The sequence below is a fragment of the Bradyrhizobium sp. P5_C12 genome (genome assembly GCF_054049735.1).
This window is the reverse complement of sequence record NZ_JBFULU010000005.1, coordinates 57,672-115,342: the sequence shown is the minus strand read 5'-3', so window position 1 is coordinate 115,342 and position 57,671 is coordinate 57,672. Positions and strand designations below refer to the sequence as shown.

The 57,671-nt window shown below is 64.6% G+C and carries 47 protein-coding genes and 1 tRNA gene (2 of these 48 cut by a window edge); 18 read left to right on the top strand and 30 right to left on the bottom strand.

What is annotated here, in order from left to right; translation table 11 throughout:
- Both ACXJMY_RS06280 and ACXJMY_RS06275 read right to left on the bottom strand, forming a co-directional pair.
- A protein-coding gene (locus ACXJMY_RS06280; protein WP_456618441.1) for an MBOAT family O-acyltransferase crosses the window boundary here: on the bottom strand, positions 1–554 show its start. It extends 841 nt beyond the left edge of the window; only the first 554 of its 1,395 coding nucleotides appear in the window; the start codon lies at positions 552–554; its stop codon lies beyond the left edge, outside the window.
- Between the two features lie 327 nt (positions 555–881).
- The gene (locus ACXJMY_RS06275; protein WP_456618440.1) at positions 882–1,733 is read right to left on the bottom strand and encodes a metallophosphoesterase family protein; all 852 of its coding nucleotides are present in this window, start codon (positions 1,731–1,733) and stop codon (positions 882–884) included.
- Between the two features lie 209 nt (positions 1,734–1,942).
- Here ACXJMY_RS06275 and ACXJMY_RS06270 point away from each other — a divergent pair, with 209 nt between their 5' ends.
- The 3 genes from ACXJMY_RS06270 to ACXJMY_RS06260 all read left to right on the top strand — a co-directional run bounded on the left by ACXJMY_RS06270 (position 1,943) and on the right by ACXJMY_RS06260 (position 3,999).
- Positions 1,943–2,629, top strand: a complete 687-nt coding sequence (locus ACXJMY_RS06270; protein ID WP_456618439.1) for a DNA-3-methyladenine glycosylase I — start codon at positions 1,943–1,945, stop codon at positions 2,627–2,629.
- Between the two features lie 132 nt (positions 2,630–2,761).
- Entirely contained in the window at positions 2,762–3,490 is a 729-nt protein-coding gene (locus tag ACXJMY_RS06265) for an SDR family oxidoreductase (RefSeq protein ID WP_456618438.1), read from the top strand.
- Positions 3,491–3,705: 215 nt separating this feature from the next.
- Complete coding sequence (locus ACXJMY_RS06260) at positions 3,706–3,999, top strand: hypothetical protein (RefSeq protein WP_456618437.1); 294 nt, start codon at positions 3,706–3,708, stop codon at positions 3,997–3,999.
- Between the two features lie 94 nt (positions 4,000–4,093).
- On the opposite strand, the gene dinB is transcribed toward ACXJMY_RS06260, so the two are convergent.
- On the bottom strand, positions 4,094–5,194 hold the full coding sequence (gene dinB / locus ACXJMY_RS06255) for a DNA polymerase IV (RefSeq protein WP_456618436.1): 1,101 nt from the start codon (positions 5,192–5,194) through the stop codon (positions 4,094–4,096).
- A gap of 214 nt (positions 5,195–5,408) precedes the next feature.
- Here dinB and ACXJMY_RS06250 point away from each other — a divergent pair, with 214 nt between their 5' ends.
- The gene (locus ACXJMY_RS06250; protein ID WP_456618435.1) at positions 5,409–5,618 is read left to right on the top strand and encodes a hypothetical protein; all 210 of its coding nucleotides are present in this window, start codon (positions 5,409–5,411) and stop codon (positions 5,616–5,618) included.
- A gap of 98 nt (positions 5,619–5,716) precedes the next feature.
- On the opposite strand, the gene ACXJMY_RS06245 is transcribed toward ACXJMY_RS06250, so the two are convergent.
- From ACXJMY_RS06245 to ACXJMY_RS06180, 14 genes are all read right to left on the bottom strand, one after another.
- The gene (locus tag ACXJMY_RS06245) at positions 5,717–6,604 is read right to left on the bottom strand and encodes a hypothetical protein (protein WP_456618434.1); all 888 of its coding nucleotides are present in this window, start codon (positions 6,602–6,604) and stop codon (positions 5,717–5,719) included.
- A 327-nt stretch (positions 6,605–6,931) separates the two neighbouring features.
- A tRNA-Arg gene (locus ACXJMY_RS06240) sits at positions 6,932–7,008 on the bottom strand.
- Positions 7,009–7,068: 60 nt separating this feature from the next.
- Entirely contained in the window at positions 7,069–8,118 is a 1,050-nt protein-coding gene (locus ACXJMY_RS06235; protein ID WP_456618433.1) for a sensor domain-containing diguanylate cyclase, read from the bottom strand.
- Between the two features lies 1 nt (position 8,119).
- Positions 8,120–11,230 carry a bifunctional diguanylate cyclase/phosphodiesterase gene (locus ACXJMY_RS06230; protein ID WP_456618432.1) on the bottom strand — a complete coding sequence of 1,037 codons (3,111 nt, stop codon included), beginning with the start codon at positions 11,228–11,230 and terminating at the stop codon, positions 8,120–8,122.
- A 173-nt stretch (positions 11,231–11,403) separates the two neighbouring features.
- Entirely contained in the window at positions 11,404–12,489 is a 1,086-nt protein-coding gene (locus ACXJMY_RS06225; RefSeq protein WP_456618431.1) for a branched-chain amino acid ABC transporter permease, read from the bottom strand.
- Complete coding sequence (locus tag ACXJMY_RS06220) at positions 12,486–13,496, bottom strand: branched-chain amino acid ABC transporter permease (protein WP_456618430.1); 1,011 nt, start codon at positions 13,494–13,496, stop codon at positions 12,486–12,488. The genes ACXJMY_RS06225 and ACXJMY_RS06220 overlap by 4 nt, the downstream gene beginning before the upstream one ends.
- Positions 13,493–14,215 carry a branched-chain amino acid ABC transporter ATP-binding protein gene (locus ACXJMY_RS06215; protein ID WP_456618429.1) on the bottom strand — a complete coding sequence of 241 codons (723 nt, stop codon included), beginning with the start codon at positions 14,213–14,215 and terminating at the stop codon, positions 13,493–13,495. Before ACXJMY_RS06215 ends, ACXJMY_RS06220 begins: the two co-directional genes overlap by 4 nt.
- Positions 14,212–14,991 (bottom strand): ABC transporter ATP-binding protein, encoded by a 780-nt coding sequence (locus ACXJMY_RS06210; RefSeq protein WP_456618428.1) that lies wholly within the window; start codon positions 14,989–14,991, stop codon positions 14,212–14,214. The genes ACXJMY_RS06215 and ACXJMY_RS06210 overlap by 4 nt, the downstream gene beginning before the upstream one ends.
- A 170-nt stretch (positions 14,992–15,161) precedes the next feature.
- On the bottom strand, positions 15,162–16,346 hold the full coding sequence (locus ACXJMY_RS06205; protein ID WP_456618427.1) for a substrate-binding domain-containing protein: 1,185 nt from the start codon (positions 16,344–16,346) through the stop codon (positions 15,162–15,164).
- A gap of 105 nt (positions 16,347–16,451) precedes the next feature.
- A complete protein-coding gene (locus ACXJMY_RS06200; protein ID WP_456618426.1) occupies positions 16,452–18,500 on the bottom strand; it encodes an acyl CoA:acetate/3-ketoacid CoA transferase in 2,049 nt (682 codons plus the stop codon).
- A 123-nt stretch (positions 18,501–18,623) separates the two neighbouring features.
- On the bottom strand, positions 18,624–19,934 hold the full coding sequence (locus tag ACXJMY_RS06195; RefSeq protein ID WP_456618425.1) for an MFS transporter: 1,311 nt from the start codon (positions 19,932–19,934) through the stop codon (positions 18,624–18,626).
- Between the two features lie 195 nt (positions 19,935–20,129).
- Positions 20,130–21,572: a sigma-54 interaction domain-containing protein gene (locus ACXJMY_RS06190; protein ID WP_456618424.1), complete on the bottom strand. Its 1,443-nt coding sequence runs from the start codon at positions 21,570–21,572 to the stop codon at positions 20,130–20,132.
- Positions 21,573–21,826: 254 nt separating this feature from the next.
- Positions 21,827–23,563 (bottom strand): putative bifunctional diguanylate cyclase/phosphodiesterase, encoded by a 1,737-nt coding sequence (locus ACXJMY_RS06185; RefSeq protein WP_456618423.1) that lies wholly within the window; start codon positions 23,561–23,563, stop codon positions 21,827–21,829.
- 230 nt (positions 23,564–23,793) lie between these two features.
- Positions 23,794–24,759: a sensor histidine kinase gene (locus ACXJMY_RS06180; protein WP_456618422.1), complete on the bottom strand. Its 966-nt coding sequence runs from the start codon at positions 24,757–24,759 to the stop codon at positions 23,794–23,796.
- A gap of 179 nt (positions 24,760–24,938) precedes the next feature.
- On the opposite strand from ACXJMY_RS06180, the gene ACXJMY_RS06175 reads away from it, so the two are divergent.
- Positions 24,939–25,781, top strand: a complete 843-nt coding sequence (locus ACXJMY_RS06175; protein ID WP_456618421.1) for an SDR family NAD(P)-dependent oxidoreductase — start codon at positions 24,939–24,941, stop codon at positions 25,779–25,781.
- Positions 25,782–25,913: 132 nt separating this feature from the next.
- Here ACXJMY_RS06175 and ACXJMY_RS06170 read toward each other — a convergent pair whose 3' ends face one another.
- From ACXJMY_RS06170 to sthA, 3 genes are all read right to left on the bottom strand, one after another.
- A complete protein-coding gene (locus tag ACXJMY_RS06170) occupies positions 25,914–27,287 on the bottom strand; it encodes a cytochrome P450 (RefSeq protein WP_456618420.1) in 1,374 nt (457 codons plus the stop codon).
- A 142-nt stretch (positions 27,288–27,429) separates the two neighbouring features.
- Positions 27,430–28,665 (bottom strand): LLM class flavin-dependent oxidoreductase, encoded by a 1,236-nt coding sequence (locus ACXJMY_RS06165; protein WP_456618419.1) that lies wholly within the window; start codon positions 28,663–28,665, stop codon positions 27,430–27,432.
- A 343-nt stretch (positions 28,666–29,008) separates the two neighbouring features.
- Positions 29,009–30,400, bottom strand: a complete 1,392-nt coding sequence (gene sthA, locus ACXJMY_RS06160; RefSeq protein WP_456618418.1) for a Si-specific NAD(P)(+) transhydrogenase — start codon at positions 30,398–30,400, stop codon at positions 29,009–29,011.
- A gap of 148 nt (positions 30,401–30,548) precedes the next feature.
- Here sthA and ACXJMY_RS06155 point away from each other — a divergent pair, with 148 nt between their 5' ends.
- Both ACXJMY_RS06155 and ACXJMY_RS06150 read left to right on the top strand, forming a co-directional pair.
- Complete coding sequence (locus ACXJMY_RS06155) at positions 30,549–31,961, top strand: MFS transporter (protein WP_456618417.1); 1,413 nt, start codon at positions 30,549–30,551, stop codon at positions 31,959–31,961.
- 129 nt (positions 31,962–32,090) lie between these two features.
- A complete protein-coding gene (locus ACXJMY_RS06150; RefSeq protein WP_456618416.1) occupies positions 32,091–33,269 on the top strand; it encodes an extracellular catalytic domain type 1 short-chain-length polyhydroxyalkanoate depolymerase in 1,179 nt (392 codons plus the stop codon).
- Between the two features lie 157 nt (positions 33,270–33,426).
- On the opposite strand, the gene ACXJMY_RS06145 is transcribed toward ACXJMY_RS06150, so the two are convergent.
- The gene (locus tag ACXJMY_RS06145) at positions 33,427–33,729 is read right to left on the bottom strand and encodes a hypothetical protein (protein ID WP_456618415.1); all 303 of its coding nucleotides are present in this window, start codon (positions 33,727–33,729) and stop codon (positions 33,427–33,429) included.
- 199 nt (positions 33,730–33,928) lie between these two features.
- On the opposite strand from ACXJMY_RS06145, the gene ACXJMY_RS06140 reads away from it, so the two are divergent.
- On the top strand, positions 33,929–34,300 hold the full coding sequence (locus ACXJMY_RS06140; RefSeq protein ID WP_456618414.1) for a winged helix-turn-helix transcriptional regulator: 372 nt from the start codon (positions 33,929–33,931) through the stop codon (positions 34,298–34,300).
- Positions 34,301–34,305: 5 nt separating this feature from the next.
- Here ACXJMY_RS06140 and ACXJMY_RS06135 read toward each other — a convergent pair whose 3' ends face one another.
- Positions 34,306–34,986, bottom strand: a complete 681-nt coding sequence (locus ACXJMY_RS06135; RefSeq protein WP_456618413.1) for an MBL fold metallo-hydrolase — start codon at positions 34,984–34,986, stop codon at positions 34,306–34,308.
- Between the two features lie 232 nt (positions 34,987–35,218).
- Here ACXJMY_RS06135 and ACXJMY_RS06130 point away from each other — a divergent pair, with 232 nt between their 5' ends.
- Entirely contained in the window at positions 35,219–36,820 is a 1,602-nt protein-coding gene (locus tag ACXJMY_RS06130; protein WP_456618412.1) for an alpha-amylase family glycosyl hydrolase, read from the top strand.
- 148 nt (positions 36,821–36,968) lie between these two features.
- Here ACXJMY_RS06130 and ACXJMY_RS06125 read toward each other — a convergent pair whose 3' ends face one another.
- Positions 36,969–38,669 carry an alpha-amylase family protein gene (locus ACXJMY_RS06125; RefSeq protein ID WP_456618411.1) on the bottom strand — a complete coding sequence of 567 codons (1,701 nt, stop codon included), beginning with the start codon at positions 38,667–38,669 and terminating at the stop codon, positions 36,969–36,971.
- A 275-nt stretch (positions 38,670–38,944) separates the two neighbouring features.
- Between ACXJMY_RS06125 and ACXJMY_RS06120 the strand changes: the two genes are divergently transcribed.
- Complete coding sequence (locus ACXJMY_RS06120; protein WP_456618410.1) at positions 38,945–39,436, top strand: MmcB family DNA repair protein; 492 nt, start codon at positions 38,945–38,947, stop codon at positions 39,434–39,436.
- Between the two features lie 287 nt (positions 39,437–39,723).
- On the opposite strand, the gene ACXJMY_RS06115 is transcribed toward ACXJMY_RS06120, so the two are convergent.
- Both ACXJMY_RS06115 and ACXJMY_RS06110 read right to left on the bottom strand, forming a co-directional pair.
- Positions 39,724–40,278 (bottom strand): ActR/PrrA/RegA family redox response regulator transcription factor, encoded by a 555-nt coding sequence (locus tag ACXJMY_RS06115; RefSeq protein ID WP_456618409.1) that lies wholly within the window; start codon positions 40,276–40,278, stop codon positions 39,724–39,726.
- 102 nt (positions 40,279–40,380) lie between these two features.
- Entirely contained in the window at positions 40,381–41,691 is a 1,311-nt protein-coding gene (locus tag ACXJMY_RS06110; protein ID WP_456618408.1) for an ActS/PrrB/RegB family redox-sensitive histidine kinase, read from the bottom strand.
- A gap of 184 nt (positions 41,692–41,875) precedes the next feature.
- Between ACXJMY_RS06110 and ACXJMY_RS06105 the strand changes: the two genes are divergently transcribed.
- From ACXJMY_RS06105 to ACXJMY_RS06090, 4 genes are all read left to right on the top strand, one after another.
- The gene (locus ACXJMY_RS06105) at positions 41,876–42,679 is read left to right on the top strand and encodes an ABC transporter ATP-binding protein (RefSeq protein WP_456618407.1); all 804 of its coding nucleotides are present in this window, start codon (positions 41,876–41,878) and stop codon (positions 42,677–42,679) included.
- Positions 42,680–42,797: 118 nt separating this feature from the next.
- The gene (locus ACXJMY_RS06100) at positions 42,798–43,616 is read left to right on the top strand and encodes an ABC transporter permease (RefSeq protein ID WP_456618406.1); all 819 of its coding nucleotides are present in this window, start codon (positions 42,798–42,800) and stop codon (positions 43,614–43,616) included.
- A gap of 121 nt (positions 43,617–43,737) precedes the next feature.
- Positions 43,738–45,066 carry a polyhydroxyalkanoate depolymerase gene (locus ACXJMY_RS06095; RefSeq protein WP_456618405.1) on the top strand — a complete coding sequence of 443 codons (1,329 nt, stop codon included), beginning with the start codon at positions 43,738–43,740 and terminating at the stop codon, positions 45,064–45,066.
- A 217-nt stretch (positions 45,067–45,283) separates the two neighbouring features.
- The gene (locus ACXJMY_RS06090; RefSeq protein WP_456618404.1) at positions 45,284–46,123 is read left to right on the top strand and encodes a M48 family metallopeptidase; all 840 of its coding nucleotides are present in this window, start codon (positions 45,284–45,286) and stop codon (positions 46,121–46,123) included.
- 178 nt (positions 46,124–46,301) lie between these two features.
- Here the strand turns inward: ACXJMY_RS06090 and ACXJMY_RS06085 are convergent, their stop codons facing one another.
- Positions 46,302–46,961: a hypothetical protein gene (locus ACXJMY_RS06085; RefSeq protein WP_456618403.1), complete on the bottom strand. Its 660-nt coding sequence runs from the start codon at positions 46,959–46,961 to the stop codon at positions 46,302–46,304.
- 449 nt (positions 46,962–47,410) lie between these two features.
- Positions 47,411–49,624, bottom strand: a complete 2,214-nt coding sequence (locus ACXJMY_RS06080) for a transglycosylase domain-containing protein (protein ID WP_456618402.1) — start codon at positions 49,622–49,624, stop codon at positions 47,411–47,413.
- A gap of 166 nt (positions 49,625–49,790) precedes the next feature.
- Between ACXJMY_RS06080 and ACXJMY_RS06075 the strand changes: the two genes are divergently transcribed.
- Positions 49,791–50,216, top strand: a complete 426-nt coding sequence (locus ACXJMY_RS06075; protein ID WP_456618401.1) for a DUF1330 domain-containing protein — start codon at positions 49,791–49,793, stop codon at positions 50,214–50,216.
- A gap of 172 nt (positions 50,217–50,388) precedes the next feature.
- Here the strand turns inward: ACXJMY_RS06075 and ACXJMY_RS06070 are convergent, their stop codons facing one another.
- Entirely contained in the window at positions 50,389–51,615 is a 1,227-nt protein-coding gene (locus ACXJMY_RS06070; protein WP_456618400.1) for an ABC transporter substrate-binding protein, read from the bottom strand.
- 133 nt (positions 51,616–51,748) lie between these two features.
- The gene (locus ACXJMY_RS06065; protein ID WP_456618578.1) at positions 51,749–52,105 is read right to left on the bottom strand and encodes a DUF1304 domain-containing protein; all 357 of its coding nucleotides are present in this window, start codon (positions 52,103–52,105) and stop codon (positions 51,749–51,751) included.
- A 97-nt stretch (positions 52,106–52,202) separates the two neighbouring features.
- Here ACXJMY_RS06065 and ACXJMY_RS06060 point away from each other — a divergent pair, with 97 nt between their 5' ends.
- Positions 52,203–52,733 (top strand): methylated-DNA--[protein]-cysteine S-methyltransferase, encoded by a 531-nt coding sequence (locus ACXJMY_RS06060; RefSeq protein ID WP_456618399.1) that lies wholly within the window; start codon positions 52,203–52,205, stop codon positions 52,731–52,733.
- Positions 52,734–52,825: 92 nt separating this feature from the next.
- Here ACXJMY_RS06060 and ACXJMY_RS06055 read toward each other — a convergent pair whose 3' ends face one another.
- Complete coding sequence (locus ACXJMY_RS06055; protein WP_456618398.1) at positions 52,826–55,615, bottom strand: [protein-PII] uridylyltransferase; 2,790 nt, start codon at positions 55,613–55,615, stop codon at positions 52,826–52,828.
- A 188-nt stretch (positions 55,616–55,803) separates the two neighbouring features.
- On the opposite strand from ACXJMY_RS06055, the gene ACXJMY_RS06050 reads away from it, so the two are divergent.
- Both ACXJMY_RS06050 and ACXJMY_RS06045 read left to right on the top strand, forming a co-directional pair.
- Complete coding sequence (locus tag ACXJMY_RS06050) at positions 55,804–56,775, top strand: aliphatic sulfonate ABC transporter substrate-binding protein (protein WP_456618397.1); 972 nt, start codon at positions 55,804–55,806, stop codon at positions 56,773–56,775.
- A gap of 323 nt (positions 56,776–57,098) precedes the next feature.
- Positions 57,099–57,671: the 5' portion of an ABC transporter permease gene (locus ACXJMY_RS06045; RefSeq protein ID WP_456618577.1), read on the top strand. It continues 273 nt past the right edge of the window; only the first 573 of its 846 coding nucleotides appear in the window; it begins with the start codon at positions 57,099–57,101; the stop codon falls past the right edge of the window.

Below are 57,671 nucleotides of genomic sequence, written 5' to 3'. Positions count from 1 at the left end.
AATCGCCGCGGCATCGAAAATTGATCCAGGAGATTGCTGGCTCTTTCGATCGGCCCCGCCACGAGTTGCGGAAAGAATGCCTTGAAGGCGAAAAACTTGACGAGGTTTGTCTCAGCGGCGTGCTTGCCGCGATAAACGTCCACCACGTATGCGATGCCCTGGAACGTGATGAAGGAAATTCCCAGCGGCAGGATAATGCGTAACGTCGGCAGATGGGGATTTAGACCCGCGCGGTGAGCGATCGCCCCGAAGGAATCGACAAAGAAATTGAAGTACTTGAATATCGCAAGAGCGGCGATTGCGGTCGCGACGGCGAAAAAGACCAGGAGATTCCGAACCTTCTCGCGAACGCTCGCGGCGATCAGAATTGCCGCAGCATAGTTGACGATGGAAATTCCGATCAGCAGGGACAGAAAACGCCAGTCCCACCAGCCGTAAAATACGTAGCTGGCTGCGAGTATGATGAAATTCTGGACCGCGAGCCTCGACGTGGCGTGGTAAAGCAGGAACGTCACGACGACGAGACCAAGGAACGGCACGGAAACGAAGGACATTGCAGGAGGCCGCTCTGGTTTACAAAGTGACCGCGACGCCGCTCAACATCCAGCTCAGTCTGGATAACGACACGGTCGAGAACTGCGGCTACGATTGATGCGGTGCGACCGGGTGTCCCGCGATGTCATGCGGGGACCAGGTGGCAGACTGTTCGTCAGCCATGACGCATCCGAGCCTGGCATCGGATCGGGAATTGGCGCCGGAGCTGCGTCTTCAATCGCCGCAGGGCGACAGGACGGGCCCGACGAGCACAGCAATTTGCATTTTATACCCCTATTGGTTTTATGGGTATCAAACCGCAACTTGGAGGAGAAATCAACAGGAACTCATAGACCCGCCCGCCCTTCGGACGGCCGCGTCAGCGGCGGAGCATCCGGCAACGGCGGATCGGCAATCCGATCCAGGGATGTAAGCCAGTCCGGCGCAGCCTCGACCGGGAGCGCGGGCCGCTTCAGCGGCGCGTCGAGATCGATCCACTGTGCTTCGCCCGCCGCCAGCCAGAACGCCTTGTTCGCATCGAGGTCCAGCACGATATGCGTCGGCGGACGGCCGTGCTGCAGTCCGGCGTTGAACACCCAGGTCGGGCCGAGCCGGTCGAACCACGAGCCGTCGGGGATGAAGGGTGACTGATGCACGTGGCCGGAGATCACCATCGCCGGCTGATACTGCATGATCCATTGCACCAGCTCGACATCGCCGAAGAAGCGCTTGCCGCCCCAGCTCGTCGGCGAGTCTGCCGGCGGCGCATGATGCGCCCAGATCCATCGCTGCGGCCGGTTGACGGACGCATCGCGCAGCTGGTCGACGAGGCGCTGCTTGACCAACGGTCCGTCCCACCACGGGCACACCGTGAACAGCGTGTCGCCGATCGACAGGCTGTCGCCGTCGCAGGCAACGCCAAGCTCGCGGACCTCCGAGATCCAGCGCGAGATCTTCTCGCCCTCCGGATTGCGCTCGTCGAGGTCGTGATTGCCGGAGCAGAGAATGACCTTGGTCTGCGCGGCGAGCAACGCGAGGTACTTCTTCACCACCACGATCTGGGCGCGAAAATCCACCATGGAGCCGATGTCGAGCGCATCGCCGGCAAAGATCACGAGGTCGAACTGCGGCGCGGCGCTGACCAGCCAGTCGAGCTGCGGCAGCGAATAGTGCAGGTCGGCCACGACCAGGCAACGCATAGAAAATCCGTGTATGAGACGTTGAAAATATTTGGGAATTGCAAAACGTCATCAAGCAAGAAGCAGTCCAGCATGGTCGCTTCTTCTGGTCAATCGGACGCGGCAAGCATGCTCCGGCGCCTTGGCGCGCGCAAGGGGCGGGGCGTCGCAGGGCTGGACCGGATCATCGAATTCTGGTGTCGTGGCGCGCCTTCAACGCGGGTGATCGCATGACCTCCTTCAAGACCATTCGCGCCCGCGCCGAAAAGCGCAAGGGCGGGCCGAAGGCGCTGGACAGTCTGATGCCGGCAAAGCCCGACCTGAAGCGGCTGGCCAGGCTCGGCGACGATCGCATCCTTGCCGAGATGACCAAGCGGGTGTTTTGCGCGGGCTTCGCCTGGAGCGTGATCGATTCGAAGTGGGACGGCTTCGAGGACGCCTTCCTGCGCTTCCAGCCGGCCAAGCTCAGCTTCCAGCCCGAAGATTATTGGGAAGGCCTGCTGCGCGATGTCCGCATCGTGCGCAACGGCGCCAAGATCATGTCGGTGCGCGACAACGCCGCCTTCGTGCAGGCCATCGCCAAGGAGCACGGCAGCTTCGGCAAGTTTCTGGCGAAGTGGCCCTCGTCCGACGAGATCGGCCTGCTTGACCTGCTCGTCAAGCGCGGCAGCCGTCTTGGCGGCAACACCGGCCAGATGCTGCTGCGCTTCGTCGGCTGGGACGGTTTCGTCGCGTCCAGGGATGTCGTCGCCTGCCTGCGCGATGCTGGTCTCGACATCGCCGAGGAGGTCAAGTCGAAGGGCGATCTCGCCAAGGTGCAGGCGCAGTTCAACGCCTGGGCCGAGGAGACCGGTCTGCCCTACACGCATCTGTCGCGGATCTGCGCGCTCTCGGTCGGCGAGAACCGGAGCGAATAGGATCTGCCGCGCCCTCGCGCGCGTCCTTGCCGCCGTGTTGATTTTCGCCACGAATGTCAAGTAGGCCGCGTGCGTGCGGCCGTGGCGGCAGGCATTCCGCCGCTGGCGGTGACGCGATCGGGAGGAGGCCCCATGGCAGGAGCATTGGAAGGCAAGGTTGCCGTCGTGACGGGGGCCGCGTCGGGCATCGGGCTGGCCAGCACCGAGGCGATGCTGGCCGCGGGCGCGCGCGTGGTGATGGTCGACCGCGACGCTGCGGCGCTGAAGGCGCTCTGCGACAGGCACGGCGAAGCGGTGATCCCGCTCGTCGTCGATCTGCTCGACCCCAAGGACTGCGCGACGCTGCTGCCAAAGGTTCTGGAGACAGCGGGCCAGCTCGACATCCTGCATGCGAACGCGGGAACCTATGTCGGCGGCGACCTGGTCGATGCCGACACCGGGGCGATCGACCGGATGCTGAACTTGAACGTCAACGTCGTGATGAAGAACGTCCACGACGTGCTTCCTCACATGATCGAGCGCCGGACCGGTGACATCATCGTCACGAGCTCCCTGGCGGCGCATTTTCCGACGCCGTGGGAGCCCGTCTATGCGTCGTCCAAATGGGCGATCAATTGCTTTGTCCAGACGGTGCGACGCCAGGTGTTCAAGCACGGCATCCGCGTGGGATCAGTCTCGCCCGGCCCCGTCATCAGCGCATTGCTCGCGGACTGGCCTCTCGAGAAGCTGAAGGCCGCCCGGGAATCGGGAAGCCTGCTGGAGGCCGCCGAGGTGGCCGACGTCGTGATGTTCATGCTGACGCGGCCGCGCGGCACGACGATTCGCGATGTCGTGATGCTGCCCAGCAATTTCGATCTCTAGGTGGCGCGTTGGCGCCGGAGCGCCAAAATGATGTGCACGGTGTGGCGATCGCGCGCCGAAGCAGCGGCGGATGAAACTCGCGATCACGAAATGAATTCTGCCGGAACATTTGTGCGTGGCACCCGTTCGGACGTTGAGCCAGGCGAGAAACGGCGCAGGGAACGCCCGCGCTGGCTCCAACCCATGAAACCCGACACGGCAAAACGGAGCAGCTCATGAAGCTAACGTCCGCACAGGTGAAGCAGACCGTCAATCAACTCGGCGCCCAGGTGCTGCCCGACGAGCATCCCGCCATGCCCCAGCTCAGCAGCATGTTCGGCGAGCACACGTTCTTCGTCGATGAAACGGGACTCAAGGTGCTCGAGCCCACCCCGTCGGCGGGCGCGGAGCGGCAGACCGGCGAGGTCGTCAGTCTCGCCGACTGGAGCGATTCGGAACTGACGCGCCTGACGGCACATGAGCCCGAGCCGACAGGGGTAATCGTGGTGTTCGAGCAGATGAAGCATTGATTGGCGCGGGCCGATCGACCTTTGGCGGTGGCGGGTCTGAAAATCCGCCACGCGCGCAAGGATGTCGCGTTCGCGGAGGGTCTTTCAGTGTGGTTCAAATGCCGAAAGTCAGCTGCGGCTCCGCATCGTCCCCGTCCTGGAGGGACGATAGCGATACCCCCAGCAGCCTGACACGCTTGGGCAGCGGCATCTCGACTTCGAGCAGGCCACAGGCCAGCCGTTCCAGATCGTTCCGGCCTGCGACCGGCGCGGTGACGGACCTGCTGCGCGTGATGATCTCGAAGTCGGCGAATTTGATCTTCAAGGTGACGGTGCGGCCGCGGTTGCCGGTCGTCTCGCAATGGCGCCAGACCTTGTCGACGAGAGGCTTGAGCTCGGCGACCAGCGTGTCGAATTCGTCAAGGTCGGTCGAGAATGTGGTCTCCGCGCCGATCGACTTGCGGATCCGGTTGGCCCGCACCGGCCGCTCGTCGACGCCGCGTGAGATCCAATAATAATACGCGCCCGACTTGCCGAAATTCGCATTCATGAACTCCAGCGTCTGGTTGCGGATGTCGAGACCGGTGAACAGGCCGAGCGCATTCATCTTCGCACTGGTCGCCGGGCCGATCCCATGAAACTTGCCGACGGGCAGCGTCTCGACGAAGGCGGGCCCCATCTCCGGCGAGATCACGAACTGACCGTTGGGCTTGCGATGATCGGAGGCGAGTTTTGCCAGAAACTTGTTGTAGGAGATGCCTGCCGAAGCGTTGAGGCCCGTCTCGGCCTTGATTGTCTCGCGAATCCGCAGCGCGACGTCCCGCGCCAGCGGAATGCCTTGCAGGTTCTCCGTCACGTCGAGATAGGCCTCGTCGAGCGACAGCGGCTCGATGATCGGCGTGTGCTCGGCAAAGATGTCGCGGATCTGCCTGGAGATCGCCTTGTAGATCTCGAACCGCGGCTTGACGAAGATCAGATCAGGACATTGCCGCTTCGCGGTCACCGACGGCATCGCGGAGCGAACGCCGAACTGGCGAGCCTCATAGCTGGCGGCCGCGACGACGCCGCGTTCCGCGGAGCCTCCGACCGCGACCGGCTTTCCGCGCAGCTCCGGATTGTCGCGCTGCTCCACGGACGCATAGAAGGCATCCATGTCGATATGGATGATCTTGCGCACCGGCGAGGTCTCGCCAGTCACCGTGTCGGATTCGCTCATGGCAGGATGATACAATCGGGCGAAGCGAAGCGCGAGGTGATGGATGCTTTTTCGCGCCTTACGCAGCCCGGGCCCCGTTCGCCGGCCTGCTCAATGCGGCCATCTGGCGTTTGAATTGAGGCGTTCAGTCTCGACCAGGTTCAAAGAACAGTCTCAGGCTTGTGAGTGGCGAGCAAGAGCACGCGATCTAATATGAGCCCACGGAGGACAGCCAATGCAATACAGCTCCGAGCTCATTCAGACGATGCGTCAGGCACTGGAGACCGTGATGGCGAGCGTACCGGCCCATCAGTCGGTGTTCGGTCTGAAAGCGGCCGTGGCCGAATGCATCCTGAAGTCTGCCGCACACGGCCAGACGTCGTATGACGGGCTGGTGACCTCCGCCTCCGACCAGATCCAGGCGATCATCTCGATGCTGACGTGAGCGTCTCGCTTGATTTCCGGGGGAGCACCCTCCGGTTCAAGGTCTCACTGAATAGTCATTCGAAATGGCGGTGTCGCCGCCGGCGTAGAAGTCGCGATCTAGATGAGATACTGCGATAGCTCTTCGAACTCGATCGCCGTGAGGCGGCCACTGTTCGCGAGATCCTTTAGTCGTTGGGCGAATTGCGAGGAGGCCGCGATTCGCTCCTCTTGCCCTAACGTGTCGAACCATTCTGCCTCGTCGCCCTCGTAGAGCGGCATATCCGCGACGAGCGGCGTTTTGGCGAGGACATCATGGCTGCCGGCCGGCCGCACTTCGTAGTTATCCAGCCGTCGCCATGCCCCGACCCGGCGTTCGGCCCGAATGCGGAAATCTTCTCGCATCCTCGCCTTGAGCTCGTCCGCTGTATAGCTGCGCCAGCCCAGAGAGCGCATGATCTCTCTCATCCGCTGCGTATGCTCCGTCCTTTCGGTATCGGTCAGGGTGACCGGGTAATCGCCGAATTTGTAGTCAAGATAGTCCTCCCCCTTGTTGCGCAGGCACGCAATCATGTGGTGGAGGCTATCGAACGTGCCGATCTCGCGCGTACCGATGCGCATCCAATCAAGGTGCATGAGCATGCTGTGGGCAATGGCCACAAACTTGTCGTTCGCCAGCGCATCGACGAATGGACGGTATAAGGCGAGCTCACGTTCGAGGCGGTCGGAAGAATCGGCCATCGGCGGTTCGTATTTCAGGTCTTGCGAGACGGCGTCGCCGAAGACGACGTCGTCCGTGCGAATATCGACGTCTCCGATAATCCAGATCTTTTCGCCGCGGCCCTCGCGCCGCCACCAACCCATTCGGTTCTGGACGTTGCCTCGCGTGCCATCGGGCTGCAGCACATCCCGCGCGCGGATCGGGCGTAGGACCTCCCCGAAGCGATTCCAATGGACGACCGCAACTCCATGTCGCGTGCGGCACCCGTTCCTGTTCAGGTCGGTCACAACAGGCGCCCTCGTCTCGGGCGAATAGGAATACCAAGGCGCGTACTTCCGGTCATGTAGGGGACCGCCGACCCATCGCCAAACAAGCTTTGAATACCAGAGGCGCTCGCGCCACACCCGTAGTCTCCGCCAGGGACGTCGTATGACGTAGCGAAGCTGCTCAAGGGGTGTCAGTCTGAACTGTAGAAAGCGCGGATAAGGGTATCTGCGGCTCATGTCGCTTCCACGCTCTGGCGCCGAGGGTGCGGCATCGCTGTCAATTGCGCTGTAGGCGCGCCCGCGGGACGCTTGCGTGGCAGCCGCCACCACGACGAGCAAATCGTGAAATGGCGCACCCGACACGATTCGAACGTGTGACCTTTGCCTTCGGAGGGCAACGCTCTATCCAGCTGAGCTACGGGTGCTAGTCGAGGTTCATTTAGCCGATTGGCGGGGGGTGGGCAACCGCTTCTCGCCGGCCGTTTTCAGGCCGATTTGCGGGCGGCGCGGCCAGGAACCGGCTCCCGGCCGAGGCCTGCGAATTCGGCCAGCAGGCGTTCGGTGCAGATGACGCGGTTGCGACCGAGCCGTTTTGCCGCATAAAGCGCCTCGTCGGCCGCACCGAGCAGCCGATCGGGGCCGCCGTCGCTTTCGCCCGGGATGTGGCTGGTGACGCCGACGCTGAGGGTGACGTGATCACCGGCCCCGACGGCGCCATGGGGGACCCGCAAGGCCATGACGGCACAGCGGATCTCATCGGCGATGGCGCAGGCGTCGTCGCAATTCATGTCCGGCAGGATCAGCGCGAACTCCTCGCCGCCATAGCGGCTGGCGAGGTCGAGCGGGCGCATCGCATGGCGGCTGACGACGGCGGCAACCGCGCGCAGGCATTCGTCCCCGGTTTGATGGCCGTGCCGGTCGTTGAACAGCTTGAAATGATCGACATCGACGAACAGCAGCGCCAGGGGCTTCTGCGTGCGCCGGGCGCGGGCCCATTCCGTCATCAGCACCTGATCGAAGGAACGGCGGTTCGAGAGCCCGGTCAGTCCGTCCTTGGTGGCGAGCTCCTTGAGCGCCGTCTCGGCGCGCTTCTGGTCGGTGAGATCGCGCAGCGTCTCCACCACCGCGATCAGATTGCCGGCCTCGTCGTGGATCGGGCCGGCGTCGATGGCGAGATAGAGCTGGCTGCCGAGCTTCGGCATCACGCACCAGTTCTCTGCGCTGAAGCCGAGCCCGTTATGGCCGCGCGCCGCATATTCCGGATAGAACTCCGGAAGCCGTTCCGGCCGGTCGAGCGCGACCAGGTCGGCGAGGCAAGGCCGCCTGGTCTCGTAGAAGGCCTGCCAGTGTTTCGTGGTGCCGATCACCTCGGAGGCGGCGACGCCGGTCAGCCGCTCGCAGGCCCTGTTCCAGATCACGACGCGGCGCTTCGGGTCGATCACGAAGGTCGGGACGACCAGATGCTGCATCAGCCGCACCGCATAGGAGTCGGCGACGTCGATGGTTTTCGCTGAAGTTTTCCTCGGCTTCGCCATCTCAGGCCACCGCCGCCACCGGTACGGCGCCGCCCGGGCCGAACAGCTTGCGCACCTCGGCGGCCGGCTTCGCGGCGCTGAACAGATAGCCCTGCATCTCCGTGCAGCCGAGGGCGCGCAGCATCTCGCGCTGGGCCTCGGTCTCGACGCCCTCGGCGACCGTGGTCATGTTGCTGGCGGCCGCGATCTTCACCACGGCCTGCACGATGACGGGCGCGCCGCTCGCGTCGGCGATGTCGGCGACGAAGCAGCGGTCGATCTTGATCTTGTCGAACGGGAAGCGCTTCAGATAGCTCAGCGAGGAGTAGCCGGTGCCGAAATCGTCGAGCGCGATGCGCACGCCGATCGAGCGGAGCTGGTGCAGGATCGAGAGCGCCGCCTCGTCGTCGCGGATCAGCACGGCCTCGGTGATCTCGAGCTCGAGCCGCCGCGGGTCGAGGCCGGAATTGGCGAGCGCGCTTGCGATCTTCAGGGCCAGCGTGTCGCATTTGAGCTGCACCGGCGAGACGTTGACCGCGAGCCGCACATGCGCCGGCCAGGTCGCGGCCTCGTTGCAGGCGGTGCGGAGCACCCAGTCGCCGAGCTCGTTGATCAGGCCGGTATCCTCGGCGACCGGAATGAATTCGGCCGGCGACACCATGCCGCGCTCGGGATGCCGCCAGCGCAGCAGCGCCTCGCAGCCCGAGACCTCGCCGGAGTGCAGGTTGACCAGCGGCTGGTAGTGGATCTCGAAGCCGCCGTTCACCAGGGCCTGACGCAGGTCCTGCTCCATGGTGAGCCGCGCCTTGGCGCTCGCATCCATCGCCGGCACGAAGAAGCGATAGGTGCGGCGGCCCTCCGCCTTGGCGCCGTACATCGCGAGATCGGCGTTCTTGATGAGCTGATCGAGATCGGTGCCGTCCTGCGGCGCCAGCGCGATGCCGATGCTGGCATCGGTCGAGAGCTGGTGGCCGAGGCAGTGATAGGGGCGTCGGATCGCCTCGTGGATGCGGGTCACGAACGACAGCACGTCGGCCGACGATTCCACCTTGGTCTGGATCACGGCGAATTCGTCGCCGCCGAGCCGCGCGATCAGGTCGTCCTGCTTGAGGCAGCCCCGGATGCGGCCCGCGATCGCCTTCAACAGCTCGTCGCCGACATGATGGCCGAGCGAATCGTTGATGCCCTTGAACTCGTCGACGTCGATATAGAGCAGCGCGAACTGCTCGCCGCCGGCGACCTTCGCCAGTTCGCGTTCGATCTGTTCGCGGAACAGCGTGCGGTTCGGCAGGTCGGTCAGCGCATCGTAGTGCGCCATATGCGCGATCTTCTCGTGGGCGCGCCGCCGCTCGGTGACATCCTCGACGACGCTGATGAGGTAGCGCGGCTCGCCGGACTTGTCGCGAATGCCGATCCGGGTCGAGGTGATGTAGCGCGGTCCCTTGGTTTGGCTCGGCCAGGCGTGCTCGTCCATGAACAATCCCTCGGCCGCCTGCAGCGCCTTGCTGTCGTCGTCGGTGACGATCCTGGCGATGGCATCCGGATACATGTCGAAGGGAGTCTTGCCGACGATGATGTCACCGGGCTGGCCGAATTGCTCCTCGGCGGTCCGGTTGACCAGCAGATACTGCCGCGTCCGGGCATCCTTCACCGTGATCTGCGAGGGGATGTGATCGATGATCTCGCGCAGGAACATGTGGTTGCGGTCGCGTTCCTGCTCCAGATTGCGCCGCTCGGTGATTTCCTCGATCGTGGCGACCCATCCGCCCTGCGCCAGCGGGGTGTTGATGACCTGGAAGGCGCGGCCATTGGGCAGTTCATGGATCCTGGTGGAGACCTTGCCTTCGGCGACGACCCGCATCACATCGGTGCAAAACGCCTCGACGTCGCCGCCGAACGCGCCACGTTCCTTGCGATGATACATCGCCTCGCGGATGTGGCAGCCGGGCTTGATGACGTCGTGGGACAGGCCGAACATCTCGGCGTAGCGGCGGTTGCAGGTGACGATAAATCCGGCGGCGTCGTACAGGATCAGTCCTTGCGACATGTTGTTCAGGGCGGTGTCGAGCCGCTGCCGCTCCGCTTCGATCCGCTCCTGGGCTTCCCGGCTCTGCCGGCCGATCTGGCGGATGATCAGGAAGAGGATCAACGCGATCACGATCGCCGAAAGCGTTGCCGTGGTGAGCATGAAGCCGGTCTGCTGGCGCCAGTCGGCCAGCGCGGCACTCGTGGTGTTGGTCGCGACGATGACCAGTGGGAAATGCGAGAGCGAGGCCGCCGAGCCGAGGCGGTCTTCGCCGTCGATCGGACCCTTGACGCGCAGCGTGTGCCGGCCGCCCTCGGCCAGCATCTTGCGCATCAGCGGCGCGTCCTTGAAATTCCTGCCGATCAGCTCCTCGACATGCGGGTAGCGCGCCAGCATCTTGCCTTCGCGATCGAACAGCGAAATGGCCGCGCCTTCGGCGAGCGCCACGGACGCGAAATAGTGCTGATAGCTGTCGGGATCGATCCGGCGCACCATGACGCCGAGGAACGTGCCGTCCGGCATGTTCAGCCGGCGCGCGACGATGGTCGTCCATTTCCCGATGATGTAGCTGCGCACGGATTCCAGCAGGACCGGCTCGGCGCGCGGATTCGATTTGAAGGTCTGGAAATAGTCCCGGGACGAAATGTTGATCTTGGGCAGCGGCTGGGCGCGCGACCAGTTGATGATGTCGCCGTCCGCGTCGTAGATCACGATGTCGCCGAGATGGGACACCGCGCTGATCTTGCCCCTCAGCATCCGGTTCGCGTCGGATCCCGACATGCGCTCGCGGAACATTGCCGGCGAGGTGATCTCCGGCAGGTTCATCTGCCCGATCAGGTCGGCGGCGACGACGTCGGAATCCTCGAACTGCTGGTCGAAATGGCGTGCGATCAGCTGCACGGTATTTTCCAGCTCGCGCTCGCGGTTGGTCAGTGTGCGCTCGCGAAATTCGCCGATGGCCATCGCGGTCACGGTGAAGATGCCGGCGACGAGCAGCGCGCCGCACAGGGTCAGCCACAGCACGGGGCCTGGCCGCGCCGCAGCCTCCCAGCCGTTCTTCACGGCTAGGGACATTCCGGTTGCGATCCTGGAAAAGACCTGGCGCATTCCCCCTCCCTGGGGGAACATGAATACAACGCACAAATGGCGCAAACCTTAGGAAAACCAGTTACCTAAGGATTAATCCGGTTGCACGGCCGGCCCCGCGTCCGCAGTGCGGGAATCGCTCTGCGGTTGCGCGGCATCCGCATCAAGCGCGGCGCTGCATCATGAATCGCCGCTTAATGCGAGGCTCCCGCGCTCTTCTCTCCACGGCCAGCGCGCAGCCGTCCGACCACCCCGGTCGGGAAGAAGTAGACGCTGGCGATGAAGAGCAGCCCGAGCCACAGCAGCCAGCGGTCGGGATGCAGCAGCCCCAGCAGCAGCGGCAGGCCGGCCTCGGCGGCTGCCTTGGAGGCGACGCCCATCAGCGACTGGAGATAGTTCTGGGCGAGGATGAAGATCGTGGCGCCGATGATCGCGCCATAGATCGTGCCCATGCCGCCGATCACCACCATCAGCAGGATGTCGAGCATGATCGAGAAGCTGAGCGAGGTGTCGGGCCCGGCATAGCGCAGCCACAGCGCGTTGAGGATGCCGGCACCGGCGGCGACCAGTGCGGCGAGGCAGTTGGCATAGGTCAGGTGGAAGACGGTGCGGAAGCCGAGCGCTTCGGCGCGAAAACGATTCTCGCGGATCGCCTGCAGCACGCGGCCGAACGGCGAGTTCACCACCCGCAACAGGGCGAGGATCATCAGGGCCGAGACCGCGAACACCAGGTAGTAGGTCAGGGTCCGGCCGTTGATCTCGAAGCCGAGGAGATTTTTGGAGATCAGCACCGTACCAGGCCTGAGCAGCTCCGGCAGTTGAAAGCTGCGTCCGTCCTCGCCGCCGGTCAGCCAGGAGAGCTGCGAGGCCAGCACCTGGAAGGCGGAGGCGACCGCCAGCGTGATCATGGCGAAAAAGATCGCGGCGACCCGCAGCGAGAACAGGCCGATGGCGAGCGCGAGCAGGGCGGCGAGCGGCAGGCCGACGACGATGCCGGTCGCCACCGCGGCCCAATTCGGGCCCATCCCGTACAGCGCGATCGCGATGGCGTAGCTGCCAATGCCGTAGAACATGGTGTGGGCGAACGACACCGAGCCGGTATAGCCGAGCAGCAGGTCGTAGGACGCGACCAGCGCGGCAAAGACGCAGATCTTGGCCGCGACGTTCAGCGCCTTGGCGCCGGGGAACAGGAACGGCGTCGCCGCCAGCGCCAGGATGATGACGACGAGAACGAGCGTGAGCACGCGGCTCTTCGGCGGATCGCCTGACAGGATCATCATCGGCTGGTCACCGCGTAGAGGCCGCGCGGACGCCACATCAGGATGGCGACCATCAGCAGGATGTTGGAGACGAGGGCGAGCTTCGGCACCAGGAAGCCGCCGTAATTGGCGACCATCGCCACCAAAATCGCGCCGATGAAGCAGCCGCCGATCGACCCAAGGCCGCCGATGATGACGACGATGAAGATCAGCACGGTGAGGTCGTCGCTCATGGAGGCGTGGACCTGCTCGCGATAGAGCGCCCACATCACGCCGCCGAGGCCGGCGAGCGCCGATCCCGTCATGAACACGCCGAGGAATAGGCGGCGGATGCGATAGCCGAGCGCCTCGACCATCTCGCGGTTCTCGACCCCGGCGCGGATCAGCAGGCCGAGCTTGGTGCGGTTGAGCACGAGCTGGATCGCGACGAACACGGAGAGCCCGATCAGCGTCGCCAGCACGCGGTATTTGGCGATCGCGACGTCGCCGAGGATGAAGGAGCCGCGCAGTGAGGTCGGCAGCGGCATCGGGATGATCTGTGGTCCCCACAAGGCATAGAGCGTCTGCTCCGCGACGATCAGGCCGCCGGTCGTCATCAGGATCTGCTTCAGATRCTGGCCGTAGACCGGGAGGATCAGCACGCGCTCGACGACCAGGCCGAGCGCGCCGGACACCGCCATCGACAGCAGCGCGGCCGGCGCCAGCACCGCCAGGTTCACCCACAGCGAGTCTGCCTGCACGGAGGCCGCGAACGGCGCCAGCACCAGGGTCGCGACATAGGCGCCGACCGCGATGAAGGCGCCATGGCCGAAATTGAGCACGTCCATCAGGCCGAACACCAGCGTCAACCCCGAGGCCATGATGAAGATCATCATGCCCATCGCGAGGCTCGCGGCCGTCAGCGTCAGCCAGGTGCTGGGCGAGCCGATCAGCGGGATCATTGCGAGCGCCAGCGCGATCGGCAGCAGGATCGGCGCGATGTCGCGCTTCGGCTTCGGCAGCGGATCGGTTGCAGCCAGCTCAGTCATTGATGCGCCTCCAGGCTCAGGCCCAACAGCCGCTCCTGGAGCGGCACGTCGGTGGCCAGCGCCGCCATCTCGCCGCGATGGACGATGGTGCCGTTGTCCATGACCAGCACGTTGTCGCCGAGCTCGCGGGCGGCAAAGAAATTCTGCTCGACGAGGAGAATGGTGGCGCCCTTGCGCTTGATCTCCTTCAGGCACTCGATCAGCGCCATGACGATCGCGGGCGCCAGCCCCTTGGTCGGCTCGTCGATCAAGAGCAGCTTGCGCGGCTCGATGATCGCGCGCGCGATCGACAGCATCTGCTTCTGTCCGCCGGAGAGGCTTCCCGCGCGCGACAGCCAGAACCGGCGCAGCGCCGGGAAGAAGCCGAAGATCCAGTCGAGCTGGGTGTCGTCGAGCGGCCCGTCGCGCGCCGCCAGCACCAAATTCTCCTTCACCGTGAGGTCGGAGAACACCGCCATGCTCTCCGGCACGTAGCCGACGCCGAGCCGCGCGATGTCGGGCGTGGCGCGGCTCTCGATGCGCTCGCCGGCCAGCACGATCTCGCCGCGGGACGCCTGCCAGAGGCCCATGATGGTGCGCAGCGTCGTGGTCTTGCCGGCGCCGTTGCGGCCGAGCAGCATCGTGGTCTGTCCCTGCGGGACCGCGAGATCGATGCCCTGGAGGATGTGATAGCGGCCGATATGGGTGTGCACGCCGGAGAGTTTCAGCAGATCGGTCATGCCGCGCCCTCCGATGCAGCTTTCCTGGGCGCCACGCCGAGATAGGCTTCCTGCACGATCGGGGACGCGATCACCTCGGCCGGCGGACCATCGGCAACAAGCTGGCCGTTATGCAGCACGATGATGCGGTCGGCGAGCGAGCGCACCACGTCCATCTTGTGCTCGACCAGGAGGATGATCTTGCTGCTGTCCTGCTTGAGCTGCGCGATCAGGTTCAGCACCACCGGCACCTCGTCGATGCTCATCCCGGCGGTCGGCTCGTCGAACATGAACACTTTCGGCTCCAGCGCGATCATCAGCGCGACCTCGAGCTTGCGCTGGTCGCCATGCGACAGTGCGGTCGCAGTGACGCCGCGCCGATTGCCGAGCGCGACCTGGTCGAGGATGGCGTCGGCGCGGGCGATCAGGTCGCGGCGCATCATCCAGGGTCGCAGCATGTCGTAATGGGTGCCGTTCGCCGCCTGCACCGCGAGACGGACGTTTTCCTCCACCGTGAGGTTCGGAAACAGGTTGGTCAACTGGAACGCGCGGCCAAGGCCGGCGCGGGTGCGCAAGGGCGCGGAGCGATGCGTGATGTCGGCGCCGTCGAACAGGATGCTGCCGCTCGAGGCGCGCAACTGGCCCGAGATCAGGTTGAAATAGGTGGTCTTGCCGGCGCCGTTCGGCCCGACGATGGCGGTGAGCTCGCCGGGGCGAAAGCTGCAAGTGACGTTGTTGACCGCGACATGGCCGCCGAAGCGGATGGTGAGGTCGCGGGTCTCGAGGGTCAGCGTCATAAGCAGTCCGGCGAATGATGGGGTGGGAACGTATCCGCGATCACACTGCGCTCCCTCCCCCGCTTGCGGGGGAGGGTTGGGGAGAGGGTGCTTCCGCGGGCGAGAACCCCCAAGAGGAAAGAGCCCCCACCCGGCCTCCCGCGCAAGCGGGGGAGGTGAAGGAAGAACGATCAGCGCTTGTTCTTAACCGGGACGTTCATGTCCTCGATCTTCAGCTCGCGCACCGGCTCGAGCACGGCCCAGGCGACGTTCGGATCGACCTTGACCTTGAAGTGATACATGCTCTGGAGCGCCTGATGGTCCTCTTTCCGGAACATCATCTTGCCCTTCGGCGTGTCGAACTCCAGGCCTTCCATCGCGGTGATCAGCTTCTCGGTGTCGGTCGACTTCGCCTTGGTCACGGCGGCGACGACCGACATCGCGGCGGCAAAGCCGCCGGCGGTGAAGAAGTCCGGCGGCGCGTTGAAGCGCTTCTGGTGCTCGGCGACCAGCCAGTCGTTCACCGGGTTCTTCGGGATGTCGTAGTAGTAATAGGTCGCGCCTTCCATGCCGGGCAGGCCCTTATAGGCGGCGAGTGCCGGCAGGATGTTGCCGCCGGTGGAGAGCTCGATGCCGTAGCGCTTCGGATCCATGTCCTGGAGCTTGGCCAGCGGATTGCCGGCGCCGGCCCAGATCACCCAGATCACCTTGCGGCCGGGCTTGTCCTTCAGCGCATCGAACAGGCGCTGGCCGACCGCGGTGAAGTCGGTGGTCGAGGTCGGCGCGTATTCCTCGGCGGCGAGCGTCGCGCCGGTCTTGGCGAGTGCTTCCTTGAAGGCGGCGACGCCGTCGCGGCCGAAGGCGTAGTCCTGCGCCAGGGTCGCCACGGTGACGCCCTGCTTGCCGATCGCGACCGCGTTGGAGATCGCGTCCTGCGATGAGTTGCGCGCCGTGCGGAAGATGTAGCGATTCCACTTCTCGCCGGTAATCTGGTCCGCGACCGCCGGCTCGACGATCAGGATCTTCTTGTTCTCCTCGGCGACGGGCAGGATCGCCAGCGCCGCGGCCGACGAGGTCGTGCCGATCGCGATGTCGGCCTTGTCGTCCTGATAGGCTTCCGCGAGCGCGGCCTTGGAGAGGTCTGGCTTGCCCTGGTCGTCCTTGGTGATGATGACGATCTTGCGCCCGTCGAGCGTCATGGTGCCCTTGGTGGCGTATTCAAAACCCATTTGCAGGCCGGTCTCGGTCTGCTTGGCGTAGGCCTCGAGCGGGCCGGTCTTGCCGTAGATCAGCGCGACCTTGAGGTCGTCGGCCTGTGCGGAGGTGCCCGCGGCGAGGGCGAGGATGGTTGTTGTTATGATGAGTGATCGACGCACGATGGTCCCTCCTGATTCAAAGTTTCTCGGTAACAGCGATTTGCACAACGCTACGAACATTGCAATTACACCTTCCGGCCGAGCACGCCGGCTTGCGAGCGTGCATCATTTTTGGGCCTGCCGCGGGGCTCCGCCGGATGCGGCAGGGACGCCAACTCCTTCGACCTGCCGCCAGTCCGACTGCGCCTCGTCCGCGCTCTCGAAAATATGCGGCGCTACGCCGCGCTTCTCCAGCGCTTCACCGAGCTTGATGCGCAGGAAGCCGGAGGTGGTGTAGCGCGAGACGCCCGAATAGAAGCGGTCGACCAGGCTGCGTACCATGGCCGAATAATCGTCCATCAGCTCCGGCAGGATGGAAAAATTGTCATAATTGACGATGGCGTAGACCCGGCGGCCGAGCGGCGCCAGCCTCGCCTCGACGATGGCCGCGATCGTGTCGATCTCGGCCTTGCTGCGCAACGGATAGCGCTCCAGGTTGATGAAAAACAGGTTCTGCTGCTCGTCCAGCGTGAAGCGCTGGTCGAGCGGGATGGTGAGCAGCCGCTCGCGCAGATCCATGGGTCCTTCGCGGAAGATGCGGTCGTCCATGACAGCTGGATCGCGCGGGATCAGCGGCTTGAAAGCCATCAGGCGCAAAATGTCGCGCTCGATGTCGATGCCCGGGGCGACTTCCGTGAGCTCGAGCCCGTCCGGCTTGAGCTCGAACACACAGCGCTCGGTGACATACAGCGCGCGTTGCCGCCGCGCGGCGGCAAACGAGCCGCTGAAGGTGACATGCTCGATGCCATCGACGAATTTTGGTGATTTCGCCTCGTCGAGGATGACAAGCCGGCCGTCGCTCACCGCGATGCGCTGCCTGCCTGCACCGAACGTGCCGACGAAGACGACCTCCTTGGCATTCTGGCTAATGTTGATGAAGCCGCCGGCACCGGCGAGCTTCGGCCCGAACTTGCTGACATTGAGGTTGCCGGCGCGATCGACCTGGGCGAGCCCGAGGAAGGCGGCATCCAGGCCGCCGCCGTCGTAGAAGTCGAACTGATAGGGCTGGTCGATCACCGCCTGCGTGTTGATCGCCGCGCCGAAATCGATGCCGCTCGCCGGGATGCCGCCGATCACGCCAGCCTCTGTCGTCAGCGTGATGAGGTCGATGATCCGCTCTTCATTGGCGACGGAGGCGATCCCCTCGGGCATGCCAATGCCGAGATTGACCACGCTGTTGGCTTTCAGCTCGAAGGCGGCGCGGCGCGCGATAATCTTGCGTTCGCTGATCGGCATGACCGGCAACGAGGCGGCGCGGACCCGGATCTCGCTGGAGAAGGCCGGATTGTATTGCGTGCCGAATGTCTGCCAATGATGCTCCGGCTTCGCCACGACGACGCAATCGACGAGGATGCCGGGAATCTTGACCTGGCGCGGATTGAGGCTGCCGCCCTCGGCCACGCGTTCGACCTGGGCAATGACGATGCCGCCGGAATTATGTGCCGCCATGGCGATGGCGAGCGCCTCGAGCGTCAGCGCCTCCCTTTCCATGGTGAGGTTGCCGTCGGGATCGCCGGTGGAGCCGCGAATGATCCCGACATTGATCGGGAAGGTTTTGTAGAGCAGGCACTCTTCACCGCGAAGCGTGATCAGTTCCACCATGTCCTCGGTGGTGCGGGCATTCAGCTTGCCGCCGCCGTGCCTGGGGTCGACGAACGTCCCCATGCCGACGCGGGTGATGTGGCCCGGCCGGTGTGCGGCGATGTCGCGGAACAGGTGCGTGATCACGCCCTGCGGCAGATTATAGGCCTCGATCTGATTTGCGATCGCGAGCTGCTGCAATTTCGGAGCAAGTCCCCAGTGCCCGCCGATGACGCGCCGAACCAGGCCTTCATGGGCGAAATGGTTGACGCCGCGATGCTTGCCGTCGCCCTGGCCGGCGGCATAGACCAGCGTCAGATTGCGCGGCTTGCCTTGCGTGTAGGGCGCGTCACCCTCGTTGGAGAGATAGAGCTCCTCCAGCGCCACTGCGATCTCCTCGGCAAAGCCGATGCCGACGAAGCCGCCGGTGGCGACGGTGTCGCCGTCGCGGATCAGCATGACGGCTTCCGCCGCGGTGACGACTTTGCCCTTCTCGGCGTTGCGCAGGTAGGGCAAGGCAGGATGCTGGCTCATGGCATTCCCTCCCATGTCTGTTGCGGACCGCATGCCCGTTCTTCTCGCTTGGCCTTATTCGTATCGCGCGGAGCGGCTGGCGACCAGCCGCTCCAGCGTCGCGGGGTGTCGCGCTCAGCCCATTCAGGGTTGAGCGATTTTGCGGGTTTCGGTGGCGAAATAGACCGAGACGATGGTGATGATCGCCAGCGCGATCATGTAGAGCGAGATCGGCCAGGTTGCAGGCGCGTACGCCGTCATCAGGCCCGTCGCGATCAGCGGCGACAGCGCGCCGGCGAAGATCGAGGCGAGGTTGTAGCCGAGCGAGACGCCGCTGTAGCGCACCTTGGTGCCGAACAGCTCCGACAGGAAGCTCGCCTGCGGGCCGTACATCGCGGCGTGGCCGACGGCGAGGCCGAGCACGATCGCGATCCAGGCGTATTGCGGATTCTTCGTCGCCAGCAGCATGAACAGCGGGAACGACATCAGCGCCGAGAACACCGCGCCGAAGATGTAGACCGGCCGCCGCCCGACCCGGTCGGAGAGCGCGCCGAAGGCGGGAATGGTGAAGGTCTCGATCGCCGCGCCGATCAGCACGCCGTTAAGCATGTCCTGCTTGTTCATGCCGAGCGATTGCGTCGCATAAGCGAGCACGAAGGTGGCGTAGATGTAGAAGAAGCCGTTCTCGGCAAAGCGCGCGCCCATCGCGAGCAGGATGTTCTTGGGATACATGCGGATCGCCTCGACGATCGGCATCTTCACATCCTGCTTGGTGTCCTTGACCTTCTGGAACTCCGGCGATTCCGCGATGGTGAAGCGGATCCAAAGGCCCACCAGCACCAGCGCGATCGAGAACAGGAACGGGATGCGCCAGCCCCAGGAAAGAAGCTGTGCGTCGGTCAGCATCGCGGACACCACCGAGAACACCAGCGTGCCGAGCACGAGGCCGAGCGGCGCCCCGAGTTGCGGCCAGCTGCCGTAAAAACCTTTCTTGTCCGCAGGCGCATGCTCGACCGCCATCAGCACCGCGCCGCCCCATTCGCCGCCGAGACCAAAGCCCTGGATCAGCCGGCAGGTCACCAGCAGGACCGCGGCCCAGATGCCGGCGGTCTCGTAGGTCGGCAGGAAGCCGATCGCCGCGGTCGCCGCGCCCATGATCAGCAGGGTCAGATAGAGCATGGTCTTGCGGCCGATCTTGTCGCCGTAGTGACCGAACACGACGCCGCCGAGCGGACGCGCGATGAAGCCGAGCGCGTAGGTCGCGAACGCCAGCAGCGTTCCCATCATGGGGTCGAAGGTCGGGAAGAACAGCTTGTTGAAGATCAGCGCCGCGGCGGTGCCGTAGAGGAAGAAGTCGTACCACTCGATGGCCGTGCCGATCAGGCTCGCGGTGGCGACCGTCACGTGCGACGGCTGTCTCGCCTGAAGCTGATGGACCGAGATCGCTTCACTCATCTTGCGTCCTCCCTGGTTGCGAATGCGCATGTGCAGCATGCGTCATTGTGCAAAGCGAAGAGCAAGCTCCGCGCCAGATGCCACAGGTTTGCGCAAAATGGCTGAAAACCCAGCAGTTTCCGCGCGAGCTTCGGGACAAAGCGGCCAGGCCGTGTGTCAGGAATCCGAGACTCCGGACACGCGATGTCTCGCAACTCAGACGGATGCGGCTCCCGAGGCGAGGCCGAACTTGGCGAGCTTCTTGTAGAAGGTCGCGCGCGAGATCTGGAGCATCTTGGCCGCTTCCGAGATCTGGCCGTTGCTGGCAGCGAGCGCCTGTTCGAGCGTGTGCTTCTCGAACTCGGCCTCGGCTTCGGCATAGGGCAGCACGAGGCCGGCCGGCCGCGATGGTGCCGTGGGCACCGTCTCCGCGCCAACGGGGAGAATGCGATCGAAGTCGTCGCTGGTGAGGCGTCCCGAATCGCTCAGGATCAGCGCGCGTTCCAGGATGTTGCGCAGTTCGCGGACATTGCCGGGCCAGCCATAGTGCGCAAGCGCAGCCAGGCCGCTCGGCGTGATCCTGGCATTGAGGTAGTCACCGGATGCGCTGATGTCTTCGAGCAGCCGTCCACAGATCTCGGGCAGGTCGTCCAGGCAGTGGCGCAGGGGCGGCAGCACGATCGAGAGCACGTTGAGCCGGTAGTAGAGATCCGCCCGGAATGTCCCTTCGCTGACCCGCTTGTGCAGGTCGACATTGGTGGCCGCAATCACCCGCACGTCGACCCTGGTGACCTTGTCGGAGCCGAGCGGCTCGATCTCGCGCTCCTGGAGCACGCGCAGCAGCTTGGCCTGCAATTGCAGCGGCATCTCGCCGATCTCGTCGAGAAACAGCGTGCCGCCGTCGGCGATCCGGAATTTTCCCTCGCGGCCCTTGCGATCGGCACCGGTATAGGCGCCCGGCGCGGTGCCGAAGAATTCCGATTCGATCAGCGTGTCCGGGATCGCCGCGACGTTGACGCTGACGAACGGCTTTTCGGCGCGGGCGGACGCGTTGTGGATCGCCTGCGCCAGCATTTCCTTGCCGGTGCCGGTCTCCCCGGTGAGCAGAACGGTGACGCTCTGGCGCGCGGCGCGCGCTGCAAGCTCCTTGGCCTGTGCGATGCCTGCGGTTGCACCGACATAGTCGTCGAACGTGAACCGGGCGGCGCGTGCATGTGACAATTGCCGCCGCGCCAGCCGCAAATCGTTTTCGAGCTGGGCGACGCGACCGAGCAGTGGCTTCAAGCCCTCGAGGCGGTCGTAGAGCACGAAGCCGATCGCGCCGATGATATTCCCCCTCTCGTCCTCGATCGGCATGCGGGTCACGACGAGCTGCTCGCCGCCGAGCTCCATGATGTCGAGGATGATCGGTTCTCCCGTTTCCACGACCCTTCGCATCAGGCTGTTGGGGATGACCTCCTCGATCGGGCGGCCGAGCGCCTCGGATTCATGCGAGAGGCCCATCGCGGTGACGTATTTCTCGTTGACATAGACCACGCGTCCGCTGCGATCGATTGCGATGGCGCCTTCGCACAGATGCTCCAGCCGCTCGAACAGCGTCTCCATGGCGCGTGCGCGGATATAGGCTGGATCGCTGACGACGGAAGAGGGACCGGACATGGCGTGCCTCGCGGGAAGCCCGCCTGTTTATTACCAAAAGGGCAGTAATTTCAAAGGGCGAAAACGGTGCTGGCTCCGAAGTTGCCGTCGTCCCGGCGAAGGCCGGGACCCATACCGCGTGATCTTTCTATGAACCCCGGTGGCTGTACCGGGGGACTGGTGCCCTAACTGCTAGCCTTCATCAAACTCCTCCCTGTGGTTATGGGTCCCGGCCTTCGCCGGGACGACACAGAGATTGTGGAGCTGCTGTCGCCCTACCGCCGATACCCGCTCGCCCGCGAATAGCCCTGGCGGTTCTGCTGCATCGGGCGGCTGGTGACGCTGGCACGGGACTCGCTGGAGGCGGGCGTCGCCAGCTTCAGCTCCTCCAGGAAGATCGGACGGGAGAAATAATAGCCCTGCGCGTAGCGGATCTTGGTTGCGGCCTGGAGATAGGCGAGCTCCTCGTAGGATTCGACGCCCTCGGCGATGACGGTCATGCCGAGCGCCTCGCTCAGGGATTCGATCGCGCGCAGGATGCCCTGGTTGCGCGGACGCTTGTGGATGTCGGAGATGAAGGAGCGGTCGATCTTGATCTCGTCGGCGGTGATGTCGGCGAGCGCCGAGAGCGAGGAATAGCCGGTGCCGAAATCGTCGATCGAGATGCCGACGCCGAGCTTGCGGAACATCGGCAGGATCTCGGCCTGGAAGTGATTCTTGGCGACGAAGGCCTCCTCCGTCAGCTCGATCATGAAGCGTTGGGGAAAGCCGGTCTGGTCCAGCGCCTGCGCGAAGCTGCGCATGAATTCGGGATTGCCGGCCTGCCTGGCGGCGACGTTGATGCTGATGATCGCTTCGGCGCCAAAAGTGTCGTTGATCAGGTCGATCGATTTGACGATCTCGGCGAGCACCAGATGGGTCAGCTCGTCGATCAGCCCGAGCTCGCCGGCCAGGTTGATGAACGAGCCGGGCGCCTGGATGACGCCCTCGTCGTCGCGCAGCCGCACCAGGGCCTCGATGCCCTTCACGGCCTGCGTCCTGATGTCGACCTTGGACTGGAAGGCGCAGCAGAAGCGCTTCTCCAGGATGGCGAGCCGCAGCGATTGCTCGATCTTCATCCGCGCCAGCGCCTCGCGCTCCATGCCGGAATCGAAGAAGGCCGCCGAGCCCTTGCCGTTGTTCTTGATGCGGTACATCGCGATGTCGGCGTTCTGGCGCAGGGTCTCGAAGCTGCGTCCGTGATCGGGATAGAGGCTGACGCCGACGGAGGTGGAGGCGAAGACCTCCGAATTGTCGATGAAGAAGGGCGCGGTCAGCCGCTCCAGCGTCGCTTGCATGAATTCGGCGACTTCCTCCTGGCTCTGGATCGGCGACAGCAGCAGCAGGAATTCGTCGCCGGAGATCCGCGACAGCATGTCGGAGTCGCGCAGGTCCCGCCCGAGCCGCTTCGACAGCTCGACCAGCAGCGCATCGCCGACCGTATGGCCGTAATAGTCGTTGATGTGCTTGAAATTGTCGACGTCGAGAAAGGCGAGCGCGAAGCGTTCGCCGGCGCCATCGCGCGCCAGCAGGCCGTTGGCGCGATGTTCGATCACGCGCCGCGAAGGCAGCCCGGTCAGCTCGTCGAAATAGGCCGAGCGGAACAGCTGGTCCTCGAAATTCTTCTGCTCGGTGATGTCGGAGGAGGCCGAGATCAGGAGCTCGCGTCCGGCGAGCTGGACCGGACGATGGGTGGTGAGCAGCACCTGGCGTGCAGCTCCGTCATGGAGCGCTTCCTCGGTGACGACGGCCTCACCGGCGCTCAGCGCCCGGCGGCAGGCCTCCCGGCGTTGCGTGAGATTCGGTGATGGACGGCTGCCATCCATGCCGAGCTGGGTCGCCGCGGCATCGTTAACCAGAAGGAGCTCGCCGCCTGCGTCCTGCACGGTCACGCCGGCCGGAAGCATTCTAACGATTTCCTTGAGAAATCCCAGTTCGGCCTCAGTCGCGCCGGAGTATTTACTGTCGTTCATAGAAGTCATGAATCTTGTTGTTTCAGCGCGCCTTTGCAATGAGCGCGATCTTGCGCGGTTCCCTCTTAGGTTTGGTTAAGGGGTCGGGAGAAATACGGGGGTGTTTCGGGAGAAACTTGCGACGTTGTGGCGCGGGCAGTCGATCGTCATTAACAGGCGGTCAACGGCGCTTGCGAAAGTGCCGGCGAAGCGCGCGATCCGCTTTCGTTTGCAGCGTGGCTATGCGCCAATCATTCGCTTCTCGGGATGCGGCATTGCATGATGCAATGAAGCCCGGTCTTCAAGTAAGAGATCTCGGTCTTGCCGTCGAAGGCCGACAGCGCCGACTTCAGCAGCTTGGTGCCGAAGCCGGCTTCGGACACCTTGTCGATGCTCGGTCCCTCGGTTTCGTCCCAGGTGACGGCCAGGCGGTCGTCGCTGACGGTCCATGACACCTGCAGCAATCCGCGCGGTGCGGAGAACGCGCCGTATTTGCCTGCGTTGGTGGCGAGCTCGTGAAACATCAGTGACAGCGTGACCGCGAGCTTCGGCGGCAGGAACAGCCGGTCGCCGTTGAGGGTGAAGCGGACATGGCCGTAAGGGCCGAGCTCCGAGATCAGGAGGTCGCGGATGTCGCAACCGGCCTTGTCGATCCGCGAAATCAGGTCGTCGGTCGCGGCCAGCGACCGCAGCCGCGGATCGATCCGGCTCCAGACCTGCGGCTCGTCGTGCAGCACCTGATGCAGCACGGCGTGCACCGTCGACAGCTTGTTCTTCAGCCGGTGCTGGAGCTCGTCGACCAGGAGCTTGCGATAGTCTTCTTCCTCGATCAGGCGCTTGGCGATCCGGCGCTGCTCCACCAGCATCGTGCGATAATGCTCGACGCCCCAGATGGTGAGCGCGCAGACCACCCAATAGAGCGCCAGCAGGGCAAATCGCGTGTGATCGGCAAACGTGTCGCCGAAATTCAGGACGACGCCGAGCACGCCGCCGACCAGCGCGGTCACGACGCCGATGCGGAAGCCGCCGAACGCCGCCGCAAAGAATACGGCCGGGAAGTACGGCGTGAAGTAGACGTCCGGCCGCAACTGCGCGAGGCCCCAACGCGCCACCGTCGCGACCAGCAGGCAGGCCGCCGCGAAGGCGATGCTCAGGCCGAGCGATGGCGGTGCCATGCCCTGCCAGCCCTTGCGGAATTCGTCGATCAGCTTCCCCATGCGCCGCCCGGTGGTTGCGATCCGCGGTCCAAAATCGAGCTGTCGGCGCGAATGTTACGCATATCGGCTGCGCAAGCATAGCTTGCCTTGTCCGGAGCAGGCAGGGATAGTGAGCTCTGCGGCAAAGGCAGGTGCCCGCTGGCTGGCATCAAATAATGGTTTGAAAACAGGGACGCTCCATGGGCAGGCTGGACGGCAAGGTTGCGGTGATTACGGGCGCGACGAGCGGGATCGGATTGCGTACCGCGGAAGTCTTCGTTGCCGAAGGTGCCAAAATTGTGATCGCGGGCCGGCGCATACCGGAAGGCGAGGCGCTGGCGAAGCAGCTCGGCGCCAATTGCACTTTCCGCCAGACGGATGTGACGGTCGAACAACAGATGCAGGCGCTGATCGCGCTCGCGGTCGAGAAGTTCGGCCGGATCGACTGCCTGTTCAACAATGCCGGCGGTCCGGCGCAGACCGGCGGCATCGAGGGCCTCGAGGTCGAGCGGTTCGACGCCGCGATGGCGACGCTGGTGCGCAGCGTCATGCTCGGCATGAAGCACGCCGCGCCCTACATGAAGAAGCAGGGTTCTGGCAGCATCATCAACAATGGCAGCGTCGCCGGCCGTCTCGCCGGCTTCTCGTCCTCGATGGTCTATGGCGCGGCCAAGGCCGCGGTGATCCATCTCACCAAATGCGCGGCCATGGAGCTCGGCGAGGCCAATGTGCGCGTCAACTCGATCTCGCCCGGTGCGATCGCGACCGGCATTTTCGGCAAGGCGCTGGGATTGACGACGGAGGCTGCGGAAAAGACCCCGGCGGTGATGCGCGAGATCTACAAGTCCGCGCAGCCGATCCCGCGCGCCGGCCTCCCAGACGACATCGCGCACGCCGCCGTGTTTCTGGCGAGCGACGAATCCAGCTTCATCAACGGCCATGATCTCGTCATCGACGGCGCCATGACCGGCGGCCGCAACTGGAGCCAGCAGCAGCAGGGCTACGTGGCGCTGCGCAAGGCATTCGATCAGGGGGCCGGATAGGTCTCGTGCCCCGGACGCAGCGCAGCGCTTCTTCAGCGGTGCGCTGCAGAGCCGGGGCCCATCTTGCTACCGAACGCATATCGACATTCTGGGTCCCGGCTCGCGCTTCGCGCGTCCGGGACACGAGAAATATCACACCGCCTTCATCACCACCCGCAGCCCATCCCGCGGCTTCGGGATCGGCCACATCTGCCAGTCCGGCTTGTAGCCCGGCTCCAGCGACACCTCGACGTTCTGAAGGAAGTGACGCGCGAAGCATTTGGCCTGCATGTAGGCGAAGTGCAGGCCGAGGCACATATGCGCGCCGCCGCCGAACGGCACCCAGGCGAAGCGGTGACGGTTGCGCTGCGCCTCCTCGGTGAAGCGAGAGGGATCGAAGCGATCCGGCTCCGGCCAGATGTCCTTCATGTGATGGGTGTAGAGCGGATTGACGCCGACCGCGGTGCCGCCGGGAATCGTAAATCCCTTGAAGCTGAAATCGCGCATGGCGCGGCGCGGCATCGAGGGCACCGGCGGCCTGATCCGCAGCGCTTCCTTGAAGGCCATCTCCGACAGCGGCATCTTTTCGAGGTCATCGAAGCTGGTCGGCGCGTCGGCGGCCAGCCCGAGCGCCAAAACCTCGTCGCGCAGCTTCTTCTGCCAATCGGGATGCGCGGCGAGTTCGCCGATGAAGGAGGTCAGCGACGAGGTCAGCGTGTCATGCGCCGCCATCATCAGGAAGCTCATGTGGTCGATGATGTCCTGCTCGGACAACAGCGCGCCGTCCTCATGGGTGGCGCGGCAGAGCTGCGAGAACAGATCGTCGCCGCCGTGATTGCCGCGCCGGAGCGGGATCTGCTCGCGGAAATAGGCGACGATGCGTTTGCGGCCCTTCACGCCGCGCGCCATCTGCGTGCCGGGCAGGGGACGGCGGATCGGGGCGACGGCGGCCGCGACCATGTCGACGAAGGCGCGGTTGATCTCGTCGACCTCGGGACCGATATCGGTGCCGAGGAAGGACGCCGCGGCCAGATCGAGCGTGAGCTGCTTCATAGCCGGATAAAGCTGCATCACACCCGGCTTCGCCTTCCACTGCGCGACGCGGCGCGCGATGCCGCGATCGAGATCACCGAGATAGGACTTCATCGGCCCGGACTTGAACGCGACCGACAGCGCCTTGCGATGCAGCCGGTGCTCCTCGAAGTCGAGCAGCATCAGACCGCGCGGAAACAGCAGGCCGAGCACCTTGTTCCAGCCATGCGTCGACGAGAACAGTTTCTGCTGGTCGAACAGCACGAGCTCGTTGGCCTCGGGTCCGAGCAGCACGACGTTGGTTTCGCCGAAGAAATGCGTGCGGTAGACCGGGCCGTATTTGGCGCCGTTCGCCTCGATATGCCCCTTCGGGTCGGCCAGCACCTGAAAGGTCTTGCCGATGATCGGCCAGCCTTCGTCGCCGGGGATGTGCGTCAGCTCGTTCCATCTTGGCGCGGTGAACGGAAGCGCAGGGGCGACATTCTGCATCGACATCACGATTGCTCCGGCAGGCTGACCGTATGAGCATAGCACATTTGGGCGCGCTGACGCTGCGGTCGTCGTGCGCACAAAATCGTCACACACACCGTCGTCGTCCCGGTCTTCGCCGGGACGACGATTGAGACAGTTTCGCGGCCTACCGCTTCGCCGCTTCCTTCTGCAAATCCGGGGCGTTGACGGCGGGAATCGCGACGCGGCCGGGGCCGGTCACCTTCAGCGCCTCGGCGGCCTTCTCGTTCTCCATGATCTTGGCCATCACGGCCTGGCCCGCGCGCTCGAAGATCGCGCGGTTCTCGATCACGAATTTTTGCGACTTGCGCAAGCCGTCGATATAGCCGTTGATCTCCGGCACCACGTAGCGCGCGACCATGTCCCAGCTCCGGCGCGTGGCTTCCGGATTGGCCCAGTCGTGTACGAAGCCGATCACGGCGCCGACGCCGCCGGACACCTGCATCACGTTCTTGATGGTTTTGACGAGATCGTCGGGCGTGCCGATGGTGGACGCCGCGCCTTCGACGAAGGCGGTCTTGTCCACGGCCTCGTCGGGCGAGGCGAATGCGGTCAGTCCCGGCCGCTGCAGCGTGCCGACATTATATTCGTTGTGCCAGCGCATCAGCCCGGCGCCGGCTTCCTTGCGGGCCTGCTCGCGGGTCTCGGCGATGTGCCAGGTCAAGAGCACGCGCCAGTCGGCGCGGTTGACCGTGGTGCCGTGCTTCCTGGCGGCGTCCTCGGCGAACTGCCATTGCTGCTGCAGCGACATCAGGCCCTGCGTCGTCATCGAGCCCAGCGAGATGATGCCGATGCCGTATTTCCCGGCGAGCGTCATGCCGGAGGGCGAGATCTGCGAGGCCACCACGAACGGCATCTCCTCCTGCAACGGCAGGATCTGGAGCGCGGCGTCGTTCATGGTGAACCAGTCGCTTTTCGCGGTGACGCGCTCGCCGTTGAAGAGGCGGCGGATGACGCCGATCGCCTCGTCCTGCCGGTCGCGCTGGGTCATCGGGTCGATGCCGAGCGTGTGCGCGTCGGAAGCGAGTGCGCCGGGGCCGGAGCCGAAGATGGCGCGGCCGCCGGTCATGTGGTCGAGCTGCACCATGCGCTGGGCGACGTTGTAGGGATGGTGATAGGGCAGCGACACCACGCCGGTGCCGAGCTTGATCCGCTTGGTGCGCTCGCCGGCCGCCGCCAGAAACATCTCGGGCGAGGCAATCATTTCCCAGCCCGAGGAGTGATGCTCGCCGCACCAGAACTCGTCATAGCCGAGGCTATCCAACTGCTCGACCAGGTCGAGATCGCGCCGGAACTGAAGCATCGGATGCTCCCCGATCGGGTGATGCGGGGCAAGGAAGGCTCCGAATTTCAGGCGCGCCATGGCGTTGTCTCCGGCTGGATTTTTTTGGTTGTTGGAGCCGCGAAGCTACGTGCTGGGACAAGCGAACGCAATCGCACGATGTCCCGCGCGGCGGAATGCAGCTATGTGCTGATGAGGCGACGCTGCCTCTTCTCCCTCTCCCCGCTTGCGGGGAGAGGGTCGGGGTGAGGGGGAGTCTCCGCGGGGACGGAGGCAGTGGGGTTTCGAGATGGTCCACGCAATGACGTGTTGAGAGGGCGTCGTTCCAGTGGACATACGACTCGCGGAGACTCCCCCTCACCCGGAATTCAAACTGCGTTTGAATTCCGGCCTCTCCCCGCAAGCGGGGAGAGGCGAAGGAAGGTCACCTTGTCATCCTGTTCCACGCATCCAGCCCGGCGATCTTGTAGGCCTCGGCCAGCGTCGGATAGTTGAAGGTGTTCTGGATGAAATAATCGATCGTGCCTTTGAGGTTGAGCACGGCCTGGCCGATATGGATCAGCTCGGTGGCGCCTTCGCCGAGGATGTGCACGCCGAGCAGGCGGCGGGTCTTGGTCGAGAAGATCATCTTCATCATGCCGCTGTTCAGCCCCATGATGTGGCCGCGCGAGGTCTCGCGGAAGCGCGCGATGCCGACCTCGTAGGGAATGCCGCGCGTGCGCACCTCTTCCTCGGTGAGACCCGCGGTCGAGATTTCCGGCACCGAATAGATGCCGTAGGGAAAGAACTCCGGCGGCGCCAGCGGCTCCATGCCGAGCGCGTGGCAGGCGGCGACGCGGCCCTGCTCCATCGACGTGGAGGCAAGGCTCGGAAAACCGATCACATCGCCGGCGGCGTAAATGTGCGGCACGCTGGTCTGCAAGGTCACGGGATCGACCGTGATCCGCCCGCGATGATCGACGGCGATGCCGGCGGCCTCGAGGTTGAGCCGGTCGGTGGCGCCGACACGGCCCGCCGCGAACAGCAGCATTTCCGTGGTGACATGCCGGCCGTCCGACAGATGCGTGACGATGCTGCCCTGCGCGGTTTTCTCGATCGAGGTGACCTTCGAGCCGAGCCGCAGCGCGACATTGCGGTCGCGCAATTCGTGCATGAACTCGTCGATCAATTCCTTGTCGATGAAATCGAGGAAGGTCGGCCGCGGCTCGATCAGGGTGACGGGCACGTCGAGCGCGCTGAAGATGGTGGCATATTCGACGCCGATCACGCCGGCTCCGATCACGGCCAGGCTGCGCGGCAGTTTTGGCAGCTCGATGATCTCGTCGCTGTCGAGCACGGTCGCGCCATCGAACGGCACGTAATCGGGGCGGAACGGGCGCGTGCCGCAGGCGATCAGGATGAAGGCGGCCGACACCACCTTGGTCTCGCCGATCGCGCTCGTGATCTCGACCTCGTGCGGCGAGACCAGGCGCGCCTCGCCGTTGGCGGTCCGCACCAAATTGCGGCTGAACTGATGCTCCAGCACCTCGACCTCATGGTCCAGCGTCTTCTGGAGCCGGGTCATCAGATCGCTCGCCGCGATGTCCTGCTTGACCCGGTAGGAGCGGCCGTAGAAGCCGCGCTCGCGCCAGCCGGACAAATTGAGCACGGTCTCGCGCAGGGTCTTGGACGGGATGGTGCCGGTGTGGACGGAGACGCCGCCGACCCGCCGGCCCTTCTCCACCACCAGCACGGCCTTGCCGAGCTTGGCGCATTGCACCGCGGCCCGGCGCCCCGACGGGCCCGAGCCGATCACCACCATGTCGTAATCGTACATCGGAAGACTTCCGAACCCCACGAGGCCAGCGGGAACCGACATGCAGCAATCGGGCCAAAGCAGCAAGTCCTACCTCCGAGGTAATCGCGCGGATGACGCCGATCTGAGAGCATCGGGCGCAAATAAATTCCGCAAGGTCCGCGCGCCGATGCATCAAACCGTCACAAAGCAGATCGATTCGGCGCGGCGCTGGTGGGTGCTGGCGATCGTCGTCGCCGCCCAGTTCATGTTCGGGGTCGACGCCTTCGTGGTGAACGTCGCCATTCCGACCATCGCGGTCGAGCTGCATGCGACGCCGGCGCAGATCGAATCCGTCATCGCGATCTATCTGATCGCCTATGCCACGCTGGTCGTCACCGGCGGCCGCCTCGGCGACATCCACGGCACCAGGAATATATTTCTGGCCGGCGTGCTCGGCTTCACCGTGACGTCGCTGTGGTGCGGGCTGGCGCAATCCGGCGTCGAGCTGATCGTCGCGCGGCTGGCGCAGGGCGCGACCGCCGCGCTGATGGTGCCGCAGGTGCTGGCGACGCTGCATCTGTTGTTCACCGACGAACAGCGCAGCCGTGCCTTCGCCATCTACGGCATCGTGCTCGGGCTCGCGGGGGCCGCAGGCTTCCTGCTCGGCGGGCTTCTCGTCACGATCGATCTTGCGGGCACCGGCTGGCGCTCGGTGTTCTTCGTCAACGTTCCTTTCGGCCTCGTCATCGCGGCCGCCGCCTGTCGCATCATGCCGTCGGTGCCGCGCCGGGCCGGCACAAGGCTCGACATCAAGGGCAGCCTCGTCCTGTTCGCGGGCCTGCTGTGCCTGATCGGGCCGTTGCTGTTCGGTCACGATGTCGGCTGGGCGCCGTGGCTGTGGGCGGTGATGGCGACCGGCGGCGCAATCCTCGCAGCATTCCCCCGGCTCGAGCACGCGGTGGCGCGCGCCGGCGGCATGCCGCTGATCGATCTGACGCTGCTGGCGGATGCGGCCTTCCTGCGCGGGCTTGGCGCGGCGTTCTTCTTCTTCGCCGCCAATCTCTCGTTCTATCTGGTGATGACGCTGTTCATGCAGCGAGGCTTGAAGATCCCGCCGCTCTCGGCCGGCATGGCCTTCATTCCGCTCGCGCTCGCTTTCGTGGTGGCATCGCGCCACAGCGGCGCGCGGGCGCGGCATCGCGGCACCAAGGTGTTGATCGAGGGCTGTGCGCTCCAGATCGCGGGCCTTGTCGCGCTCGCGCTTGTGACAGGCTTGATCGCTACGCCGACGCCGATCGAGCTCGCGCTCACCATGATCATGTTCGGCTACGGCCAGGGACTGGTGATGGCGCCGCTCTCCGGCGCGGTGCTCTCGACAGTCAAGCCGGTCGCCGCGGGCTCAGCCTCCGGCGCGTACGGCACCATCGCGCAGATCRGAAATGCGGCCGGAGTGGCCGCAATCGGCGCGGTGTTCTTCGCGGTCGAAGCGCTGCAATCAGCGCGCGCAGGATTCGCCGTCTCGCTCGCGCTGTTCGTGGCGTTAATCATGATCTGCGCCGCATTTTTGGCGTGGGTGCGCCGCGCATCTGCACCAAGTTGAGGCATTGCGGTGAATGTGTGCGGATTCCCCCATGAATTTCCGGTAATTGACAGCACACACACTTTTTATTTCGCACTGCAGCAACTATCTGGTTTGGCTGACGTTGGAAGTCGCCGATCAGGAGTTGCCGTGTCGTTAACCAGAAATGTCGAACTCTTAAGACGTCTGCCAAAGGTGGATGGTCTGCGCCTTGCCGCGTTCGGCCGGAGCGCGGATGCCTCCAGCCCGTTGGAAGAAGTCACGGGCTTCGGCGACAACCCCGGCAATTTGCGCATGTTCGCATTCGTGCCGGCGCAATTGCAGAAACCGCGCGCGCTCGTCGTCGTGCTGCATGGCTGCGGCCAGACCGCGGCGGGCTACGATCTCGGTGCGGGATGGTCGACACTGGCAAGGCATTACGGATTTGCACTGCTGATGCCCGAGCAGCAGCGCGCCAACAACGGCAACACCTGCTTCAACTGGTTCAATCCGGAAGACACCGCGCGCGACGGCGGCGAGGCGCGTTCGATCCGCGAGATGATCGCGCACATGGCCGAAGCGCACCGCATCGACTCCCGGCGCATCTTCATCACCGGCCTTTCCGCCGGCGGCGGCATGACGTCGGTGATGCTTGCGACCTATCCCGAGATTTTTGCGGCCGGCGCGATCATCGCCGGCCTTCCCTACGGCATCGCCTCGAACCTGCGCGAGGCGCTGGACGGCATGTTCCATTCGCCCGCGCGGCCGGCGCGCGAGCTCGGCGATCTCGTGCGCAACGCCTCGGACCATGGCGGACCCTGGCCGAAGGTCTCGGTGTGGCATGGCAGCGCCGACCGCACGGTCAATCCCGGCAATGCCAACGAGATCGTCAAGCAGTGGCTCGACCTGCACGATCTGCCTGATGTGCCGATGGCGGAAACCAATGTCGACGGCTATCCGCGCCAGGCCTGGTGGAACAGGGACGGCGAGACGCTGGTCGAGTCCTTTGCCATCACCGACATGGCGCATGGCACGCCGCTCGGCGTCGCCGACAATGATCAGCGCTACGGCACGGAAGGCGCGTTCCTGATCGAGGCCGGCATCTCCTCGTCCTATCACATCGCGAAGTTTTTCGGCCTGACCGGCTGGATACCGGACGCTGCGAAGAAGGCGGCGGCAAAGCCTGCCGTCGCGTCGAAGCCGGCTCTTTCCCCCGCGCCGCATCTTGCCCGCTCGATCCGCTCGGCAGTCGCCGAGCCGCCGGCCGAGCCGAAGCGCGAGCAAAGCCGCGGCTTCGACCTCGGCGAGATCATCACGCGGGCGCTGACCGCCGCGGGATTGATGAAGTAGCTCCGCTGTCGTCCCGGTGCGCGACGTAGTCGCGAGCCCGGGACCCATAACCACAGGACAAAGTCAGGCCCGAAAGGATAACTCCGAGTCCCCGTACCCACATCTCCCTGTGGTTATGGATTCCGGGCTCGCGCTATCGCGCGCCCCGGAATGACGGCTACGCCGTCTGATCGATCACCTCGATCGGCGTCACCGTCACCTCGCCGCCGGCAACCTTCCGCGTCATCTCCTGATAGTGCTTGAAGAAGTCGCGCGATTGCAGCGCTTTCTGCGCGGCATCATCCGCGACGCTGGCGAGGTGGAAATAATGGCCGTCGTCGCGGTTCTTCAGGCAGCGATAGCTGAGTCGGCCCTTCAACTCCGGATCGCCGTCGATCGCCTTGATGAAGCGGCCGATCTCCCGGTGCCATTCTTCCGTCGTGCCGTTCCTGAACTCGTATCGGATCATGAAGTGCTTCATGTGACGCTCCCTGTTCGTCATGTGCACCATCATCTGCGGCTTACGGGCGATCCCGCAAGTATGGACAAAATTGATAGTATGGACTTTTTCGCCGACGCTCCTATCCTCGTGGCATAGCGTTTTCGAGCGAAGTGGATACCGGTTCGCGTGAAGAAAACGCGTCAAGAAGAATGGCCGGCTCAGGCATGGAGGCGACGACATGGCGAAGGCGAAAGCGGTCCCGGCGCGCAGCTGTCCCGTCGCGGCCTTTCAGAAAATGATCAGCGGCAAGTACAAGCTCCGCATCGTCTGGGATCTCAGGGACGGTCCGCGCCGCTATGGCGAAATCCGCAGCGGCCTGTTGCGCGGCATGGAGGGCAGCGCCGAGATCACCCCGCGCGTGCTCAGCCGCGAATTGAAGGCGCTGACGCAAAGCGGCCTGATCGACCGCAAGGACTTTGGCGAGGTGCCGCCCAAGGTCGAATATCGCCTGACCCGCAAGGGCAAGAGCTTTGTGCCGGTCGTCGCCGCGATCCGCGATTGGGGTGATCGCAATCTCGGCGAGCCCGTGCTCGCCGAGGCGGCAGAGTAAGTTCGCTACATCTCGCCGGTGATAAACGGGTTGGTCATCCGCTCCTGGCCGATGCTCGAGCCCGCGCCGTGGCCGCAGATGAAGCCGACATCGTCGCCGAGCGGCAAGAGCTTGGTCTTGATCGAATCGATCAGCGTCGCGTGACTGCCGCCGGGCAGGTCGGTGCGGCCGACCGAGCCTGCGAACAGCACGTCGCCGACATGGGCAAAACGCAGCTCCTTGTTGAAGAACACCACGCTGCCGGGCGAGTGGCCGGGGCAGTGCAGGATGTCGAACTGCAAGCCGCCGATCGACACGGTGTCGCCCTCCTCCAACCAGCGGTCGGGCGCGAAATTGCGCACGCCGGTCATGCCGAAGCGCGCGCCGCTCTCGACCACATTGTCGAGCAGGAACTTGTCGGCGGCATGCGGACCCTCGATCGGCACCTTCAGCGCATCGCGCAATTCGGCCGCGCCGCCGACATGGTCGATATGGCCGTGGGTCAGCCAGATCTTCTCCACGGTGACGCCGGTCTGCCTGATCGCTTCGAGGATTTTCGGCACGTCGCCGCCGGGATCGATCACCACGGCCTTCTTGCCGGGCTCGTCCCAGATGATGGTGCAGTTCTGCTCGAACAGCGTCACGGGAACGATGATCGCGCCGGCCTTGGCTTGTGCGGTTTCTTGGGTGTCGTTTTGCTCGGTCATGGCCTCACAATGCCGATTTTTGCCATGCCGCCAAGCAAAAGATTTGTGCCCAAGACCTGATCCAAGACCTGACCCAAGACCCGCCCCAAGACCTGGGAACGCGCCCGGGAACAGCCGAGCCGCCGTCACACGGTTGTCCCAATTGGCTTGCTGGTTTGAACCGGGGCGTCCCTTCCGCGTTCTCTCGCGCAAGGAAGATGATCAAGGCCAATTTTTGGGTGGGTTTTCCAGCATGGCTCAGGGCGGCGACAATTGGTGGCGCGACGGCATCTTCTATCAGATCTACCCGCGCTCCTTTCAGGACTCCGATGGTGACGGCGTCGGCGATCTCGCCGGCATCCTGCGGCGGCTGCCCTACGTGAAATCGCTCGGCGTCGACGCCATCTGGCTGTCGCCGATCTTTCCCTCGCCGATGGCCGATTTCGGCTACGACATCTCGGACTACACCGGCATCGAGCCCGTGTTCGGCACGATGGCGGATTTCGATGCGCTGCTCGTCGCCGCCCATGACAACGGCCTGAAGCTGATCCTCGACCTCGTGCCCAACCACACCTCCGACCAGCACCCCTGGTTCATCGAGAGCCGCGCCTCGCGCGACAATCCCAAACGCGACTGGTACGTCTGGCGCGATTCCGCACCTGACGGCGGCGTGCCGAACAACTGGCTGTCCGAATTCGGCGGCAGCGCGTGGACTTACGACGAGACGACAGGTCAATATTACTACCACGCCTTCCTCGCCCAGCAGCCGGACCTCAACTGGCGCAATCCGGACGTCCGCGCGGCGATCTACGACGTGATGCGGTTCTGGCTGGAGAAAGGCGTCGACGGGTTTCGCGTCGACGTGATCTGGCACCTGATCAAGGACGCCGAATTCCGCGACAACCCGCACAACCCGAATTATGTCGAGGGCCGGCCGCCGCACGAAAGGATCCTCACGCAATATTCCACCGACCAGCCCGAGGTGCATGACGTCATCGCCGAGATGCGGCGCGTCACCGATGCCTTTGGCGCGCGCGTGCTGATCGGCGAGGTCTATCTGCCGCTGCACCGGCTGGTGGCCTATTACGGAAACGACCTCACCGGCGCGCAGATGCCGTTCAATTTCGCGCTGCTCTCGACCTTCTGGAGCGCGCGCTCGATCGAGACGATCATCGAGGATTACGAGAAGGCGCTGCCGAAGGGCGCCTGGCCGAACTGGGTGCTCGGCAATCACGATCGCCGGCGCGTTGCGAGCCGCGTCGGGTCGGAGCAGGCCCGCGTCGCCGCCATGCTGCTGCTCACGCTGCGCGGCACGCCGACGCTCTATTACGGCGACGAGATCGGCATGCATCAGCTCGCGATCGCGCCCGACGACGTGCGCGATCCCTTCGAGAAGAACGTGCCCGGCATCGGTGTCGGCCGCGACGGCTGCCGTACGCCGATGCAGTGGGATTCCTCCAACTATGGCGGCTTCTCGGAGGTCAGGCCGTGRCTACCGCTGCCGGAGGATCATGTTCACGAGAACGTCGTCAATCTCGAAGCCGACACACGCTCGATCCTCTCCTTGTACAAGCGCCTGATCGCGTTGCGGAAGACCTGCCCGCCGCTGGTCCTGGGCGATTATCATCCGATCGCGGCGCAGGGAGACCTGCTGATCTACCGCCGCGAGGCCGAAGGCAGGGCGCTGATCGTGGTGCTCAATCTCGGCCCCGAACCGATCGCAGTCACCACCAGCGCGATCCGCTTCGGCAGCGAGATATTGCTGTCGACGTTTCTGGATCGCGAAGGCGAAAAGCTCGAAGGCGTGCTGGATTTGCGCGGCAATGAGGGAGCGATCGTCGCACCGCCCGCCTAAGTGTCGTCCCGGCGAAGGCCGGGACCCATACGCGAGGTCTAGCGATAGTAGCCGGTCGCAGTACCGAACGCCGAATCTTCGCCAAACTCCTTCCTGTGGTTATGGGTCCCGGCCTTCGCCGGGACGACGGGGGAGTATGTGGATGCAGCTACCCCGGATGCGCCTTGCCGCGCACCGTATCCGCGTCGATATCACTCCGCTTCAGCAGATAGTCCAGCCCGCCGACCCGGTACCAGCGATAGCCATAGGGCTCCAGCACGATGCGGTGCTGGCCGCGCTTGTCGGCGTGGCTGTGGTCTTCCGCGAGCAGGTTGATCAGGTGCGCGCCGGCGTCGCCGGGCAGCCCCACCGAGAACGCGATCTCGCGTGGCTTCTCATCGAGATTGTGCACGAACAGCACCGAATTGTTGCGCCAGTCGTAGCGCATGATGAAGACGGCGGGATCGCGCGTCGCAATGATCGCGAAATCGCCCCAGCCGATCTCCGGCACCTCCTTGCGCATGCGGACGATGCGTTCGGTCCAGTTCAGCATGGAGTTGGCATCGCGCCGCTGCTTGGCGACGTTGACGTGCGGAAAGCCGTAAGGGCCCTTGTTGATGACGGGACACGCCGGCTTGTCGTTCTTGGTGAAGCCGCCATGCGGCTCGGTCGACCATTGCATCGGCGTGCGCGCGCAATTGCGCTCCGGCAATGAGAGATCGTCGCCCATCCCGATCTCGTCGCCATAGCGGATCACGGGCGTTCCCGGCAGCGTGCACATCAGGCTGTAGGCAAGCTCCAGCCGCCTGCGGTCGCCGCCCAGCATCGGCGCGAGGCGGCGGCGGATGCCGCGGTCGTAGAGCTGCATGTCCTTGTCGGGGCCGAAGTTTTTGAACACGGCCTCGCGCTGCGCCTTGGTCAATCGCCCGAGATCGAGCTCGTCGTGATTGCGCAGGAACAGGCCCCATTGCGCCGAGGCCGGCCGCGGCCTGGTCGCCTTCAGCGCCTTTGCCAGCGGCCGCGAATCGCCCGACGCCAGCGCATAGAACAGGTGCTGGTTGACGTGGAAGTTGAACATCATGTGCATGCGGTCGGCGTCGCGGCCGAAATAGTCCATGTCGGTTTCCGGCAGCACATTGGCCTCGGCGAGGATGATGGCATCGCCCTGGCGCCATTGCAGGAATTCGCGGAACGCGCGCAGCATGTCGTATTGCTCGACCGGCTTCTTCACCTTGGCGCCCTTGGTCGCGATCACGAAGGGCACGGCGTCCATGCGAAAGCCGGAGACGCCGAGCTGGATCCAGAAGCCCATGATCTTGAGGATCTCGGCCTGCACGTGCGGGTTCGAGGTGTTGAGGTCGGGCTGGAAATCGTAGAAGCGATGGAAATACCAGGCGCCGGCGTCCTTGTCGCGCGTCCAGGTCGATTTCTGCACGCCGGGAAACACCATGCCCTTGTTGGCGCCGGCCGGCTTCGTGTCGGACCACACATACCAGTCGCGATAGGGCGAGGTCTTGTCTCGCCGTGCCTCCTTGAACCAGTGATGCTGGTCCGAGGTGTGGTTGACGACGAGGTCGATGATGATGCGGATGCCGCGCTGCTTGCAGCCATGGGCGAACTCGACGAAGTCGCCGAGCGTGCCGTAGCGGGAATCGACGCTGTAATAGTCGGCGATGTCATAGCCGTCGTCGCGGCCGGGCGAGGTCTGGAACGGCATCAGCCAGATCGTGGTGATGCCGAGGCCGTGCAGATAGTCGAGCCGGCGCAGCAGGCCCTTGAAATCGCCGACACCGTCGCCGTCGGCATCCATATAGGTGCCGACGGACAGGCAGTAGATCACGCCGTTCTTGTACCAGAGATCGTCGATCATGCGCGAGCGGCCTCGATGGTTCCGCCAGGTGGGCGGCTGCGTGATAAGTGCGAGGGCAGGGGGAGGTTCCCGAGTGTCGTCCCGGCGAAGGCCGGGACCCATACCGCGAGGTCTATCGATAGTAGCCGGTAGGCGTACCGAACGTCGGGTCTTCGCCAAACACCTCCCTGTGGGTATGGGTCCCGGCCTTCGCCGGGACGACAGCAGAGAATGGGCAACGGCTCGGCATTCGCGAACAGTGTCCGCACCCAACGGAATCGGCTAAACTCCCGCCCATGGACAACCCCGCCCGCAACATCGCCGTGGTGCCGCCGCCGGACCGTCGCCAGTCCGAGACGGCGCTGGCGATCGCGCGCGGCACGGCGCGGCTCTTGCGTTCGCTCGGCTTCACCTGCATCAGCGAATTGCCGCTGCCGTCGGGCCGGCGCGCCGACCTGGTGGCGCTGAACGAGCGCGGCGAGATCTGGATCGTCGAGATCAAATCGTCGGTGGAGGATCTGCGCGCCGATCAGAAATGGCACGAGTACCGTGCCCATTGCGACCGGCTGTTCTTCGCCTTCACGCAGGATCTGCCCTGCGAGATCTTCCCCGAAGGCACCGGCCTCATCATCGCCGACGCCTATGGCGCGCATCTGCATTGCGAGGCGCCCGAGCACAAGCTTCAGGCCGCCACGCGCAAGCAGATGACGGTGCGCTTCGCGATGGCGGCGGCCCTGCGGATCAACCGCCTGGTCGATCCGCAGGGACATGCTGAGTTTTGGGAGTAGCTTTCGTGACCTTGTAGGGTGGGTTAGCCCTGCGGCTGCGCGCAAGCGCAGTCCGCTAGGCGTAACCCACCTCTTCTGCATCCGCGGAGATAGACGGTGGTGGGTTACGCTTCGCTAACCCACCCTACGAAGTTCGCCTTACTGATTCTTTCCCCGTCATCCTGAGGTGCTCGCGCAGGGAGCCTCGAAGGATGCACGGCCGCGATGCAGCCGGGCCGTCGCCCTTCGAGGCTCGCCGAAGAGGCGAACACTTCAGGGTGACGGGCAGAGAATTGTGATTGCGAAACTTACCTCGGCGCGCGCTTGGCCAAAATGCGCTGCAACGTCCGCCGGTGCATGTTGAGTCGCCGTGCCGTCTCCGAGACGTTGCGGTTGCACATCTCGTAGATGCGCTGGATGTGCTCCCAGCGCACGCGGTCGGCCGACATCGGGTTCGTCGGCAGCTCGGATTTCTCCGAACTCGTCGAGAGCAGCGCGGCGACGACGTCGTCGGCGTCCGCGGGCTTGGAGAGATAATCGATCGCGCCCATCTTCACTGCGGTCACCGCGGTGGCGATGTTGCCATAGCCGGTCAACACGATCGCGCGTGCGTCGGGGCGCTTCTTCTTCAGCGCGGAGACCACGTCGAGGCCGTTGCCGTCGCCGAGCCGCAAATCGACCACTGCGAATGCGGGGGCAGCCTTGCCGATCTGCGCCAGTCCGTCCGAGACGGTGTCACACGAGGTCACCGCAAAACCGCGCGTTTCCATGGCGCGCGACAGCCGCTCCAGAAACGGCTTGTCGTCCTCCACGATGAGAAGCGAGCGGTCGGCCTGTTCGTTCAGTTCGGCGATGGCGTTCAAGGTTTTGTCCTCTCTCCAGCGCGTCTACATATGGCGTCGCAATCGCGCGGTGCCAAGGCCGTCAATGGTCGATCGGCCCTGTTGTGCGACGCAAGGTCGCGCCTATCCTATTGTTTCTTCGAGCGTCTCGATAGCCTCAAAACGCTGCCTCGGCCACGCAATCTGGACCACGGCCCCGTGATCCGGGAAGGTCCGATTGGTAAACGAGACCTTGGCGCCGGTGCGTTCCAGCAGGGTGCGTGCGATGAACACGCCGAGCCCGAGGCCGCCGCCTTCATCCCGGGTGCGCCGCCGCGACAGGTAGGGCTCGCCGATCCGCTTCAAGAGGTCGGGCGGAATCCCCGGGCCGTCATCGGAAATCACGATCTCGATGGTCTCATTGTTCCACCAGGCGTTCACCTCGACGGTGGTGCGCGCGAAGTCGACGGCATTCTCGACGATGTTGCCGACGCCGTAGAGGACCGCCGGGTTGCGCGAGCCGACCGGCTCGGCGGCGGCGGCGATCGCGATCCGCACCTTGATGTCGACGCCGAAATCGCGGTGCGGCGCCACCACCTCCTCGATCAGCTCGGACAGCTTCATGCGGTCGAACGGCGCGCCGGTGGAGGACAGCTGGGTGATCTTGCTCAGGATGTCGCGGCAACGCTGCGTCTGCTCGCGCAGGGTTTTCAGATCGGCGGCAAAGGTCGGATCCTTCACCGTCTTTTCCAGCTCGCGCGAGATCAGGAAGATGGTCGCGAGCGGCGTGCCGAGCTCGTGCGCGGCGGCCGCAGCCAGCCCGTCGAGCTGGGTCAGATGCTGCTCGCGCGTCAGCACCAGTTCGGTCGCGGCGAGCGCGTCGGCCAGCTTGCGCGCCTCCTGGGTGACCTGGAAGGAGTAGAGGCTGGTGACGCCGATCGCGAGCACGATCGAAAGCCAGATGCCGACGAGATAGATCGGCGGCAGCACCAGCGGATCGTCGGAATCCCAGGGCAGCGGCAGATGAAAGAAGAACAGGATCGAGGCGCAGGCCACGGCCAGGAGGCCGAGGCCGAAGGTGGCGCGGGCCGGCAGCGCGGTGGCCGAGATCAGCACGGGAGCGAGGAACAGGAACGAGAACGGGTTCTGCAATCCGCCGGTGAAGAACAGCAGCCCCGCTAGTTCCACGATGTTCAGCGCGAGCAGCCCGGCCGCCTGGATCGGCTCGAGCCGCTGCATCGGATTGGCCGCGGTTTGCAGCGCCAGATTGAGCGCCGCCGACAGGGCGATGATGCTGACGCAGGGGACGATCTCGACGTTGAACTCGAGCCCCTGCGCCACGATGAAGATCGCGGCGAGCTGGCCCAGCACCGCGAGCCAGCGCAGCCGCAGGATCGTGTCCAGGCGGATATGTCGCTGCGAATGGCGAAAGTCGGAAACGGCGGTGTCGGTCATCTCAGCCAATCTAGCGATGCATGCGGGCGATCACAAACGCGCCGGCCCGCACATTCCACCGGGTTACAAGCCTCTTGCCTCGAGCCTTGATACTTCAAGTCCTGTGACGTCAAGTCTTGTTACGTCAAGTCTTGCGACTTCAAGTCTTGCGCTCGACCGCGCAATGGCGGAAGAACGGCCCAGCATGACTGAGAACGACAAGGCTTCAAGTCGGCCGACTGTCGCGGACCGCAAATCGTCCCCGGCAATCGAGGTCGATCGCCTCGTCAAGCTCTACAAGCAGACCCGCGCGGTCGACGACATCTCCTTCACGTTGCCGCGCGGCAGCATCACCGGGCTGCTGGGCGGCAACGGCGCCGGCAAGACCACGACCATCGCGATGATCATGGGCCTGGTGCTGCCGACCTCCGGCCGCGTGCAGGTGCTCGGACATCCGATGCCCGAGCAGAGCGCCGCAGTGCTGGGGCGGATGAATTTCGAGAGCCCCTATGTCGACATGCCGATGCGGCTCACGGTGCGGCAGAATCTCACCGTGTTCGGCAAGCTCTATGCGGTGAAGAACCTGTCCGACCGCATCGCCAGGCTGGCCGACGACCTCGATCTCACCGAATTCATCGACCGCGCCAACGGCAAGCTCTCCGCCGGCCAGAAGACCCGCGTCGCGCTCGCCAAGGCGCTGATCAACACGCCCGAGCTGTTGCTGCTGGACGAGCCGACCGCCTCGCTCGACCCTGACACCGCCGACTGGGTGCGGGCGCATCTGGAACGCTATCGCCGCGACAACAAGGCCACCATCCTGCTGGCGTCGCACAACATGCTCGAGGTCGAGCGGCTCTGCGACCGCGTCATCATCATGAAGCGCGGCCGCATCGAGGACGACGACACGCCCGACGCCATCATGGCCCGCTACAACCGCACCACGCTGGAGGAGGTGTTCCTCGACGTCGCCCGCGGCCGGGCGAACGGAGCGAAGGAGGCGGCGCGATGAGCAAGCCCCTATGTTTCAGCCGTAGCCCGGATGGAGCGCAGCGTAATCCGGGGCCCCTGTCGCGTGTGGCACGATTCCCGGATTGCGCTTCGCTCCATCCGGGCTACTTGGTGAAGCCATGACCGAGCTCTCCCTCCATCGCGGCATCTCGGCCCAGCGCATCGGCGCGATGATCCTGCGCTATTGGTATCTCCTGATGTCGTCCTGGCCGCGGCTGCTCGAGCTGCTGTATTGGCCGGCGCTCCAGGTCATTACCTGGGGCTTCCTCCAGCTCTACATCGCGCAGAACGCCAATTTCTTCGCGCGCGCCGGCGGCACGCTGATCGGCGCCGTCATCCTCTGGGACATCCTGTTCCGGGGACAGCTCGGCTTCTCGATCTCGTTTCTGGAGGAGATGTGGGCGCGCAACATCGGCAATCTCATGATGAGCCCGTTGAAGCCGATCGAGTTTCTGCTGTCGCTCATGGTCATGAGCCTGATCCGGCTCGCGATCGGCGTCATTCCGATGACGCTGCTCGCGCTGTTCCTGTTTCACTTCAATGTCTACAGCCTTGGCCTGCCGCTGATCGCCTTCTTCTGCAATCTGATCTTCACGAGTTGGTCGGTCGGCATCTTCGTCTCGGGGCTGGTGCTGCGAAACGGGCTGGGGGCCGAGAGCATCGTCTGGACCTTGATGTTCGCGATCATGCCGCTCGCCTGCATCTACTATCCTGTCAGCGTGCTGCCGGTCTGGCTGCAATATGTCGCCTGGACGCTGCCGCCGACCTATGTGTTCGAGGGAATGCGGGCGCTCCTGATCGAGCAAACCTTCCGGACCGACCTGATGCTGGGTGCGCTGGCCATCAATGTGGTGCTGCTGGTTGCATCTTTTGGGGCATTCCTTGCCCTTTTGCGCAGCGCCAAGAAAAACGGCTCGCTGCTGTCGGGCGGTGAATAACGTCACTTTCTCGTGGATTCAGGCTGGTTTGGCCGTTCAGGCCACGTAGATCTACGGAACCATGCATTGACGCAATATTACGCATTCGGCAGTATGCTGCGATGCGAAGAGGAACATGATCATGCCGATTGGTGAGTTTGGCGGCGCACCGCCCCTGGCGGCCGAAGGCAGTCCGGTCCTGACCACGCCGATGTACTGGATGTACGAGATGGCGCAGGCCTCTCTCAATCCGGCGCGCGCCGTCACCGACGCGACCAGGCTCCTGTTTCAGAATCCCTTGAATCCCTGGGCGCGCACCGAGGTCGGCAAGTCGGTGGCCGCGGCCTGCGAATTGTTCGAGCGCACCACGCGGCGCTACGGCAAGCCGGAATGGGGCCTCAACGACACCGAGGTCAACGGCATCCGCGTCCCCGTCGAGGTTCGCTCCGTCTGGGAAAAGCCGTTCTGCCAGTTGCTCTACTTCGATCGCAAGTTCACCCGCCCCTTGCGCAGCCCGCAGCCGCGCGTGCTGATCGTGGCGCCGATGTCCGGCCATTACGCGACGCTGCTGCGCGGCACGGTCGAAGCCTTTCTGCCGGCGCATGAGGTCTACATCACCGATTGGGCCGATGCCCGCATGGTGCCGCTCAGCGAAGGCCGTTTCGATCTCGACGACTACATCGACTACGTGATCGAGATGCTGCACGTGCTTGGCGGCAACACCCATGTGATCGCGGTGTGCCAGCCCTCGGTTCCCGTCGTCGCCGCCGTCTCGATCATGGAAGCGCGGCGCGATCCCTTCGTGCCGACCTCGATGACGCTGATGGGCGGGCCGATCGACACCCGCCGCAATCCGACTGCGGTGAACAACCTCGCCCAGCAGCGCGGCATCGACTGGTTCCGCAACAACGTCATCACCAAGGTGCCGTTCCCGCATCCGGGCATGATGCGCGACGTTTACCCGGGATTCCTGCAGCTCAACGGCTTCATCAGCATGAATCTCGATCGGCACATGGATGCCCACAAGCAGCTGTTCGCCAATCTGGTGAAGGGCGACGGCGACCTCGTCGACAAGCATCGCGACTTCTATGACGAATATCTCGCGGTGATGGATCTCTCGGCCGAATATTATCTGCAGACCGTCGACACCGTGTTCGTGAAGCACGCGCTGCCGAAGGGCGAGATGACCCATCGTGGAACACGCGTCGATCCCTCCAAGGTCACGCGTGTCGCGCTGATGACGGTCGAAGGCGAGAACGACGACATCTCCGGCATCGGTCAGACCGAAGCAACGCACGGATTGTGCAGTTCGATTCCCGATCATCGCCGCGTTCATTACGTTCAGAAGGGTGTCGGACATTACGGCGTGTTCAACGGTTCGCGATTCAAGTCGGAAATCGTGCCGCGGATTCACGATTTCATGGTCTCGGCAGCGAATCTGACCGCATCGCAGGCTCTCGCAGCCGAATAACTGCGTTTTTCGGCTTTCCCGTCGAAAATTCGGGCTCTGCCGGAGGTTCCCGGAGGGCCTGGTTCCCGCCAGATTCGCGGTATTTAGGTAGCTTCATAGGAGTGAGTCTTTCCTCACCCCTTGGGGAGGCCGCATGCGTCCAGCGGGGGCGAAAAAACAGGGTTCCAACCCCAGTCTGTAGGGTCTCCCGGACGTCAGACCCCTGTATATTGGGCAAATGATTTGTTTTTGCGCCGAGCGCTTTCCCTGGCGGCGGTTATGGCAGAATCCGGGCGAACTCCTGCTCCCCGGACTGACAGACATGGCCACTCGCGCGCTCCTCTATCGGCGGCCCCACGAACCAAAGACCCTCGTCATCACCCACGGATCGCAATTCTTTGCGATTCGCCTGCGCCGGCACCGCCGAGCGCGGCGCTACACGCTGCGAATTCATCCGAGTGATCGCGAAGCCATCCTCACCATGCCGCCGCGCGGCACGCTCGCCGAGGCAAAGGACTTCGCGCAGCGTCACGGCGCGTGGATCGCTGCGCGTCTTGGCCGTTTGCCGAAGGCGGCGCCGTTCCAGCCCGGCACAGTGATACCGCTTCGCGGCGTTCCCCATCGCATCGTTCATCGCGCCGGCACCCGCGGCACGGTGTGGACCGAGGTGCGCGACAGCGGTGAACGCATTCTCTGCGTCGCCGGCGGCGTCGAACATGCCGACCGCCGCGTGAACGACTTCCTCAAGCGCGAGGCGCGCCGCGATCTTCAGCGCTCGGCGGAGGCCTATGCCGCAGAGCTCGGCGTCAGGGTCAAGCGGCTCTCGATCCGCGATCAGTCCAGCCGCTGGGGCTCCTGCACCTCGGCGGGCTCGCTGTCGTTCTCCTGGCGCCTGATCCTGGCGCCGCCCTACGTGCTCGACTATCTCGCCGCCCACGAGGTCGCCCATCTCGTCGAGATGAACCACTCGGCGCGGTTCTGGCGCGTATGCGGAAAAGTCTGCCCGTCGATGGAGCGCGCCAAGAAGTGGCTCGACACCCACGGCAACGACCTGCACCGGTATGGGATCGAGGATTAGGCCGCGCTGTTGCCTCTCCCGTCGTCCCGGCGAAGGCCGGGACCCATAACCACAGGGAGAGGTTTGGCGAAGATCAGTTGTTCGGTCCTTCGACCTTCCGCAATCGATGGATCACGCGGTATGGGTCCCGGCCTTCGCCGGGACGACACCGTGGGTGGAGCAAGAGATCGTCTCTTCGCTACGCGCTGAAATCCGCACTCGTCCCCGCCTGCGTGCGTGAGGCCAGATAGGGCGCTTGCTGCTGCGCCATGACTCTTTGGCCTTCGGCCAGCATCGCCTGGAACGCCGCGTCGAGCTGATCGCGGCTGTAAGCCGTGGAATTGCCTTCGCGCGGCGTCCATTGCGATTGCGTGATCGCGGTGGGAGCCTTTTCGACGGTGCCACCAAGCAGTTTGGCGTAGCTGTCGGCCCGCCACTGCGCCAGATCTGGTCCACTCAGGCCGGGAGGATCCTCGAGATTGCCGATCTTTCCGGCCGCAGCGTTGGTGATCGTCGAGGACCCGCCATTGTACAGCGTGGCCGCCACCTTGCCGTCGACTTTGACCTGGGCATATGTGTTCTCCGGTGCATCGTCCGAGACGGCCGGTTGACTAGCGCTGGCGCCGTGGGTCATCAGCCAGTTCGTTGCCAAGAGGTCGCGCAGGACCGGATGATCCGCCGCCGATATCGGCTTGGCACCTTGCAGCGGCTTGAGCTGGGAGACGTCAAACCGGGGGCTGCTCGTCTCTGTGTCGGTCGCAGCCGACACCTCCGTCAGGACACTTGATGTCGCATTTGAATGAGACGTCGATGCAGGGCGCAGATGAGTCGGCACCGCACCGGATACACCTGAAATCATGGAACGCTCCTCGGCACTAGCTCAACCTAGGGGAGCAAATTCCAGGCCGATCGCGGAGGCTTGAAGAGATTGGTGTTTTCGCTTTCAGGGATACGCTGGCCTCGGTAAATCTTGCCGCCGTGGCAGGACTTGCCGAAGACAGGACTTGCCGAAGACAGGACTTGCCGAAGAGGTGGCTCGACACGTACGGCAACGTCGTCTCTCTCGTCGTCCCGGCGAAGGCCGGGACCCATAACCACAGGGAGTGGTTTGACGAAGACTAGTCGTTCCGTGCTCCTACCTTCCGCTATCGATAAATCACGCGACGATTGCGCGGCACGCTCGATTCGCCCCGCCGCATCAAGGCCTTCGAACCATCCACCGCGCATCGCGCCGGAATGTGCCGTCTACTGTGCATGGGGTTGTTTGCGCGTTTTTTGTTTTGAGGCCATGGAGACCTCAGCACGAAGCTACCTGTTCCCGCCGAACAGCCGGTCCATCAGCCAGCCATCGAGCCCTGCCGCTGCTTCCGGCCGCACATTGGCGCGCGTCGGGGGCGGGCGATAGCCGCTATTGTTCGCCGGTGCCGGCCCGGGCGCCGCCGCCGTCGGCGGCGACACTTGCGATGCGGCCTGCGCGAGGTTCGACAGGCCCCAGGTCGCTTGCGAGTTCGGCAGGTTCGCGACCGGCACGCCCTCGTGCGCCGCGCGCATGAAGCGCGACCAGACTTCCACCGGCAGCCCGCCGCCAGTTGCCTTCTTGGTCGGCGAGTTGTCGTCATTGCCGAGCCAGACGCCGGTGACGAGGCTGGCGGTGTAGCCGATGAACCAGGCGTCGCGGTAATCCTGGCTGGTGCCGGTCTTGCCGGCCGCCGGCCAACCCGGGATCTCCGCCTTCTTGGCGGTGCCGGAGATCAGCGTCTCCCGCATCATCGTGTTCATCATCCCGACATAGCGCGGGTCGATCACCTGGTTGCGCTCGTCGGCCTGGCGCATGTAGAGCAGCTTGCCGTCGAGCGTCTTGATCCGCCGCACCACATGCGGCGCCACCGCGAAGCCGCCATTGGCGAAGGGCGCATAGGCGCCGACCAGCTCGACGACCGAGACCTCGGAAGTGCCGAGCGCGATCGAGGCGTTGGGCTCGAGCTTGGAGGAGATGCCGAGCCGGTGCGCGGTGCGCACCACGTTCTTCGGCCCGACCTCGAGGCCGAGGCGGATGGCGACGGTGTTGAGCGACATCGCCAGCGCCTGCGTCAGCGTCACCGCGCCGAAATATTCATGGGTGTAGTTCTCAGGTCTCCAGCCCTTGACCTCGATCGGCGCGTCCTGGCGGACGGTGTCCGGCGTCAGCCCCTGCTCGAGCGCGGTGAGGTACACGAACGGCTTGAATGAGGAGCCGGGCTGGCGCTTGGCGGTGACCGCACGGTTGTACTGGCTGTCGGAATAGTTCCGTCCCCCCACCATGGCGCGCACCGCGCCGTCAGGCGTCATCGCCACCAGCGCGCCCTGGCTGACATTGAACTTCACGCTCTTGGCCGCGAGCTCGTCGATGATGGCGGCTTCCGCCACGCTCTGAAGTTTCGGATCGATCGTGGTCTCGACCGTGATGCTCTGGTCGATCTGGCCGACAAGATCGTCCAGCACCTCGCCGATCCAGTCGGCGACGTAGTTGACGGTGCCGGCGCCGACCGGCTTCACGTTGTAGGAGGGGTGGCCGATCGAGGCCTGCGCCTGCGCGTCGGTGATGAATTGCGCATCCGCCATCGCCGCGAGCACGATTTTCGCGCGCGCTTCGGCGCCTTCCGGATTGCGGTTCGGCGCCAGCCGGGAGGGCGATTTGACGAGGCCGGCCAGCATCGCGGCTTCGGCGACGGTGACGTTCTTCGCCGACTTGCCGAAATAGCGTTGTGCCGCGGCTTCGACGCCATAGGCGCCGGAGCCGAAATAGACGCGGTTGAGATACAGCTCGAGAATCTCGTTCTTGGAATGCTTGCGCTCCAGCCAGATCGCGAGCTCCGCCTCCTGCAGCTTGCGCTGCATGGTGCGTTCCTGGGTCAGGAACAGGTTCTTGGCGAGCTGCTGCGTCAGGGTCGAGCCGCCCTGCGACACGCCGCGATGGAGCACGTTGGTGACGAGGGCGCGCAGGATGCCGACGGGGTCGATGCCGAAATGCGAATAGAACCGGCGGTCCTCGATGGCGATGAACGCCTTCGGCAGATAGGGCGGCAGGTCCTTCAGCGACACGTTGGCGCCGGCCATCTCGCCGCGCTGTGCCAGCATGCTGCCGTCGATGCCGACGATCTGGATCGTCGGCGGGCGCGTGGGGATTTCCAGCGATTGGATCGGCGGCAGATGGGCGCCGACCCAGACCACGAGGCCGATCACGGCGATCGCGCCCCACAGGCCCAGCACCGCGCCCCAATACACCAGCCGGCCGATGCCAAAACCGCCGCGCGACTTCGACCGGCGCTTGGCGCCGCTGCGGCCGGCCGGCGCCTTCCGCTCGCGCGGCGGCTCCTCGCCGGATTCCTCGCTCTTGCGCTTGGCGGGTGATTTCGCGGACTTTTTCGGCTTGTCATCGCCGCCGGGAATGCGGTCCGCCGCCGTCAGGCGCAGATCTGCGAGCGCTGCGGGCAAGCCGAACAGCGGCTCCTTCCGCCCACCCTTTTTCTTTCCCCACGCCATACGCAAAACGCCCGGTCAGCCGCCCCGCCGCACGCTAGCGGTCGCTGTTTAAGGCCCGGTTACCCAGAGCTTAACGCGCGATTAGGAGGTGCGGCATTCGCCCGCCGCAGTTCCGCTCATCCGGCGCCGGAGCTAGGATCGAACCCATCAAGAAGAGGGAACCCGCATGGGCCATATCGATCCGACCAAGGAGATCTTTGCGCAGTTCCGGGAGAACGACCGCCCGGGTCCGATCCACATGCTCAATCTGGTTCGATTGCGCAAAGAGGCGGCCTATCCCGACGGCCGCAAGGCAAGCGGCGCGGAAGCCTATGCGGCCTATGGCCGCGAGAGTGGCCCGGTGTTCGAACGGCTCGGCGGCCGCATCGTCTGGCAAGGCAGATTCGAGCTGATGCTGATCGGCCCGCAAGAGGAGCGCTGGGACCACTGCTTCATCGCCGAATATCCGAGCGTTGGAGCCTTCGTCGAAATGATCCGCGATCCCGTCTACCGTGAAGCGGTGAAGCACCGTCAGGCCGCGGTGGAGGATTCGCGGCTGATCCGGCATGCGGTGCTGCCGGTGGGGAAGAATTTTGGGGAGGTGCCGAAGTAGACGCCGCACAAGTTCGTAGGGTGGGTTAGCCCGGCGGCTGCGCGAAGCGCAGTCCGCCGGGCGCAACCCACCGCTTCTGTTTCCGCGGATAGAGACAGTGGTGGGTTACGCCGGAGCAGATGCGCTTCGCGCAGCCGCAAGGCTAACCCACCCTACGAAGTCTTGCAGAGAACTAACCCGACGGGCCGTTGTCCTCGATGATCGGGCCGAACAGCTCCCAACGCTCGCCGTTGAACTTCATCATCTGCATCTGCTTGTTGACGCGATAATCGTTCGGGCCGGTGTTGATCTTGATGCCGGGCAGCGCGAAGCTCGGGGTGAAGTCCTTGATGTTGGCGACCTGCTTCATCACGTTCTCACGCGACAGGTCGTCGCCGCACTGCTTGAGCACCTGCGTCAGCAACTCGGCGACCGAATAAGCATAGGTGTTGACCGTGTTGAGCTTGTCGCCTTCGGGGAAATACTTGTCCATGAAGGCGAAGAACGCCTTCACACCCGGATCGTCCTTCCACTGCGGGTCACTCGGCTCCTTGCCGTATTGGGTCGAGATGATGCCCTTGGAGATGTCGAGGCCGGCCGGCTTCAGCGTCGCCGAGATCGGACTCGCATTGATGTCGAGGATGTGCACCGGCGTCCAGCCGAGCTCGGCCACCTTCTTGATGGCCTGCGCCGCGAACTTCGGCGTCGAGGCATCGTAGAAAAGATCGGCGCCGAGTGACTTCAGCTTGACCACCTGCGAATCGACGGTCGGGTCGGTGACCTCGTACGACACCTCGCCGACGATCATGCCTGCGGCCTTGTCGCCGAGGCCGCTCTTGAGGCCGGCGAGATAGTCGCGGCCCATGTCGTCGTTCTGGTAGAGCACGCCGATCTTGGCATTGGGGTGATTGGCGAGAATGTATTTGGCGTAGATGCGTCCCTCGGACACGTAGTTGGGATTGTAGGCGATGGTCCAGGGATAGTTCTGCGGATCGTTGAAGCGTGCGGCGCCGGTCGAGGCCAGCAGCTGCGGGATCTTCTTGCCGTTGAGATATTTCTGCACGGCGGCGTTCGCGGCCGTGCCGATGATCTGGAAGGTGAACAGCACCTCGTCGCCTTCGACGAGCTTGCGCACCTGTTCGACCGTCTTCGGCGGCGAGTAGGCGTCGTCATACTGGATCAGGTTGATCTTGCGGCCGTTGATGCCGCCCTGATCGTTGATCATCTTGAAGTAGGCGGCCTGGGTCTTGCCGATATTGGCGTAGACGGAGTAGGCCCCGGAGAACGGCACGGTCTGGCCGATCTTGATCTCGGTGTCGCTCGCGCCGGTGTCATATTTCTTCTGGGCGAGGGCTTGGCTGGCGGAGAACGCGACGGCGAGCGCCGCCGTGGCAGCTATGAAGGCTCTGCGATTGTTCATTTTGGGTTGTTCCTCCTGACGGAATTTTCGTCGACGGTCGTTTTCCGTTGCTTGCAACGGTCGCCATCGCTGCCGAAGATTGTGGAGGAAGGGCAGGCGCCGCGCAAGGATCGTGGCGCTGCGCCGTAGCCTCTCAGGTCAGGAACAATGCGGCCAGCGCGACCGCCGCCGGCAGGGCCTGCACGAGCAGGATGCGCGTGCTGACGGTCGCCGCACCGTAAGCGCCGGCCACGATCACGCAGAGGAGGAAGAATGCCTTGATCTGGAACGCAAAGGCCGGGTTGCCGTGGATCAGGCCCCAGATCAGGCCGGCGGCGAGGAAGCCGTTATAGAGCCCCTGATTGGCGGCCAGCACCTTGGTGATTTCGGCCTTCTCGGGCGTATTGTGAAAGGTCTTCAGGCCCAGCGGCTTGTCCCAGAGGAACATCTCCAGGATCAGGAAGTAAGCGTGCAGCGCGGCGACCAGCGCCACCAGGACATTGGCGATCAGGATCAAGTTGAGCTCCCCCAAAGCGTCAGCTTTCGGGTGGACGCTAGCACGCCCGGCATGGCAAGTGCGACACGTGTTTGGATGAAATGGTGTCGCAATGGCCGCTCGATCAACCAGCCTGCCGGAACGCTTCGGCCTCGATCGGCTGGCGACGCCGATCGGGATCGCCCTGCTCGTCACTGATGCCGACGGCGCGCTGCGCGCGCTCGACTGGGACGACTACGAGCACCGCATGCGCGAGCTGTTGCGCCTGCATTATGGCGCTGTGGCTCTCAGCGACCAGCCCGCGCCCGCGAGCATGCGGACCGCGCTGTCGGGTTATTTCGAAGGCGATCTCGGCCGGCTTTCAGCGATCGTATGGCGCATCGCCGGCACACCGTTCCAGCGCAAGGTCTGGACCGCGCTTGCGCAGATCCCCGCCGGCACCACGCTCAGCTATGGCGCGCTCGCCACGAGGCTCGACATGCCCAAAGCGGTCCGCGCCGTCGGCCATGCCAACGGCTCCAATCCGATCAGCGTGGTGCTGCCCTGTCACCGCCTGATCGGTGCGGATGGCTCGCTGGTGAAGTACGGCGGCGGGCTGGAGCGCAAGCGCTGGCTGCTGCGGCACGAGGGGGTGGAGGTTTGAGGGCTCCGTCGTTCCGGGGCGCCCACAGGGCGAACCCGGAACCTCGAGATTCCGGGTTCGCCGCTGCGCGGCGCCCCGGAATGACGAGAGGCTCACGCCGCCGGCTGAACCGCCTTGTCGCCGGCCATCACATGGGTCAGCGCGCTCTTGATCGCGGACTGGCGCGTCGGTGCATTGATCTGCGCGCCGAGCAGGTCGGTGACGTAGAACACGTCGCGCGCGCGTTCGCCGAAGGTCGCGACATGGGCCGAGGCGATGTTGAGGTTGAGCTTCGAGATCGCGGTGGTCAGCTCGTAGAGCAGGCCGGGCCGGTCGAGGCCGGACACCTCGATCACGGTGTAGCGGTCGGACCATTGGTTGTTGATGGTCACTTCCGGCTCGATCACGAAAGGCCGCGCCTTGCTGCGCACGGTGCGCCGCGCCACCACCTCCGGCAGGCGCAGCTTGCCTTCCAGCACGTCCTCGATCATCTCGCCGATCCGGGTGGCGCGCCTTCCCTCGTCCTCGTCGCGGTCGTATTCGCGCGAGATCGAGATCGTGTCGAGCGCGCGGCCGTCGGTCGTGGTGTAGATCTGGGCGTCGACGATGTTGGCGCCGGCCGAGGCACAGGCGCCCGCGATGATCGACAGCAGCCAGGGATGGTCGGCGGCGAAGATCGTCAGCTCGGTGACGCCGCGCACCTCGTCGAAGCCGACATTGATCGCGAGCTTGTGGCCGGCCTGCTCGCTGGAGCGGACGAAACGGGCGTGTCGGATCTTTCGCGGCAGCTCGACCTTGAGCCAGTAGGCCGGATAGTGCCGGCCGATATAGGCATCGAGCTCGTCTGCCGGCCATTCGGCGAAGGCCATGCGGAATTCGGCATGTGCGGCCGCGAGGCGCTTGCCGCGGTCGACTTCCGAAAAGCCGCCGGTCAGCACCGGCTCGGTCTCGTAGTACAGCGAGCGCAGCAGCTGCGCCTTCCAGCCGTTCCACACCCCCGGGCCGACGCCGCGGATGTCGGCGGTGGTGAGGATCGTGAGCAGCTTCATCTGCTCGACCGATTGCACCACGGCCGCGAAATTCTCGATGGTCTTGCGGTCGGAGAGGTCGCGCGACTGCGCGACCGTGGACATCGTCAGATGCTCCTCGATCAGCCAGGCCACGAGCTCGGTGTCGGCCGGGCTGAAGCCGAGCCGCGGGCACAGCCTTCGCGCCACCTTGGCGCCGGCGATCGAGTGATCCTCGGGCCGGCCCTTGGCGATGTCGTGCAGCAGCGTCACGATATAGATCACCGGCCGGTGCTCGGGCCGGATCTTGCGCATCAGATCGCTCGCCAGCGTGAACTCCTCGAGGCCGCCGCGCTCGATGTCCTGCAGGAAGCCGACGCAGCGGATCAGATGCTCGTCGACGGTGTAGTGATGATACATGTTGAACTGCATCATCGAGACGATCTTGCCGAAGGCGCGGATGAAATGGCCGAGCACGCCGGTCTCGTTCATCCGCCGCAGCACGATCTCGGCGTTGTCGGAGGTCAGGATCTCCATGAACAGCCGGTTGGCCTCGGGATTTTCGCGAAGCTGCGCGTTGATCAGGCCGAGCGAGCGCGTCACGTCGCGCATCGCATCCGGATGGAAGGCGAGGTTGTTCTTCTGCGCCAGCCGGAAGATGCGGATCAGGTTGACCGGGTCGTGCTTGAATACGTCGGGCGCGGCGACGTTGATGCGGTTGTTGTCGACGATGAAATCGTCGCTGTCGGGCACGCGCCGCTTCACGGCGGTGGGGCGCAGCCGCGCCATCATCCGGCTCAGCACCGGTGCGGGCTTGGCCTGCTGGTCCTCGAGCTTGGCGCACAGGATGGCGGTGAGGTTGCCGACCTCCTTGGCGACCAGGAAGTAGTGCTTCATGAAGCGCTCGACGTCCTGCATGCCGGGATGCGAGGTGTAGCCGAGCCGGACCGCGATCTCGCGCTGGAGATCGAACGACAGCCGCTCCTCGGGCCGTCCGGAGTGGAAGTGCAAATTGCAGCGCACCGACCAGAGGAAATCGGCGCAGCGGCGGAAGGTGCGGTACTCCTGCGCGTCGAACACGCCGCGCTCGACCAGCTCGTCGGTGTCGCGGACGCGGTAGACGTATTTCGCGATCCAGAACAGCGTGTGCAGGTCGCGCAGGCCGCCCTTGCCGTCCTTGACGTTAGGCTCGACCAGGTAGCGCGACTGGCCGCCGCGGCGGTGCCGCTCCTCGCGCTCGGCGAGCTTTGCGGTGACGAATTCCGACGCGGTGCCCTGCACCACTTCCTTGTCGAAGCGCGCGACCAGCTCCTCATAGAGCGGCTTGTCGCCGGTGAGGAAGCGCGTCTCCAGGATCGCGGTGCGGATGGTCATATCGCCGCGCGCCTGGCGGATCGATTCATCCACCGACCGCGTGGCATGCCCGACCTTCAGGCCCATGTCCCACAGGCAATAGAGAATGGCTTCCGCGACCTGCTCGCCCCAGGCGGTCTGCTTGTAGGGCAGGATGAAGAGCAGATCGATGTCGGATTCGGGGGCCATCAGGCCGCGGCCATAGCCGCCGGTCGCCACCACCGCCATGCGCTCGGCCCCGCTCGGAATCGGCGAACGGTAGAGATGACGGGTCGCCGCCGAATACAGGATGCGGATGATCTCGTCCTGCACGTGGCACAGCCGCTCGGCGCAGCGCCTTCCGTGACGGTCCTTGAGCAGGATCGCTTGCGCGGCGGCGCGCGCCGCGATCAGCTCGGCCTTGAGCAGTTGCGCCACGGCGGTGCGGAACGTGTCCTCGCGGCCCTCGTGCTTTTCGGCAAGCGCGTCGACCGCGGCGGTGATCCGCGCGCTGTCAAAGCGATCATCCACCTCGGCCTTGTGCTCAGTCGCGACGCTGTCCATGCCTCACCGGATATAAGAGGTGACAGGCGCTGTCACCCGCCATTCTCGGGCAATAGTCGTTCCATGCTTGAAAAGGCCGGCTTTGGGCAAATCTGTTCTCGGACGGCGCGCTTTCAAGGGTGGGATTTTCTCGTTGACCTCTAGATATAACTCATTGAAAAACAATGAAGTTTCTGAGGAGCCCGGGCATGACCAAAATTTCACGACGCGTTTTGTTGGCAGCAGCTGTGGCGCTCGCTGCGACCCCTGCGGCAAGGGCGGCCGAGCCGCTCAAGGAGATCCGCATCGACTGGGCGACCTACAATCCGGTGTCGCTGGTGCTGAAGCAGAAGGGGCTCCTGGAAAAGGAATTCGCCAAGGACGGCATCACCGTCACCTGGGTGCAGTCGGCCGGCTCCAACAAGGCGCTCGAATTCCTCAATGCCGGCTCGATCGATTTCGGCTCGACCGCGGGCTCGGCGGCGCTGGTGGCCCGGATCAACGGCAACCCGATCAAGTCGATCTATGTCTATTCGCGCCCGGAATGGACCGCGCTGGTCACGGCGAAGGATTCCAAGATCGCAGGCGTCGCCGACCTCAAGGGCAAGCGCGTCGCGGTGACGCGCGGCACCGATCCGCACATCTTCCTGGTGCGCGCGCTGTTGGGTGCGGGCCTGACCGAAAAGGACATCACGCCGGTGCTGCTCCAGCACGCCGACGGCAAGACCGCGCTGATCCGCGGCGACGTCGACGCCTGGGCCGGGCTTGATCCGATGATGGCGCAGGCCGAGGTCGAGGAAGGCGCAAAACTGTTCTATCGCAAGGCCGACGCCAACACCTGGGGCATCCTCAATGTGCGCGAGCAGTTCTTGAAGGACAATCCGGACGTCGTCCGCCGCGTGCTCGCAGTTTACGAGGACGCGCGGAAATATTCGCTGGCGAACTATGACGACCTGAAGAAGACCTTCATCGCCGTCACCAAGCTGCCCGAAGCCGTCGTCGACAAGCAGCTCAAGGAGCGCACCGAACTCACCCACAGCCGCATCGGCGCAGCCCAGCGCGATTCGATCCTCGCCGCCGGCCTCGCATTGCAGCAGGCCGGCGTCGTCGACGCCAAGGTCGACGTCAAGGCGACGCTCGACGCCCTGATCGACGACCAGGTCCCGCTGCCGACGAATTGATCTCGGTCTCGTAGCCCGGATGGAGCGCAGCGCAATCCGGGACGGTCTTTCCCGCGATGCGATTCCCGGATTGCGCTTCGCTCTATCCGGGCTACGCAGGAGGATAGAGACTCGCTGCGCGCAACAAACTCCGCTGTCGTCCCGGGGCGCGAAGCGAGCCCGGGACCCATAACCCCAGGGAGTGGTTGTGGCGCGAAGGCGGTAACTCCGAGTCCCCGTAACCCACTCCGYCCTGTGGTTATGGGTCCCGGCCTTCGCCGGGACGACGATTGAGAATGCCGCGCGCCCTTGCATTCCCACACGAGACGCGCTTCCTACCGGCCATGATCTCCGACGCGCCAGTCCTGCAACAATCTTCGGAACCAGCCGAGAGCGCTGCCGCGCCCTCGCGCCTGTCGCGCTATGCGCGGCCGGTGCTGGGGCTGCTGTTGCCGCTCGCGCTCGCGCTCGGCTGGGAGCTCGTGGTGTGGTCCGGCTGGTCCAACGGCCGGCTGGTGCCGCCGCCCTCGCGTGTGTTTGCCACCATCGCGGAGCTCGCCCGCTCCGGCGAGCTGATCCGCCACATCGCCGCGACGCTGTGGCGCGTCGGCCTGGGCTTCGCATTCGGCGTGGCCGCGGGCACGTTGTTAGGGGCCATCTCCGGCTATTGGTCGCTGGCACGGCGGCTGCTCGATCCGACCGTGCAGGCCTTGCGCGCGATCCCGTCGCTCGCCTGGGTGCCGCTGTTCATCCTGTGGCTCGGCATCTTCGAGACCTCGAAGATCGCGCTGATCGCGGTCGGCGTGTTCTTTCCGGTCTATCTCGGCGTCATGGGCGCGATCCTCTCGGTCGACCGCAAGATCGTCGAGGTCGGCCGCACCTTCCGCCTGTCCGGCCCCGCCATGATCCGCCGCATC

Coding starts and splice junctions, on each gene's coding strand:
- ACXJMY_RS06275 (WP_456618440.1), bottom strand. CDS start 1,733: ATGCGTTGCCTGGTCGTGGCCGACCTGCACTATTCGCTGCCGCAGCTC.
- ACXJMY_RS06270 (WP_456618439.1), top strand. CDS start 1,943: ATGACCTCCTTCAAGACCATTCGCGCCCGCGCCGAAAAGCGCAAGGGC.
- ACXJMY_RS06265 (WP_456618438.1), top strand. CDS start 2,762: ATGGCAGGAGCATTGGAAGGCAAGGTTGCCGTCGTGACGGGGGCCGCG.
- ACXJMY_RS06260 (WP_456618437.1), top strand. CDS start 3,706: ATGAAGCTAACGTCCGCACAGGTGAAGCAGACCGTCAATCAACTCGGC.
- dinB (WP_456618436.1), bottom strand. CDS start 5,194: ATGAGCGAATCCGACACGGTGACTGGCGAGACCTCGCCGGTGCGCAAG.
- ACXJMY_RS06250 (WP_456618435.1), top strand. CDS start 5,409: ATGCAATACAGCTCCGAGCTCATTCAGACGATGCGTCAGGCACTGGAG.
- ACXJMY_RS06235 (WP_456618433.1), bottom strand. CDS start 8,118: ATGGCGAAGCCGAGGAAAACTTCAGCGAAAACCATCGACGTCGCCGAC.
- ACXJMY_RS06230 (WP_456618432.1), bottom strand. CDS start 11,230: ATGCGCCAGGTCTTTTCCAGGATCGCAACCGGAATGTCCCTAGCCGTG.
- ACXJMY_RS06225 (WP_456618431.1), bottom strand. CDS start 12,489: ATGATGATCCTGTCAGGCGATCCGCCGAAGAGCCGCGTGCTCACGCTC.
- ACXJMY_RS06215 (WP_456618429.1), bottom strand. CDS start 14,215: ATGACCGATCTGCTGAAACTCTCCGGCGTGCACACCCATATCGGCCGC.
- ACXJMY_RS06210 (WP_456618428.1), bottom strand. CDS start 14,991: ATGACGCTGACCCTCGAGACCCGCGACCTCACCATCCGCTTCGGCGGC.
- ACXJMY_RS06200 (WP_456618426.1), bottom strand. CDS start 18,500: ATGAGCCAGCATCCTGCCTTGCCCTACCTGCGCAACGCCGAGAAGGGC.
- ACXJMY_RS06195 (WP_456618425.1), bottom strand. CDS start 19,934: ATGAGTGAAGCGATCTCGGTCCATCAGCTTCAGGCGAGACAGCCGTCG.
- ACXJMY_RS06190 (WP_456618424.1), bottom strand. CDS start 21,572: ATGTCCGGTCCCTCTTCCGTCGTCAGCGATCCAGCCTATATCCGCGCA.
- ACXJMY_RS06185 (WP_456618423.1), bottom strand. CDS start 23,563: ATGAACGACAGTAAATACTCCGGCGCGACTGAGGCCGAACTGGGATTT.
- ACXJMY_RS06180 (WP_456618422.1), bottom strand. CDS start 24,759: ATGGGGAAGCTGATCGACGAATTCCGCAAGGGCTGGCAGGGCATGGCA.
- ACXJMY_RS06175 (WP_456618421.1), top strand. CDS start 24,939: ATGGGCAGGCTGGACGGCAAGGTTGCGGTGATTACGGGCGCGACGAGC.
- ACXJMY_RS06170 (WP_456618420.1), bottom strand. CDS start 27,287: ATGTCGATGCAGAATGTCGCCCCTGCGCTTCCGTTCACCGCGCCAAGA.
- ACXJMY_RS06165 (WP_456618419.1), bottom strand. CDS start 28,665: ATGGCGCGCCTGAAATTCGGAGCCTTCCTTGCCCCGCATCACCCGATC.
- sthA (WP_456618418.1), bottom strand. CDS start 30,400: ATGTACGATTACGACATGGTGGTGATCGGCTCGGGCCCGTCGGGGCGC.
- ACXJMY_RS06145 (WP_456618415.1), bottom strand. CDS start 33,729: ATGAAGCACTTCATGATCCGATACGAGTTCAGGAACGGCACGACGGAA.
- ACXJMY_RS06140 (WP_456618414.1), top strand. CDS start 33,929: ATGGCGAAGGCGAAAGCGGTCCCGGCGCGCAGCTGTCCCGTCGCGGCC.
- ACXJMY_RS06135 (WP_456618413.1), bottom strand. CDS start 34,986: ATGACCGAGCAAAACGACACCCAAGAAACCGCACAAGCCAAGGCCGGC.
- ACXJMY_RS06125 (WP_456618411.1), bottom strand. CDS start 38,669: ATGATCGACGATCTCTGGTACAAGAACGGCGTGATCTACTGCCTGTCC.
- ACXJMY_RS06120 (WP_456618410.1), top strand. CDS start 38,945: ATGGACAACCCCGCCCGCAACATCGCCGTGGTGCCGCCGCCGGACCGT.
- ACXJMY_RS06110 (WP_456618408.1), bottom strand. CDS start 41,691: ATGACCGACACCGCCGTTTCCGACTTTCGCCATTCGCAGCGACATATC.
- ACXJMY_RS06105 (WP_456618407.1), top strand. CDS start 41,876: ATGACTGAGAACGACAAGGCTTCAAGTCGGCCGACTGTCGCGGACCGC.
- ACXJMY_RS06100 (WP_456618406.1), top strand. CDS start 42,798: ATGACCGAGCTCTCCCTCCATCGCGGCATCTCGGCCCAGCGCATCGGC.
- ACXJMY_RS06095 (WP_456618405.1), top strand. CDS start 43,738: ATGCCGATTGGTGAGTTTGGCGGCGCACCGCCCCTGGCGGCCGAAGGC.
- ACXJMY_RS06090 (WP_456618404.1), top strand. CDS start 45,284: ATGATTTGTTTTTGCGCCGAGCGCTTTCCCTGGCGGCGGTTATGGCAG.
- ACXJMY_RS06085 (WP_456618403.1), bottom strand. CDS start 46,961: ATGATTTCAGGTGTATCCGGTGCGGTGCCGACTCATCTGCGCCCTGCA.
- ACXJMY_RS06080 (WP_456618402.1), bottom strand. CDS start 49,624: ATGGCGTGGGGAAAGAAAAAGGGTGGGCGGAAGGAGCCGCTGTTCGGC.
- ACXJMY_RS06075 (WP_456618401.1), top strand. CDS start 49,791: ATGGGCCATATCGATCCGACCAAGGAGATCTTTGCGCAGTTCCGGGAG.
- ACXJMY_RS06070 (WP_456618400.1), bottom strand. CDS start 51,615: ATGAACAATCGCAGAGCCTTCATAGCTGCCACGGCGGCGCTCGCCGTC.
- ACXJMY_RS06060 (WP_456618399.1), top strand. CDS start 52,203: ATGGCCGCTCGATCAACCAGCCTGCCGGAACGCTTCGGCCTCGATCGG.
- ACXJMY_RS06055 (WP_456618398.1), bottom strand. CDS start 55,615: ATGGACAGCGTCGCGACTGAGCACAAGGCCGAGGTGGATGATCGCTTT.
- ACXJMY_RS06050 (WP_456618397.1), top strand. CDS start 55,804: ATGACCAAAATTTCACGACGCGTTTTGTTGGCAGCAGCTGTGGCGCTC.